Below are 57,306 nucleotides of genomic sequence, written 5' to 3' on the forward strand. Positions count from 1 at the left end.
ACCGCTAACGATCGCGATGCTTCAACGCTCAATCGATCTGGGTGTATGGGATAGCCAACGTCTCGATGAGTGAGGCTAAAGGCCCGCCGTTGCGCGAGCTCTTTCGTTTTGCGCGTCAACGCTCGGCAGAACACCACTCGCTTGGGCGTCGGCTCCAAGCGTGGGTTGTACGCCATACCTTCGACAGGTTCAAAATTTCCATGTCAATGACGCCACAGTCGGCAGTTTCGGTTGAGCTTGAAGAATTTCTTCGAGAACAAGTCGGATTGCATGCCACCGACAAGGTGAATCCAGCAGACCGTCTCGAAGATGACTTGCATATAACGGGCGACGACGCAGCGGACTTGATCGAAGCGTTCGTCACGCGGTTCAACATCAAAAACGGGGATTTTATATTTCAGAGGTATTTTGACGAGGAAGGATACGACCTGTTCTTCTTGCTCAAACGTCGCTTCCGGAAGAAGACACTCAAGATCGAGAAAGAACCACTAACCGTATCGATGCTCCAGCGAGCAATCGATCTAGGTCTTTGGGACAGCCAACTCGTCAGAGAGTAAGAGGCCTGCGTCTGGCGGGCCTCTTACTTTTCCGTTACATCGAACGCGCGCCGACGAGCGACGCGCCCCGTCAATTGCGACGGTTACGGCACCAGAACCGTCGACCCCGTCGTCCTGCGCGCTTCCAGATCCGCATGCGCCTTACCCACGTCGGCGAGCGCATAGCGCTGATTGATGCTCGTCTTCACCTTGCCCGATGTGATCACGTCGAACAGTTCGGCGGCCATCGCATCGTAGTCGCTGCGCTTGCCCATATAGGTGAAGAGCGTCGGCCGCGTGAAGAACAGCGAGCCGCGCCCGGCGAACTCCGAGGAATCAATCGGCGGCAACGGGCCCGACGCATTGCCGAAGCTCACGAACATGCCGAGCGGTGCGAGGCAGTCGAGCGAGGCTGTAAACGTGTCCTTGCCGATCGAGTCGTACACGACGGGCACGCCGGCGCCGTTCGTGATCTCGCGCACGCGCTTCGTGAAGTTTTCGCGCGTATAGACGATGGGATGGTCGCAGCCGTGCGCCTTCGCGATCTCCGCTTTCTCGTCGGAACCGACCGTTCCGATCACCGTCGCGCCCAGCGCCTTCGCCCACTGGCACACGAGCAGACCGACACCGCCCGCGGCCGCCTGGATCAGGATCGTGTCGCCCTGCTTCACGGGATACGTGCGGCGCAGCAGATATTGCGCGGTCAGCCCTTGCAGCATCACGGAAGCGGCTTGTTCGTAGTCGATTGCATCAGGCAGTTTCACCACCTGCGCCGCGGGCAGCACGCGCTCTTGCGCGTATGCGCCCGGCGGCCGCGCGACGTACGCAACACGGTCACCCGCCTTCAGGTCCGTCACGCCGGGGCCGACGGCGATCACCTCGCCCGCCGCCTCCATCCCGAGACCGCCCGGCAACGGCAGCGGATACAGCCCCGTGCGGAAATACACGTCGATGTAGTTCAGGCCGACGGCGTGCTGCTTGATAAGGATCTCGCCGTTACCCGGCTCGCCCACTTCGACGTCGACCCACTTCATCACTTCCGGGCCACCTGTCTTGTCGAATCGAATTGCCTTGGTCATGTCATCTCCAGATTCGTTCGTGCTTGCTTCGCGCGAGGTTCGCGCTGATGGATTGCGTGAATGGCAACGGACGACGCCGTCAGACCTGATGCGTAAGACGCAGCGTCAGCACGTCGAGGATCATCCGTGCCGTCGAAATGTTCGTCGCGCACGGCACGTTGTGGACATCGCAGGCGCGCACTAGCGCGTTGATGTCGGGTTCGTGCGGCTGCGGCGTCATCGGATCGCGCAGGAAAATCACCATATCGACGTTGCCCTCGGCCAGTTGCGCGCCGATCTGCAGGTCGCCGCCGTGCGGGCCGGACAGCATCCGCTCGACTTTCAGACCATGCGCATCACTGATGCGCGAACCCGTCGTGCCCGTCGCGATCAGGTCGCAGCGCGACAGCGTGTCGACGTATTCACCCGCCAGCCTGACGATGTCATCCTTCTTATGGTCGTGCGCGATCAGCGCGACGCGTGTTGTCATGTCGTTGCTCCTCTTGTGTTGTCGTTATCGTGTTCGCGGTGTGCTGCGAAGGGCCATGCATCAATAGGTGCCGGGGTACGAGCCGCCGTCGATCAGCCAGTTCTGCCCGGTGATATAGCCCGCGTGCACGCTGCACAGGAACGCGCAGGCACGGCCGAATTCGTCGGGCGTGCCGAAGCGGCGTGCGGGAATCGTCGCCATGCGCTGCTTGCGCGCTTCGTCGACGGAGATGTTCTGCGATTTCGCCGATGCCTCGAACGTCACGGCGATGCGGTCCGTATCGAACAGGCCGGGCAGCAGGTTGTTGATCGTCACGCCGTCCGGCGCGACCTTGCGCGCGACGCCCGCGACGAAACCCGTCAGCCCCGAGCGCGCGCCGTTCGACAGACCGAGCACGTCGATCGGCGCCTTCACCGACGAACTCGTGATATTCACCACGCGTCCGAAACCGCGCGAGATCATGCCGTCGATGGTTGCGCGGATCAGTTCGATCGGCGTGAGCATGTTCGCTTCGAGTGCGCGGATCCAGTCGTCGTGCGTGAAGTTGCGGAAGTCGCCGGGCGGCGGCCCGCCCGCATTGTTGACGAGGATGTCCGGCTGCGGACACGCGGCGAGCGCCGCAGCGCGGCCTTCGGGCGTGGTGATGTCGCAGGCCACCGCCTTGACGTCGACACCCGTCTTCGCGCGGATCGCAGCGGCCGTGGCTTCGAGCGTTTCAGCCGTGCGCGCGACGATCGTCACGTTCACGCCTTCGGCCGCCAGCGCCTCGGCGCAGCCGCGCCCGAGTCCCTTGCTTGCCGCGCACACCAGCGCGGTCTTTCCTGCGATGCCCAGATCCATGTGTATTTTTCCTGTTGTCGTGCGCGCAACGAGCGGGACATGCCTGCGCGTTGCGCTCGGGTGGTCGGCCAACTGTCCCCCGATTCTAGAAGAATCGACGCGGCGCTGCCGGACGTCGCTGATATACCTTTCATCAGCATCCGTCTCTTTACGCCGCCCTTCCGGTAAACTCGCAGCCATGGCGCAGCCGCGCGCCGCCGTCCGTCGCGAGGGCGCGTGCGCCGCGCCAATCCATCGTCAGCCAGCTCAACTTCGCCGCGAGGCGCCCCCGTCATGACTCAGGACAGCCGTTTTCCCAATCTTTTCATCCTCGATCACCCGCTGATCCAGCACAAGCTGTCGCACATGCGCGACCGCGACACGTCCACGCGGACGTTCCGCGAACTGCTGCGCGAGATCACGCTGCTGATGGGCTATGAAATCACCCGCAACCTGCCGATGACGACCCGCCGCGTGAGCACGCCGCTCGTCGATATCGACGCGCCTGTGATCGCTGGCAAGAAGCTTGCGATCGTGCCCGTGCTGCGCGCGGGCGTTGGCATGTCGGATGGACTGCTCGAGCTGATTCCGTCGGCGCGGGTCGGGCATATTGGGGTGTATCGCGATGACGACCATCGCCCTGTCGAGTATCTGGTGCGGTTGCCGGATCTCGAGGATCGCATCTTTATTCTTTGCGATCCGATGGTCGCTACCGGTTATTCGGCTGTGCATGCTATCGACGTGCTGAAGCGGCGCGGGGTCGCGGGTGAGAATATTTCGTTTCTCGCGCTCGTTGCTGCGCCTGAGGGCGTGCAGGTGTTTCAGGATGCGCATCCGGATGTGAAGCTGTTCGTTGCTTCTCTTGATTCGCATCTCAATGAGCATGCTTACATTATTCCTGGGCTTGGGGATGCTGGGGATCGGTTGTTCGGGACGAAGAACTGATCGCTTTTTTTCCCTTCGGGCTGGGGTTGGGGTTGCGGAGTGGGCTTTGTGTTTTTGCCTTTGCGCTGGCATCCGCGTGATGTTATTGGTTCGCAAGCGTTGCCCCTGTGCGGGGCGGCACCTACTTTTCTTTGCCGCCGCAAAGAAAAGTAGGCAAAAGAAAGCGGCTCACACCGCCAATCCTTGTTCCTGCCTGAGGGCCCCCAAAGGTTCTTACGCTTCACACGGCAACGTGCCAGTCCGCGCTCGTTGCCAACGTTCTCTCCGCCCGCCTCACCCGCTTCACACTCCCGCGTCGCGGCACACCGTGCCAGACAGTCCGCCGCCGCCCAGGTGGCAAACTGTATGTAGGCTTTCGCGCCTTATGCGCATCACTCCGGACTGGGTAGCAAGATTGGTGTTTCTGGTAAGCGCGCTAACCTGCGTGGTGCGACAACCTACACACAGTTTGCCACCTGGGCGGCACATGCCATTCGCTGCCGCTGGCCCGTGTTTGGGTGTCTGAAGCGGGTGAGGCGTCTGTTCGAAGCGTTGGCAACGAGCACTAACCAGGGCGCTGCCGTGTGAGGCGTGGGGACGTTGGGGGCCCGTGGATAAGAACACGGGTTGGCGGTGTGAGCCGCTTTCTTTTGCCTACTTTTCTTTGCGGCGGTGTACAGACTGGAGACATCGCTGACAGGTGTACAGGGACATGACTGACACTTTCGGGTAATCAAACGCCCGGATTCCAACCATGCCCTGGGATGTAAAAGACACCATGAATCGTCGCGAAGACTTCGTCTGCGAGGCCGCCACACAGGCGCTCCCGTTCAGCGAGCTATGCCGTAAATTCAAGATCACCCGCCAGACCGGCTACAAGTGGCTCGCCCGCCACAAGTCTGAGGGTAGCAAGGGGCTGGCCGACCGCTCCCGGCGCCCGCATCACAGCCCCACACGCTCACCGGAGCACATCGAGGCACTGGTGCTGGACCTGCGCCGCGAGCATGGCTGGGGCGGACGCAAGATCGCACGGCGCCTGCGCGATCTGGGCCAGATTGAGGTTCCCGCGCCCGCCACCATCACCGAGATCCTGCGACGCCACGGGCTCATTGACGAGCAGGCGTCCCGCCAGCGCCAGCACTGGCAACGCTTCGAGCACGAGCATCCGAACTCGTTGTGGCAGATGGACTTCAAGGGCGACTTCCCGACGCTGGAGAGCGGGCGCTGCGCGCCGCTGACGGTCATCGATGACCACTCGCGCTACAACATCGTGCTGAGCGCCTGCGCGCGCACCACCACCGGGATCGTGCAGGCAGAGCTTGAGCGGGCGTTTCGCTGCTACGGGCTGCCATCGCGCATCAACACCGACAACGGCGCGCCGTGGGGCTCGCCCAGTGCGCCGGGGCAGCTCACCGAGCTCGCGGTCTGGCTGATCCGGCTGGGCATCCAGGTGAGCTATAGCCGCCCGTATCACCCGCAGACCAATGGCAAGGATGAACGGTTTCACCGCTCGCTGAAGGCCGAAGTGCTGGAGCGGCACACGTTCACCACGCACGCGCACGTGCAGCAGGTACTGGATCGCTGGCGGCAGGTGTACAACACCGAGCGTCCGCATGAGGCACTGGACATGGCGGTGCCGGTCACCCGCTACGCGTGCAGCCTGCGCAGGATGCCGGAGCGGCTGCCCGAGCCCGAATACGGTTGCGGCGATGAAGTGCTACAGGTCAATGCAAGCGGCGTGGTGCGCGTGCGAGGCGAGAAAGTGAAGCTCTCGATTGCGCTCAAGGGGCTGCAGGTGGCAGCCCGCCCGAGCGAAAACGAAGACGGAGTGATCGAGCTCTGGTTTGCCCATCAGCGAGTCGCAAAACTTGACCTGAAGACAGTAAAACCCTGACCATCATGTGTCAGCGATGTCCCTGTACATGTGTCAACCATGTCTCCAGTCTGTACACGGCGGCAAAGAAAAGTAGGTGCCGCCCCGCACAGGGGCAACGCTTGCAAACCAGAAGCAAACCGCGGATGCCAGCGCAAAAGCAAAAACACCGCCCCAGCGTCGCAGACAAAAACCAAAAACCCAAAACCGAAAACCAAACCCGTGGCCCCTGCGGCCACCCCCTCCCATGATAAAATCTCGGTCTGCCCACCGAACGGGCGGCACACCCACCACCGGCATTGCGATGGCCGATTCCGTCGATCATTCGACGCTCACACAGCGTCCTTCCCGACACGTCACCGCCGAACAGGCGCGCAAGCCACAGCATTCCAGGGTGCGACCAGACTGACATCAGGGCGCGAGCGCACATCCGCACCGCCCGGCAAACGCAACGACAATTTGCACAATGCGTGCGCCCCGCTGGCGCGCGCGACGGAGAAAGGTATGGCGGGTCATTCGAAATGGGCCAACATCAAGCATAAGAAAGCAGCGGCCGATGCCAAGAAGGGCAAGGTCTGGACGCGGCTCATCAAGGAAATCCAGGTCGCTGCCCGGATGGGCGGCGGCGACATCGACTCGAACCCGCGCCTGCGGCTCGCCGTCGACAAGGCGTACGACGCCAACATGCCGAAAGACAACATCAACCGCGCGATCCAGCGCGGCGTCGGCGGCGTCGATGGCGCGAACTACGAGGAAATCCGCTACGAAGGCTACGGCATCGGCGGTGCAGCCATCATCGTCGACACGATGACCGACAACCGCACCCGCACCGTCGCGGAAGTGCGCCACGCGTTCTCGAAGTTCGGCGGCAACATGGGCACGGACGGCTCGGTGTCGTTCATGTTCGATCACGTCGGCCAGTTCCTGTTCGCGCCCGGCACGCCGGAAGACAAGCTGATGGAAGCCGCCCTCGAAGCAGGCGCCGACGACGTCGTCACGAATGAAGACGGCAGCATCGAAGTGGTCTGCCCGCCGAATGATTTCCCGAAGGTCAAGGCCGCGCTCGAAGCAGCCGGCTTCAAGGCGGAAGTCGGGGAAGTGACGATGAAGCCGCAAACGGAAGTCGAATTCACCGGCGACGACGCCGTCAAGATGCAAAAGCTGCTCGACGCGCTGGAAAATCTGGACGACGTGCAAGAGGTCTACACGAACGCGGCCATCGCCGACGAGTGAGGCGGCAAGTGAGCGCGCCGCCCCGATCAGGGTTCCCGTTCCGGTTCCCATCCATGACGGGGCAGTCGCCGCGCTCCTTACAGCACTCGCCGCGCGAGCGTTCGGGCATGGGCACGGACGTGCCGTTTGCGGCGTATTTCTCTGCTTTTACCGCCACATGGTCCGGCTTTGTGGCCTGTCTCACAGGCAACGCGCTCACGTTGTGCGAAGGTAGATATTCACGGCTCGCGCCAATGCGCGGGCCGTTCACGGTTTTTAGCATTCGGGGAATCACATGAAGTTACTCGTCGTCGGTTCCGGCGGTCGCGAGCACGCGCTCGCATGGAAGCTCGCGCAGTCGCCACGCGTGCAGCTCGTCTATGTCGCGCCCGGCAACGGCGGCACGGCCCAGGACGACCGTCTGCTCAACATCGGCATCACCGATCCGAACGCGCTCGCCGACTTCGTCGAGAAAGAGCAGATCGCGTTCACGCTGGTCGGCCCGGAGCAGCCGCTCGCGGCGGGCATCGTCAACATCTTCCGCGCGCGTGGTCTGAAGATTTTCGGCCCGACCAAGGAAGCGGCGCAGCTCGAAAGCTCGAAGGACTTCGCGAAGGCGTTCATGAAGCGCCACGCCATTCCGACAGCGGAATACGAGACCTTCTCGGACGTGGCTGCCGCGCACGCCTACATCGACGCCAAGGGCGCGCCCATCGTGATCAAGGCCGACGGCCTCGCGGCCGGCAAGGGCGTGGTCGTCGCGCAGACGCTCGACGAAGCGCACCAGGCCGTCGACATGATGCTGTCGGACAACAAGCTCGGTGATGCGGGCGCGCGTGTCGTGATCGAAGAGTTCCTCGCTGGCGAGGAAGCGAGCTTCATCGTGATGGTGGACGGCATCAACGTGCTGGCGCTGGCGTCGAGCCAGGACCACAAACGCCTGCTGGACGGCGATCAGGGCCCGAACACGGGCGGCATGGGCGCCTATTCGCCCGCGCCCATCGTCACGCCGCAACTGCATGCACGCGTGATGCGCGAAATCATCCTGCCGACCGTGCGCGGCATGGAGAAGGAAGGCATCCGTTTCACGGGTTTCCTGTACGCCGGCCTGATGATCGACGCGCAAGGCAACCCGAAGACGCTCGAATTCAACTGCCGGATGGGCGACCCGGAAACGCAGCCGATCATGGCGCGCCTGAAGGGCGACTTCTCGAAGGTCGTCGAGCAGGCCATCGCTGGCACGCTGGATACGGTCGAGCTGGAATGGGACCGCCGCACGGCGCTGGGCGTCGTGCTGGCCGCGCACAACTATCCGGAAGCACCGCGCAAGGGCGACTTCATCAGCGGCATCCCCGTCGAGACGGCGGACTCGGTGACGTTCCATGCGGGTACGGCGCTGGCGGACGGCAAGCTGACGACGACGGGCGGACGCGTGCTGTGCGTCGTCGGGCTGGCGGACTCGGTGCGTAGCGCGCAGTCGGTTGCGTATGAGGCGATCAACCATATTTCGTTCGACGGCATGCAGTATCGCCGCGACATCGGTTATCGCGCGGCCAACCGCAAACACGGCCAAGGCTGACGCTTTCCACGCCAAAGCACTTTCCGGCGCGGCGTTCGGGCACTTGCCCGACGCATGACACGGCCCTCTGGGGCCAGTTGGCCGCGCCGGCGCTACACTTGGGTCAGTCGGAACAGATGTGCGGCTGCGGGCGGTAATGCGCGCCCGTCCGCTGGCAAGCGGCGGCAACCGCCAAGGCGCATGTCGCCAAGGTCCCGCAGACATCGCAGCACGTTTGACCTGTCCCACATTAAGACCCCACCGCGCCAGCGCTCCAAACCTGCCGCGCCCCATACACCATGACCGATTCGATTCACGACGCCCACGATACCCAGACGGTCCGCAACTGGTTGCAAGGCCTGCAGGCACGGATCGCCGACGCGCTCGGCGCGTTCGACGGCACACCGCTTGCCACGGATACATGGCAGCGCGCGCCCGGCGAGAAGCTGCGCGGCGGCGGCTGCACGCGCATTCTGGAAGACGGCCGGTTCTTCGAGCGAGCGGGCATCGGCTTCTCGGACGTGCAAGGCGACGCGCTGCCCGGCTCGGCAAGTGCGCTGCGCCCGCAACTGGCGGGGCGCGGATTCGAGGCCATGGGCGTGTCGCTGGTGCTGCACCCGCGCAACCCGTACTGCCCCACCGTCCACATGAACGTGCGGCTGCTCGTCGCGACGAAAGCAGGCGAAGCGCCCGTGTTCTGGTTCGGCGGCGGCATGGATCTGACGCCCTACTACGGCTTTGAAGAGGACGCGCAGCATTTTCACCGCGTCTGCCGCGACGCGCTGCAACCGTATGGCGACGATCTGTACCCGCGCTTCAAGCGCTGGTGCGATGACTATTTTTTCCTGAAGCACCGCAACGAGGCGCGCGGCATCGGCGGGATTTTCTTCGACGACTACGCGGAACCCGGCTTCGAGCAGTCGTTCGCGATGGTCCAGAGCGTCGGCGATGCGTTTCTGGACGCGTATCTGCCCATCATCGAAAAACGCCGCGACATGCCGTACGGCGAAGCCCAGCGCGATTTCCAGGCCTACCGGCGCGGCCGGTACGTCGAGTTCAACCTCGTCTTCGACCGTGGCACACTGTTCGGGCTGCAAAGCGGCGGCCGCACGGAATCGATCCTGATGTCGATGCCACCTGTCGTAAACTGGCGCTACAACTGGCAGCCCGAGCCGGGCACGCCGGAAGCGCGCCTGACCAGCGACTTTCTCGTGCCGCGCGAGTGGGTCTGACGCGCCCCGTCGCGCGCTACCCGCTTCTACTGACAGGCAAAGGAACCGCAACTGAATCCGACCGCTCAATCCGTCGCACCTCAACGGGCCTTGCGCCGACGTATCGGCATACTCGGCGGCACGTTCGATCCGATCCACGACGGCCATCTCGCGCTCGCGCGACGTTTCGCCGAAACGCTCGATCTGACCGAACTCGTGCTGATGCCGGCGGGCCAGCCGTGGCAGAAGGCGGACGTATCGGCGGCCGGAGACCGGCTCGCGATGACGCGCGCGGCCGCTGCGTCGTTGACCCTGCCGGGCGTGGCCGTCAGCGTCGCCACGGATGAAATCGAGCACGACGGCCCGACTTACACCGTCGAAACGCTGCGGCGCTGGCGCGAGCGCGAAGGCGCGGAAGTGTCGATCTCGCTTCTGATCGGCGCCGACCAGCTCGTGCGGCTCGACACGTGGCGCGACTGGCAGCGCCTGTTCGACTATGCGCATATCGCCGCCGCGACACGCCCGGGCTTCGACGTGGCGGCCGTGCCGGCCCCCGTCGCGGCAGCGGTCAGGCAGCGCGCGGCGCAAGCAGGGACGCTGCAGGCGACACCCGCCGGCCATTTGCTGATCGACACGTCGCTTGCGTTCGACGTGTCGGCCACCGACATCCGCGCGCACCTGCGCGCGTGGTTCGAAAACGATGCGGACGCCTCGGCAAGCGGCGCTGCCGCCCACGGCCAGTCCGCACCAAATCATGTCCCCACTGCTGTGTGGGACTATATTGTTCAACATCATCTGTATCAACACCGGTAACCATGGATATACGCAAGCTGCAACGCGCGATCGTCGACGGACTCGAAGACGTCAAGGCGCAAGACATCAGGGTGTTCAACACCAGCCACCTCACCGAACTGTTCGACCGCGTCATCGTCGCGAGCGGCACGTCGAACCGCCAGACCAAGGCGCTCGCGTCCAGCGTGCGCGAGAAGGTCAAGGAAGCGGGCGGCGACATCATCAGCACCGAGGGCGAAGACATCGGCGAATGGGTGCTGGTGGACTGCGGCGATGCCGTCGTTCACATCCTGCAACCGGCCCTGCGCCAGTACTACAACCTCGAAGAAATCTGGGGCGACAAGCCGGTGCGCGTGAAGCTCTCGGCGCCGAACCCGTTCGGCGGCGCCCGTCCGTCCGAACCGCTCGACGACGAGGACGAAGACGAAGAAGCACCCGTCGTACGTCCTGCGCGCAAGGCGCCCGCTCGCCGCCGCTCGTGAGCGTGCCGTTGTCCACGACAAGGCTCGCGCGTGCCGCCGCTGGCGGCGCTGACCGGGCGCGAGGCTGACGATGAAACTGCATATCGTCGCGGTTGGCCACAAGATGCCCGACTGGATCGCAACGGGCTTCGACGAGTACGCGAAGCGCATGCCCCCCGAGCTGCGCATCGAACTGCGCGAGCTCAAGCCCGAGCAGCGTTCGTCGGGCCGCTCTGCCGAAAGCGTGATGGCCGCCGAGCGCCAGAAAATCGAAGCCGCGTTGCCGAAGAACGCGCGCATCGTCGCGCTCGATGAACGCGGCAAGGACTGGACCACGATGCAGCTCGCCAATGCCCTGCCCTCGTGGCAACAGGACGGGCGCGACGTCGCGTTTCTGATTGGCGGCGCGGACGGGCTCGACCCCGAACTGAAGGCGCGCGCGGACATGCTGCTGCGCCTGTCGAGCCTCACGCTGCCGCACGCGATGGTCCGCGTGCTGCTTGCCGAACAACTGTATCGCGCGTGGACCATCACGCAGAATCATCCGTATCATCGGGCCTGAACCTCGGGTCTGAACACGCCTCATCTTCCGGCTGTGTCTCATCGCGCACAACCTGGCCGAACGGCCGGGTTGTGCCGTCTGCGCCATCTGTTACGCTCAATGCTTTCGTAGGCTTCCGCCTTTGCCGGGCCGCGTCTCCCGTTTCTTTAAAGCCGATCCATGTCCAATCAGTCCGCTGTGTTTCCGTTCGTCCATCTCGCGTCGCAAAGCCCTCGCCGTCAGGAGTTGCTCACGCAACTGGGCGTGCGCTTCGAACTGCTGCTGCCCCGCCCCGATGAAGACGCCGAAGCGCTAGAAGCCGAGTTGCCCGGGGAGCGCGCGCACGACTACGTAATGCGTGTGTGCATTGCGAAGGCGCATGCGGCGCGCGCACGGCTCGTCGCGGGTGGCCACGCGAACGCGCCCATTCTGGTTGCCGATACAACCGTCACGATCGACGATGACATTCTCGGCAAGCCGGTCGATCCCGACGATGCGGTCGCCATGCTCACCCGCCTTGCGGGCCGCGATCATGAAGTGCTGACGTCCGTGGCCGTCGTCGATGCACATGGCGAACTGCTCGCGCCCGCGCTATCGGTTTCGCGAGTGCGTTTTGCTGCAGTGCAAAGCGATGCGCTGCGCCGCTACGCAGCAAGCGGCGAGCCGCTCGGCAAGGCGGGCGCGTATGGCGTTCAGGGGCGCGCGGCGGAGTTTATCGAACATATCGACGGGTCCTATTCAGGTATCATGGGTTTGCCATTGTTTGAAACCGCTGCCCTTCTACGTGCGGCGCGCATCGACTTCTAAAACAACACCATGAACGAAGAAATCCTGATTAACGTTACGCCACAGGAGACGCGCGTAGCGTTGGTCCAGCAGGGCGCGGTGCAGGAGCTTCACGTCGAACGCACGTTGTCGCGCGGGCGCGTCGGCAATGTCTATCTCGGCAAGGTCGTGCGCGTGCTGCCGGGCATGCAGTCCGCGTTTATCGATATCGGTCTGGAGCGCGCTGCGTTCCTGCACGTCGCCGATATCTGGCATCCGCGGCTCGCGGGCGAATCGCAGCAGCAGGTGCCGCATCAGCCCATCGAGAAGATCGTCTTCGAAGGGCAAACGCTGATGGTCCAGGTCGTGAAGGACCCGATCGGCACGAAAGGCGCGCGGCTGTCCACACAGGTGAGCATTGCCGGGCGCACGCTGGTCTATCTGCCCCAGGAACCGCATATCGGCATTTCGCAAAAGATCGAAAGCGAAGCCGAGCGCGAGGCCGTGCGCGCACGCCTGACGTCGGTGTTGCCCGTCGACGAGAAAGGCGGCTACATCGTGCGCACCATCGCCGAAGACGCGACGAGCGAAGAACTGGCGGGTGACGTTGCGTATCTGCGCAAGACATGGGCAACGATCCTTTCGCAGGGGCAGCGCATGCCGCCCACGAGCCTGCTCTATCAGGACCTGAATCTCGCGCAGCGCGTGCTGCGCGACTTCGTCAATGACGAGACCACGCGCATTCAGGTGGATTCGCGCGAGACCTATCAGATGCTCGCGGAGTTCGCGGCCGAGTTCACGCCCGCTGTGTCGTCGAAGCTGCATCACTACACGGGCGAGCGTCCCCTCTTCGATCTGTACAACATCGAGACGGAAATCCAGCGCGCGCTGTCCAGGCGCGTCGATCTGAAGTCGGGCGGCTATCTGGTGATCGACCAGACGGAAGCGATGACGACCATCGACGTGAACACGGGCGGCTACGTCGGCGCGCGCAACTTCGACGACACGATCTTCAAGACCAATCTCGAAGCGGCGCATACCATCGCGCGTCAGTTGCGGCTGCGCAATCTGGGCGGCGTGATCATCATCGACTTCATCGATATGGAAAACGTCGAGCATCGCGATCAGGTGCTCAACGAACTGAAGAAGGCGCTGTCGCGCGACCGCACGCGCGTGACGGTCAACGGGTTCTCGCAGCTTGGGCTCGTCGAGATGACGCGAAAGCGCACGCGCGAGTCGCTCGCGCATGTGCTGTGCGAGCCATGCCCTATTTGCCAGGGCAAGGGGCAAGTAAAGACGGCGCGTACCGTGTGTTATGACGTGCTACGGGAAATTCTGCGCGAGTCGCGCCAGTTCAATCCGCGTGAGTTTCGCGTGGTCGCGTCGCAGCAGGTGATCGATCTGTTTCTCGAGGAAGAATCCCAGCATCTGGCCATGCTGATCGATTTCATCGGCAAGCCGGTGTCGTTGCAGGTCGAGTCGAATCTGAGTCAGGAGCAATACGACATCGTGCTGATGTGATCCGCCCCCTTCTCCCGCAGACTTCTGATGGCACGCCGCTTGCTGTTAGAGGATCACACCGCACGCGGGAGGCGACATGCGCTCCGAACAATACGAATACAACGACGATCAGACACCTCTACCCAACCCTTGCTACGACGGGCTTTACCGCCCGGCGTCGCAAGAAAAAACCGCACTACCGAAGCGCTCGGCCGCGGGCGTGCTGACCTTCAGCATCGCATGGCTTTTCGGCCTCGAAGCGCTGCTTTCCGACGACGAAAACTGACTAACCGATGCAACCCGCATCGCGAGGCCATACGAAATTTCAATGGCTTCCGTGTAGAGGTTACATAGATTGATCGCGCGCGGTGCCCTGACGGTGTATGGCACATGACGAAGCCGCCGCCCGCCCTGTTCCGGCAAATCAACTAGACTTTCGATATGCAGTTGCAATAGACGGAGGCTGCCATGGCTGAATCAATGGTTGGCATCGTGGTCGGCATCGTCGTGCTGGCGCTCATCGCGACGCTGCTGTCGCACCAATTGCGGCGCGAGCATCACGCGCATCACATCCGCGACGGGTCGGGCCGCTACGACGGGCATCGTTGGTGGGAACGCTTGCGCCACCGGCACTGAATCCCCTTTCCTCGCTACATTGAAGCGCGCCGCGCACCGCGGCGCACGACACACGGCAAGCGTCAGCGTCGCCCATCATCGTCAGGCCGCCGGCGCGCCGCCCGCACGGAGGCAATCATGCCCGACGACGCCGCAACCCTGAACTGGCAACAAGTCGACTATGAAGGCTTCGAAATTCACGTCGCGCCGTCACTGAAGGACGGCAGCGAGCGCTACACGTATATCGGCTACGTGTGCCATCCCGGCGCTGATCCGAAGTCGCCCGGTCACACGGTGACGTTTCACGCGGACGGCGAAGAGTCGTTCAAGACACTCGACGATGCAATCTATGAAGCCGTGCACGTCGGCAAGAGCATCATCGAAGGCACGCATCCTGATCTGTCGGTGCTGTCGCTGGTGACGAGCGGCGTCTGAGCCGCGTCGAATGCGCTTTACTGGCTCAAGCGTTCGTCTGCTTGCGAAGGTGTGCCCCGACGACAACTCAGGAAAATGCCGATGAGGAAGATAAACAGATTGCCTTCGGTAAAGTTGAGCAACAGCGAGTTCGCAAAGCAGCCGATCGTAAAAGCGAACAGATAAGCGAACACGATGGTGCGCGCCGGCTCGCGCAACTCGAGCGCGGTCCGACCGATCTGCACGAGCAGAAACACAAATAGCGCAATGCCGACAACGCCTAGCTGAATGCCCATCAGCAGAAATTCATTGTGCGGATTGCCCGCCGTGGCCGCGGCGGCGCCCGTGTGGTTGCGTGCGTACGCGTCGAACTCGTCCTGCACGGTGCCCACGCCATGGCCGATGATCGGGCGCTCGGCCAACAATTCGAGGCTGCGCCGATAGAACACGATCCGCACGCCCATTGACGTGTTCTTGTTGGACGTTTCGTATGCGCTGATTTCGTCGTTCGTTTCCGCGAGACGCGAACCGTGCGAATGCAGCGCCGCGTACACGAGACCGCCCGCGATAGCCACCAGCACGACGCCGCTCCCCAGCGCACCCAGGGTTTTACGCCACGCAGCGACACGAAATACGTCACGACGTAGACCACGATGAACAGAATCGCGATGATCTGCCCCGTGCGCCCCTGCATCATCAGCAGCACGTTGACGATGGCCAGCAGCGCGACGACACAGAGCGCCGCCTTCGCGGCTCGCGTGCGCGCCTGCTTCGCGAAGTTCAGCGCGAGATAGAACAGCAGCGCCATCATGATGCCCGCGGCGATATGGTCCTTGAAGACCCACGCCCTGCGGATCGGATCGGTATTCGAGTGCCACGGGCCAATGGACGTCCAGCCGAAGTAATTCGAGCATGACAGCAGCAGCAAAAACGTCAACGCGCTGAACAACGCCCACTTCGCAGCCGTCGTCCACGCGGTCGTGCGGCAATCGCGGAACGTCAGGATCAGCAGCGGCAGATAGATCAGCTTGCGGTACTTCATCAGGAAGTCCATCGCATGCACGCGATCCGCCGTCGTCCACGCGAGGCTCAGCGTCAGCACGGCGGCGAGCAGCAGCGCCGCGACGCTCACGCGGTCCGTGAAAAGCGAGCGCCAGTTGCGCCACACTTCTGGCGACAGCAGCGCGCACACCGCAAACAGCGTCGCCGCGATATTGACGCCCGCCGTCGACAACGGCACGGCAAACAGCGCGATGAGCGCGAAGCTTCGCGCAAGGATCAGGGGATACGAATCTTTTGTAGCGTGATGCATGTGTGCTTCAACTCTCATTGACGAAGTGCGCACGCGTAGCCTCGGACCAGGGCTCGCTGCGTCGACGGCCCGGCTTTCGTCAGCCGGTGCCTTTTGTTGATCTTGCTGATTCTCTCTGCCTGCTCCTGCTTGCTGCTGTCCGCTTCCGTGCCCGGGCAACGGGTCACGCCATCGTCATCATCTCATGGCCACCATGCGTTTTGGTTTCACGCCTGGGCGCCTTGCAAGCGCCCGTAAGGCGCGGAAAGTCATCGCGCGGCGCCGCGCAGATAGAACGCGGTGCGGGCATCGAGCGCCTCTGGGGAATACAGTTGCTCGACCGTCCTGCGCGCGGCGGCGCCGATCTTCGCGCGCAACGCCGGCTGCGCGATCAGTTCAGCGAGTATCGCCAGCGCTTCGTCCGACGTATCGAACAGGTAACCGTTCTCGCCGTGCCGGACGACATCCGCGTAGCCGCCGTGCCGGTGGCACACGACGGGCAAACCGCACGCCATCGCCTCGAGCACCACGCGCCCGAACGTCTCGACGTGCTCGCCCGTACGGTAGTAGAAGATATCGAGCTCGTGCAGAAAGTCCGGTGCGGCCATCGCGCCTTCGGGCAACAGACGGATCGCGTCGTCTTGCGGCAATGCCCCCGCCAGCGTCGTCGCGCCTTGCAGCAGCAGCTTGCAGCCGCGCTCGACGAGCGTCCTGTACACGGCGATGTCGTCGGGATGATGCTTGTCGGCCGTATCGCGGCTCAAACGGCCAATGACCGGCTGCGCGCGCGATTCGCGCACGCGCGGCGCAAAGCGGCCGATATCGATCGGCGAAGGCTGGATCTCGCCCTTCACGCCGAGCAGCCGCGCCTGGAACGCGGAGATCAGCACGAACTCGGTCGCGGGCCAGCGCAACAGCGGCGGCGGCGCCGAGGTCAGCGCGAGCAGCTTCGGATGAAACGTGTTGAATATATACACGAGCCGCTCGGGACGGCCCGCGAAATACGGCCACACACGGTTGCGCCAGTGCGCGCCGACGAACACGTAGGTGCCGCCGCGCGGCACGCTGGCCTTGAGCGGCGCGAGCCGACGGATCGGATAGGCCGCCGACAGTTCGTCCGACGTCCGCGACGACGTGCTCCAGAGCTGCACATCGCCCTTGCCGTGCAGCAACTCGTACAGGCGCAGTGCCTCCTGCTCGCTGCCGCCGTTCGGATTGTGAAAGCCGTTGAAGATGTGAATCATGCCATCTGTCTGAATGGTCGCCGGCTGCGTCGTACGCATCGTAGCGGCGGGCGCGCCCGCTTGCGGCACAGGGCCGCGCGGGCGTTCTCTATCGTGGGGTTACGCGGCCGTCATGCCGCATGCTGCTGAAACTGGATGCGATGCAGATGCGCATACAACCCGTTCTGCGCCAGCAGTTCGCGATGGCTGCCCCGCTCGACGATACGCCCCGCGTCGAGCACGAGGATGCGGTCCGCGCGCTCGATGGTCGACAGCCGATGCGCGATCACGAGCGTCGTGCGGCCCTTCATCAGCGTTTCGAGCGCGGCCTGCACGTGGCGTTCGGATTCGGAATCGAGCGCCGACGTGGCTTCGTCGAGAATCAGGATCGGCGCGTCCTTGTACACCGCGCGGGCGATCGCGAGACGCTGGCGCTGGCCGCCCGACAGCATCATGCCGTTGTCGCCGATCAGCGTCTCGATGCCGTTCGGCATCGCCGCCACCGTGTCCCACAGATTGGCCGCCTGCAAGGCCGCCTTCACGCGTTCCGCGTCCGCGGGCTGTCCGTAGGCGACGTTGTTCGCGATCGTGTCGTTGAACAGCACGACGTCCTGGCTCACCATCGCGATCTGGCTGCGCAAATCATGGATGCCGTACTCCGCCAACGGGACGCCGTCGACGAGCACCTGCCCGGCGCTCGGATCGAAGAAGCGCGGCAGCAGGTTCACCAGCGTCGTCTTGCCGCTGCCCGACGGACCGGCCAGCGCGACCATCTCGCCGGGCGCGACCTTGAACGACACGCTATCGAGCGTCTGCCGCTGCATCGGACCCGTCGCGCCGTACCTGAACGACACGTCGCGGAACTCGACTTCGCCCTTCGAGCGCTCCAGTGTGCGCCCGCCGCCCGGCGGCTCCGAAGGCTCGTCGATCAGCCCGAAGATCAGTTCCGCTGCCGTCATCCCGCGCTGGAGCGGCTGGTTCACGTCCATCAGATGCTTGAGCGGCGAAATGATCAGCAGCATCGACGTGACGAACGCGACAAAGCCGCCGACCGTCGTCTGATCGTGCGACGACTGCACGACGGCAATCGTGATCACGACAGCGAGCGCGATCGACGCCAGAAACTGCGTCAGCGGCTGCGCCAGTCCGCCCGACACCGTCATGCGCATCGAATAGCCGCGCAGCTGCTTGCTCATCTCCGTGAAGCGGTCGATCTCGTACCGCTCCCCGTTGTGCACCTTGACGACCTTATAGCCGCCCACGGTCTCCTCGACGATGTAGGACAGCTCGTTGGTCAGCGTCTGATGCTCGCGGTTCAGGCGACGCAGCCGGCGGTTGATCTTGCCCACCAGCCAGCCGATGCCCGGCAGCAGCACCGCGACGATCAGCGTCAGGCGCCAGTTCAGATAGAACAGATAGCCGAGCAGGAACACGACCGTCAGCGAATCGCGCACGAGCGTCACCATCACGCCGATCAGCACGTTCAGGATCTGGTTGACCTCGAAGACGATCGCGTTGATGACGGTGCTGGCCGTCTCGCGCTGAAAGAACGACACACTGCTGTGAATCATCCGGTTGAACATGGTCAGCCGCAGATCCAGCAGGATGCGGTTCGACACGTAGGACAGCAGATAGCCCGACGCGTACTGCGTGACGCCGCGCGCCAGCGCGAGGCCGATCACGGCGAGCGGCACGAACCACTTGGCGCTGTCGCTGCCGTGCGCGCCGAAGCCGTGGTCGAGCAGCGGCTTGAGCAAGGCGGGAATCCCCGCCTCGGTTGCGGCTACGACGCCCATGGTAAGAATGGCGGCGACAACGGTCCAGATGAGCGGCTTCACATACGGCCACAGACGGCGCAGGACGACGACGGTCGACGTTGCTTCACCGGAGCCGATGGGCTTGCTTAACGATGGCTTGGCGCTCAAGAGTTCCTCTGGGAATGCGGGCGCGCTTCACGGCACCCGTAGGCCGCCCCTCGGGCGGATTGCAAATGCGACATTGTAAACCGTTCGGCATGCCATCCCGACGCGGCTAAATGATTGGAAATCCACGCGTTTGCAGAATTTCCCGGCGCGGCGCGGGCGTGGCAGCCTGACGCGCCCGTTCGGCATGGGTCGGGAGCTTGCCGCCGGCCTGCATCGCGCCGCGCGCCGCTGTGTATATACTTGCGCAACTTTCGTTGGGCGACGGTGCCTCGGCAGCAGGCTGGGCGGACCGTGCGCCGTCCCACCCGGCTTCGATTCGCATGACACAACCCACACTCGGCGTCGCCCTCATCACGAAGAATGCCGCGCTGCGGCTCGACGAATGTCTGCGCGCCGTTGCATTCGCCGACGAGATCGTCGTCGTCGACAGCGGCAGCACCGATCGCACCGTCGATATCGCCCGCGCGCACGGCGCGCGCGTGCTCACCCACACCGACTGGCCCGGTTTCGGCCCGCAGAAAAACCGCGCACTGGATGCCCTCGGCACGACCTGGGTGTTGTCGATCGACGCCGACGAGATCGTCACGCCGGAACTGGCCGTGTCGATTGCAGGCGTGCTCGCGGCGCCTGCCGCGGACGTCTATGCCATCGACCGCCTGTCCGCTTTCTGCGGACATTGGGTGCGTCACAGCGGCTGGTATCCCGACTGGATTCCGCGCCTTTTCAGGCGCGGCGCTGCGCGCTTCTCCGACGACCTCGTGCATGAACGGCTGGTGTTCGATACGCCCGCGAAGCGGCTGGAAGGCAAGCTGATGCACCACTCGTACGAAGACTTCGAGACGGTGCTGCGCAAGCTCGACGCGTATTCGACGGCGGGCGCACAACAGCGTCATGCGGCAGGTCAACGCGGCAGCTTCGGAAAGGCCGTCGCGCGAGGCGCGTGGGCGTTCGTGCGGACCTATCTGTTGCGGCGTGGGTTTCTCGACGGCCGGGCGGGTTTCATGATCGCGATGTTCAATGCGGAAACCGTGTATTACCGGTTTCTGAAGCTCGCGCACCTCGGCCGCGAGAAGGCTTCGGGTCGTTGAGCGGGGGCGGTTCGGTTAGTCAGACTCGGTTAATCAACACCGCCCGCCCGTCACCGGCGTCAGTACACGATCTCGATCGCGCTGCCTGAAAACTCGCTGCGCAACGCGGCGAGCAGTTCGTCCGTTGGCTTCACGCGCCATGCATCGCCGAGCCGCACCTCGCCTTCCGCGTTGTCGCTGCGATAGACGATCTGCACGGCGAGGCCGTTCGGCATCGGCGCGGATGGCCGCTGCCCGCGCCCGCCCGAATCGCCGTTGCCGCCGAAGCCGCCACGGCCGCCGCCGCGCGCGGCAGGCGCCGGCGCTGCGACTTCCGCGTCTTCCGGCTTCGCACGATAGGCTTCGAGCACGGAGCGCAACACGAGCGCATTCGCATTGCCGTTCATCTGCACCTTCACCGCCTGCGCGTAACGCGTGCGTGCGCGGCCAAGGTCCATCGGCGTATCGACGGTGAAACGAATGCCGCCCGTGAACGCATCGTTACGCGCCTGGCCTTGCACGACGAGCAGTTCGTCTTCCTTGAACAACTGCTTGTGCGCCTCGAATTGCTCATTGAAGACAGTCACTTCGCACTGGCCCGTGCCGTCGTCGAGCAGCGCGATCAGCATCTTGCCGCGCTGGGTCATCTGCGTGCGCAGCGACACGATCACGCCCGCCACCAGCTTGTCGCGCCCTTCCTTCAATTCGCCGATCTTCTGACGAACGAAGCGACGCACTTCGTCCTTGTAGGCGTCGAACAGATGACCCGACAGGTAGAAACCGAGCGCCGTCTTCTCTTCCTGCAAACGGCGCTTTTCCGGCCACGCGGGTTCGTCGATCAGTTCATGACCCTGCGACGGCGCATCGCCCATGTCGAACAGGCCCGCCTGCATCGCGTTGGCGCTCGCCTGATCCGCGGCTTCCATGGCGAGCGACACGGACGCGATCAGTTGCGCGCGGTTCTCGTGCAAGGAATCGAACGCGCCTGCGCGAATCAGTGCTTCGATCGTGCGGCGGTTGACGATGCGGCGGTCGATCCGGTTGCAGAAATCGAACAGATCGACGAACTTGCCTTCTTCGCGCGCGCGCAGGATTTCTTCGATCGCGTTCTGACCGCTGCCCTTGATCGCGCCAAGACCGTAGCGGATCGTGCGCGAACGCTTGCCGTCGGCTTCCGCGACAGGCTCGAAGCGGTACGCGGACATGTTGATGTCGGGCGGCAGCACGGCCATCTTGTTCGCGATGCAGTCTTCGAACAGGATCTTGACCTTGTCCGTGTCGTCCATCGCGAGCGACATATTGGCCGCCATGAATTCGGCGGGATGGTGCGCCTTGAGCCACGCGGTGTGGTACGCGAGCAGCGCATACGCAGCCGCGTGCGACTTGTTGAAGCCGTAGCCCGCGAACTTCTCCATCAGGTCGAAGGTTTCGTCCGCCTTCTCGCGTGTCAGACCGTTCTTCGCGGCGCCTTCCGCGAAGATCTCGCGGTGCTTCGCCATTTCCTCGGGCTTTTTCTTGCCCATCGCGCGACGCAGCAAGTCGGCGCCGCCCAGCGAATAGCCGCCGATGATCTGCGCCATCTGCATCACCTGCTCCTGGTAGACCATGATGCCGTAGGTCTCTTTCAGAACAGGTTCGACGCGCGGATCCGGATACTCGACCACTTCGCGGCCGTGCTTACGCGCACAGAAGCTCGGAATCAGATCCATCGGGCCCGGACGATACAACGCCACGAGCGCGATGATGTCCTCGAAGCGGTCGGGCTGCGCGTCCTTCAGCATGCCTTGCATGCCGCGGCTTTCCAGCTGGAACACGGCGACCGTATTCGCTTTCTTGAGGATCGAGAACGACGCGGGGTCGTCGAGCGGCACCTGCGCAAGCGACCAGTTTTCCTTCGACGGATCGAGACGGCGAATGTAGCGCTCGGCCCAGTCGAGAATGGTCAGCGTGGTCAGACCCAAGAAGTCGAACTTCACGAGGCCGACGGCCTCGACGTCGTCCTTGTCGTACTGGCTCACGACGCCGCTTTCATCGCCCTGCGTGTAAAGCGGACAGAAATCCGTCAGCTTGCCGGGCGCGATCAGCACGCCGCCCGCGTGCATGCCGACGTTACGCGTCAAGCCTTCCACGCGCTGCGCGAGTTCCAGCAGCTGATGCACTTCGTCTTCGTTGTCGAAGCGCTCCTGCAAGAGCGGTTCTTCCTTCATCGCGTCGGCGATGGTGACGTGCTTGCCGGGCTTGAACGGAATCAGCTTGGCGACGCCGTCCGTGAACATGTAGCCGAGATCGAGCACGCGGCCGATATCGCGCACGGCCGCCTTCGCGGCCATCGTGCCGAACGTCGCGATCTGAGAGACGGCATCTGCACCGTACTTTTCCTTCACGTACTGGATCACGCGATCGCGGCCGTGCTGACAGAAGTCGATGTCGAAGTCGGGCATCGACACCCGCTCAGGATTCAGAAAACGTTCGAACAGCAGGTTGTAGCGCAGCGGATCGAGGTCGGTAATGCCGAGCGCGTACGCGACCAGCGAGCCCGCGCCCGAGCCCCGGCCCGGCCCTACCGGGACACCGTTGTTCTTCGCCCAGTTGATGAAGTCCGCGACGATCAGGAAGTAGCCGGGGAAGCCCATCTTGATGATCGTGCCGCATTCGAAGTCGAGACGCGCGTAGTACGTTTCGCGCTGCGCGTCGCGTTCGGTCTGCTCCGGGAACAGTTGCTCGAGACGCCTCTCCAGGCCTTCCTTCGACAATTGCACCAGATAGTCGTCGAGCGACATGCCGTCGGGCGTCGGGAACAGCGGCAGTTTGGGCTTGCCGAGTTCGAGCGTCAGATTGCAGCGCTTCGCGATTTCAATCGTGTTCGCGACGGCCGACGGAATGTCCGCGAACATCTCGACCATCTCGGCTTGCGTGCGGAAATACTGGTCCGTCGTGAAGCGCTTCTGGCGACGCGGATTCGCGAGCATGTCGCCTTCCGAAATACACACGCGCGCTTCGTGCGCGGTGAAGTCGTCGGGCGTCATGAACTGCAGCGGATGCGTGGCGACCACGGGTAGTTTCAGCGACGCCGCGAGCGCGACCGCCTGCTGCACATACGCCTCCGCACCGGGCTGACCGCCGCGCTGCAGCTCGATATAGAAACCGTTCGGGAAGATCGTCGCCCAGCGCTGCGCGTTGCGCCTCGCGGCTTCTTCGTTGCCCGCCGCGAGCGCCAGACCAACATCGCCGTGCTGCGCGCCCGACAGCGCGAGCAGCCCTTCGGCGAGCCCGCTTTCGAGCCACGCCGTTTCCACTTCCGCGCGCCCGCGATACTGGTTCGTCAGCCACGCCTTCGACAGCAGTTCGCAAAGATTCAGATAGCCGGTCTTGTTCTTGACCAGCAGTAGAAGCCGCGATGGCTTGTCGCGGTCGTCGGGATTCGTGATCCAGACGTCGCAGCCGGCAATGGGTTTGACCCCTTTGCCACGGGCTTCCTGATAGAAACGGACGAGACCGAATGCATTGCCGAGGTCGGTGAGCGCGAGCGCGCCCTGACCGTCTTTGGCAGCGGAATCGACGACGTCGTCGATACGCACGATGCCATCGGCAATCGAGAATTCGGAGTGAACGCGGAGATGGACGAAGCGGGGATCTGACATGGGCGACATTGTAACCCCGCCCTCCCGAAATTTTTCGCCGCAAGCGCTGCCAAAAGCCTTCGTTGGCCACCCGGCCAGCCGGCCTCGCGCACGCGCCTTTGTCAATGGCCGTGAGCACACGCCGGGGTTGGCCATTCGGCTATTTCGACGCAGGTCAATATGCCGTCCGGCGGATTGCGGGCCAACTGTCAGGATGAGGGATAATACGCGTTCGAATCCATTTTTCTGCCGTACGCGTGCTGCGCCTGCCCTTGTGCGCGCGCCGCGCACGGCGCTTTATCGCTGGACCAGCATGAACATCCTGAATCTTTCGTCCTATCAGTTCGTCACGCTCGACAAAACCGTCGAATGGCGGCCGCTCGTCACCGCGCGCTGCAACGAACTCGGCCTGCGCGGCACCATCCTGCTCGCGCCGGAGGGCATCAACCTGTTTGTCGCCGGTGAAATTGCGCAAGTACGCGAGTTCATCGACTACGTTCGCCACGATCCCCTGTTCGAAGGCAAATTCGCGGAACTGCAATTCAAGGAAAGCCTGTCGGAGAAGCAGCCGTTTCGCCGCATGCTCGTCAAGCTCAAGCGCGAAATCATCACGATGAAAAAGCCGGCCATCCAGCCGGAGCTGGGCCGCGCGCCGGCTGTCGACGCCCACACGCTGAAGGCATGGCTCGACCGCGGCCACGACGACGCAGGCCGCCCCGTCGTGATGCTCGACACGCGCAACGCATTCGAAGTCGACGTCGGCACGTTCGACAAAGCGCTCGACTTCCGGATTACGAAGTTCAGCGAATTCCCCGAGGTGATCGAGCAGAACCGCGCGGACCTCGAAGGCAAGACGGTCGTGTCGTTCTGCACGGGCGGCATCCGCTGCGAAAAGGCGGCCATCCACATGAAGGAAGTCGGCATCGAGAATGTCTATCAGCTCGAAGGCGGCATCCTGAAGTATTTCGAGGAAGTGGGCGGCGCGCATTACAACGGCGAGTGCTTCGTGTTCGACTACCGCACCTCGCTCGACCCGAATCTGCAGCCGACCTCGACCACGCAATGCTTCGGCTGCCGCGCGGTTGTCACGCCGGAAGACCAGAAGTCGCCGTTCTACGTGCCCGGCAAGACCTGCGCGGCCTGTCATCCGGAAGCGCAGCGGCAGGCCAATGCGGCGCAAGCGGCATAACCGCGTTGCGCGCATCGCGTCATCGCTGCCCGCATGAATCTGTTTCGCATGAATCGCCTCGTCGCGGTCCGTAACGGCCTGGCGATATGACGACGGGCAGCGAACCCTATCGCGGCCGTTTCGCGCCGTCGCCGACGGGCCCGCTGCATTTCGGCTCGCTGGTCAGCGCGCTGGCAAGCTGGCTCGATGCGCGTGCACATCGTGGCGTGTGGCTCGTGCGTATCGAGGACATCGACGGTCCGCGCACCGTGCCCGGCGCAGCAGAACATATTCTCGATACCCTCGCCCGCTTCGGCATGGTGGCCGACGAGCCGCCCGCCTGGCAAAGCCAGCGCATGCCGCTCTACCAGCAGGCCTTCGAGCGCCTGCAGGCCGCGGGCCTCGTCTATCCGTGCGGCTGCACGCGCAAGGAAATCGCCGATTCGCTCGTGCGCGCGCATGCGCGCCACACCACCCTCGCCTATCCCGGCACCTGCCGCGACGGCCTGCACGGCAAACCCGCGCGCGCATGGCGTCTGCGCGTGCCCGACGGCGACGCGGCCATCGTGACCTTCGACGACGGCTGGCAAGGTCGGCAGACGCAGAACCTCGCCACCGAGGTCGGCGATTTCGTCCTGCGCCGCGCGGACGACCAATGGGCGTATCAACTGGCCGTCGTCGTCGACGATGCGGATCAAGGCATCACGCACATCGTGCGCGGCGCGGACCTGCTCGATTCGACCGCGCGGCAGATCTATCTGCAACAGTGCCTGGGCGTGCCGACGCCCTCTTATCTGCATGTGCCCGTCGTCACGAACGCCGACGGCGAGAAGCTCAGCAAGCAGACGGGTGCTTTGGCGCTGGGCGCGACGGACCCGCTCGTCGCGCTGAACGATGCGGCGCGGCACCTCGGCCTGAACCTGGCGCAAGCTGCGACATCGCTCGATTCGTTCTATGCGAAAGCGATCGCCGCGTGGTCGGAGCGCGTCAAACGCTGACGCACGCACCCGCAGCACCAGCCGCAAAAAAGAAACGGCGCCTGCAAAGGCGCCGTTTTCATTTGAGACCCTCGCCGTCCGCGCAACAACGCGAACAGCGGCACGACGTCAGTTCGAAGTCGTCGTCTTGCGCGGCATGCCGAAGCCACCCAGCAGCGCGGCGAGCGGCTGCTTCGAAGCAGGCTTCTGCGGCGCGCTGGGCGCTTCGTCGCGCTTCGCCGCAGCCGACACCGCCGAAGGCGACGGCTCATACGGCTTCAGGAAGAAATCGTCGACAGGTTGCTGACGATGGTGCGTCCCGTGCGGACGCTCATGCGCGCCCGTCGTGCGGCGGCGGCTGCCACCGCGATCGTCGCGTTCGCGCCGCGCACCACGCTCGTCGTGATGATGACGCACGGGGGTATCGACGGTCAGACGCTGCACGTCGAGCGGCCGCTTGATCAGCTTCTCGATGTCGGCAAGCTGCTTGCGCTCGTTCGGGCTGAACAGCGACAGCGCATCGCCCGATGCGCCCGCGCGGCCCGTCCGGCCGATCCGGTGCACGTAGTCTTCCGCATTGAACGGCAGATCGAAGTTGATCACGGCCGGCAGTTCGGCAATGTCGAGACCGCGCGCCGCCACGTCCGTTGCGACCAGCGCCTCGATCTCGCCGCGCTTGAACGCGTCGAGCGCCTGCATCCGTTCGCTCTGCGTTCGGTCGCCGTGAATCGCCGTGGCGACCACGCCGTCGCGTTCCAGCTGACGCGCAAGACGGCTCGCGCCGATCTTGCTGTTACAGAACACGATCACCTGCTTGAGGCCGCGATCGCGGATCAGTTTGACGACGGCGCCCGTCTTGTCGCCCTCGGCAACCTCGTAGACGATCTGCGTGACATTCGTTGCCGTCGAATTGCTGCGCGCCACTTCGATCGTCTGCGGATTGCGCAGGTACGTGGCCGCAAGCTTCTTGATTTCGGGCGAGAACGTTGCCGAGAACAGCAGCGTCTGGCGCTCGGCGGGCAGCAGGTTCAGGATGCGCTGCAAGTCGGGCAGGAAGCCCATGTCGAGCATCCGGTCGGCTTCGTCGAGCACGAGAATCTGGACCTGGCCGAGGTTGGCCGTCTTCTGCTGCACGTGGTCGAGCAGGCGTCCCGGCGTCGCGATCAGGATTTCGACGCCGCGCCGCAGTTCCGCCGATTGCGGATTCATGTCGACGCCGCCGAACACGACGGCGCTACGCAGCGACGTGTGCTTGGCGTATGCCTGCACGTTCGCGGCGACCTGGTCGGCGAGTTCGCGTGTCGGCGTGAGGATCAGCGCACGGACGGGATGGCGGGCCGGCGAGGCGCTCGTGCTCGCGAGCGGCAGCAGACGCTGGATGATAGGCAGCGAAAAGCCCGCCGTCTTGCCCGTCCCCGTTTGCGCGGCGCCCATCACGTCCCGGCCGCCCAATACGACAGGGATCGCCTCGGCCTGGATCGGCGTCGGCGTCGTGTAGCCCTGTTCCGCGATGGCTTTGAGAATGTCGGCATGAAGGCCGAACTGGTCGAAGGTCGCGTTGGTAGGCGTGGTTGCTGTGTCGGACATGGTGGCTTTCGCTAAAAATGCGCCTGCGCTCAGCCGCTTGCGCGTTGCCAAAGGCGGCCGCGGGGGCGTCCGCTCAGATTGTTTCTGCAGCTTCTTCTGCAGCGGCCGCAGCCGCGGAGGGCATCAGGACATCAGGATGAAGGCGGAGCCACGGCGTTCCACACAAGGCCCGAACTCGCATCGGCAGATATCGGCGAGTGTCGGCAACATGCGGCCGGCTCCGGCCGGCGGAAACATCCGCCGGAAAGGGCGGTATTGTAGCACTTCGGCACTAATACCCATGGCGCGCAAGCGGAGTTTCTGCTTGTCGCGCCCGCGCCGTCATCAATACGGCATATTTCAAGCGGGGACGGACCATAGCCGACGCGGGCAGCGTAGACGCCTGACGAGTCAATTCGGTGACAGCAAGCCGACCGCCGCCCCGCCCCACTTATGTCGCCCCGTTCACCACGTTTCGCGCATTACCATCAATCGCAATTCCGTCATGTCTTCGATCGCGTATCGGATGCCTTCGCGCCCGAGCCCCGAGTCCTTCACGCCGCCATACGGCATATTGTCGACGCGGAACGACGGCACATCGTTGATGACCACGCCGCCCACTTCGAGTTCATCCCAGGCCTGATGCGCGTGCGCGAGCGAATCCGTGAAAATGCCCGCCTGCAGGCCGAAGTCGCTGTCGTTGACGGTCGCGAGCGCAGTTTTGAAATCGTCGAACTTTTCGAGGATCGCCACGGGCCCGAACGCCTCCTTGCGATACAGGTCGGTGTCGCGACCGACGTTCTCCAGCAGCGTCGCCTCGAACATCGCGCCGTCCACCTTGCCGCCCGCGACGATCTTCGCGCCCGCCTTCACCGCGCTTTCCATCCAGCCCGCGAGCCGCCGCGACTCCGACTCGGAGATCATCGGCCCGACGAAAGTTTTCTCGTCCTTCGGATCGCCCATCTTCAGCGACTTCGTCTTCGCGATCAGCTTCTCGCGCAACGCGTCGTACAGCGACGCATGCGCGAGAATCCGCTGCACGCCGATGCAGCTTTGCCCCGACTGATAGAACGCGCCGAACGCGAGCCGGTCGACGACGTAATCGAGCTTGTCGCGCTGGTCGCCATCGACGATCGCGGCCGCGTTGCCGCCCAGCTCCAGAATCACCTTCTTCTTGCCCGCCTTCGCTTTCAGGTCCCAGCCGACGGCGGGTGAACCGGTGAACGACAGCAGCTTGAAGCGATCATCGGTGGTGAAGAGATCGGCGCCGTCACGATGCGCAGGCAGGACTGAGAACGCGCCTTTCGGCAGATCGGTTTCCGCGAGCACTTCGCCGATGATCAGCGCACCGATGGGCGTACGGCTCGCAGGCTTCAGCACGAACGGCACGCCCGCCGCCAGCGCCGGCGCGACCTTGTGCGCGGCCAGATTCAATGGAAAGTTAAATGGCGAGATGAAAGAGCATGGCCCGATGGGCACCCGCTTCACGTACGCGTGGTAGCCCTTCGCGCGGGGCGAGATTTCCAGATTGACGATCTCGCCGTCGATGCGCACCGACTCTTCCGCCGCCACCTTGAACGTGTCGATCAGGCGTGTGACCTCGCCGCGCGAATCGTTGATCGGCTTGCCTGCTTCGATGCAGAGCGCCATCGCCATTTCATCGAAGCGCTCGCGAAAGCGTTTCACGCAATGTTCGAGCACGGCCTGGCGCTTGAACGGCGGGAACGCGCGCATCGCCGGCATCGCTTCCGCGGCCGCGGCGATGGCTTGGTCGATCGCCTTCGCGTCGGCCATGGCAACGCGCGTCGCCACTTCGCCGCTGAACTTGTCGGTGACTTCCAGATCGGTGTTCGCGGCGACCGCAACGTTAGCGAGGTAGTACGGGTAACTCTTCTGCAACATGACTCGTTCTCCTTGATCGCAATCGGCTGACACAGCGAACATCAGCAGCAAACACCGCGTCGCGCGCCGGACAAGAAAGACAGCGCAACGCTCAAAGCTGCGCCGAAAGCCGCTTGATCTCGCGATTCAGCACGCGCTCGTTGTCGGAGTAATCGATCGGCACGTCGATCACATGCACGCCCGGTGTCGCGAAACACTCGCGCACGAGCGGCGCGAGTTCCGCCGCCGACGCGACGCGATGCCCATGCGCGCCATAGCTCTTCGCGTAGTCGACGAAATCGGGGTTCTGGAGCGTCATCCCGTAATCGGGGAAGTTCATGTTCTCCTGCTTCCAGCGGATCATGCCGAACGCGTCGTCGCGCACGATCAGCACGACGAGATCGAGCTTCATCCGCACCGCCGTCTCCAGTTCCTGCGAGTTCATCATGAAGCCGCCATCGCCGCACACGGCCATCACGTTGCGCTCGGGATGCACGATCTTGGTCGCGATCGCCGACGGCAGCCCCGCGCCCATCGACGCGAGCGCGTTGTCGAGCAGCAGCGAGTTCGGCTCGTGCGCGCGGTAGTAGCGCGCGAACCAGATCTTGTACATGCCGTTGTCGAGACAGATGATGCCATCCACCGGCATCGTCTCGTAGACGTCGTGGACGACGCGCACCGGGTACATCGGGAAGCGGTCATCGTGTTGACCCTTGGCCAGATGCGCTTCGAAATGCGCCTTGATCTCCTTGAAGCGCGCGAAGTCCCAATGCTCGCCCTTGCCTTGCAGGGCTTCTTTCATCTGCCAGACGGCGTTTGCGATATCGCCGACCACTTCGATCTGCGGGAAGTACACGGTGTCCACTTCGGCGCCGAGAAAATTGACGTGGATCACCGTCTTCTCGCCCGTATCGGCGCTGCGCATGAAGAACGGCGGCTTTTCGATCACATCATGGCCGACGTTGATGATGCAGTCCGCGTGATCGATCGCGCGATGCACGAAGTCGCCGTCCGACAGCGTCGCGTTGCCGAGCCACAGCGGATGCGATTCGTCGATCACGCCCTTGCCCATCTGCGTGGTGAAGAACGGAATGCCGATCTGGTCGACGAATTCGCGCAGCATCTTGCGCGTGGTCTTGCGGTTGCCGCCCGCGCCGATCATCAGCAACGGATGCTTCGCTTCGACGATCGCCTTCACCGCGTGCTCGACGGCCTTTTCCTCGGCGACGGGACGGCGGCTGTAGCTCTTCGGAATCGGCTTGCCGTCGCCCTCTTCGTGCGCGACGTCTTCGGGCAGTTCGAGGTGCGTGGCGCCCGGCCGCTCTTCCTCGGCCTGACGGAATGCCTCGCGCACCGACGCCGGAATATTGGCGACCGACACGATCTGCCGCGTGTACTTGGTCAGCGGCTCCATCATCCGCACCACGTCGACGATCTGGAAATGGCCCTGCTTGCTCGACTTGATCGGCTTCTGGCCTGTGACCATCAGCATCGGCATGCCGCCGAGCTGTGCATACGCGGCGGCCGTCACGAAGTTGGTGGCGCCGGGGCCGAGCGTCGCGAGACATACGCCCGTGCGTCCCGTCAGGCGGCCGTAGGTCGCGGCCATGAAGCCCGCCGCCTGCTCATGGCGGGTGAGCACGAGTTTGATTCTGGAGCGGCGCAGCGATTCGAGGAGATCGAGATTTTCTTCGCCAGGAATGCCGAACACGTACTCGACGCCTTCAGCCTCCAGCGATTTGACGAACAGATCCGATGCTTTCATGGGAAGTCTCGCTTGACGAACGAACGCAGACCGGGCCGCTACAACGCAGATGACGCAGGCAACGGCACGCGGACAAGGATGATCGAAGACGATGACAGCCGCGCCGATGCATCGAGACGGGGCGCGGCCTGTGCGTGGCACACAGCTTACTACCGGAGGCGAAAACGCGTCGTTTCACGCGCATGCGGTCAGGATGCGCCGCGAACTAATAAAAAGGTGCGAGAGAACGGAACGGCAAGAAGAATCAGCGGACGATGGTCACGCAGTCGGACAACAACGGCGGCGCGTCCTCGCCGAGCATCGCGTCGTAGAGCGTGGCCTGCGGGCCCTTCGTCCACCACGTGTAGCTGCCTGCCTGATACTTCGCACCGGAGCCGGACATCACATTGACGAACAGCATCTGCCGGCCTTTCACCGGCAGCACCGCGAAGCTCTGACCGTTGGTTGCGTTCAGATAGGTGACCTGCAGGATGCGGCCTGTCGCGCAGGTGTACTTCTGCGTCACGCGATGCGACGTGCGGATGTCGGGCAACGGCAGCAACCCGGCGGCGCGGGCCACGCCCGACACAGCGACGAACGCCAGCACGCCCACTGATGCAACCCACCGTCTGCTCATCGAATGCCTCGCTTCCTGATGTCCTTTCGTTATGACTGCGCGCCCTTGCCGAAGGTTGCGACTCATGGATCGATCACGTCGGCGCAGGCGTCGGTCGGCGCGGCAGCCACGTGGCCGACCACGGGAACGATCTTCAGTCCCGCCGACGCGATGCGGCACGGCGCGGCGGCCAGCCCGCAACCGCTCAACGCCGTCATCAACCCGATCGCCGATGCGAGCAGCGCGATACGCCGCGCGACCGCGCTACCTGTCAGTCCAGCTTTCACGCACACTGCTCCTTGCCCGCTATACGTTCGATCCGCAACAGCCGCGACAGGCGAACCGCCACGCATGGTTATCTGGTCGACACCGGCTTGACGGCGGCAGCCGCCTGCTTGGCGCGTTGCAGCGCTTCGCCGATATCGTCGCCCGTCGCGAGCGCCACGCCCATGCGGCGCTTGACGAAGCTCTCGGGCTTGCCGAACAGGCGCAGATCCGCGCCCGGCACGGCGAGTGCCTGCGCGACGCCTTCGAACGCGATGCCCGTCTCGTCGAGCCCGCCGTAGATCACGGCCGACGCGCCCGGCGCGCGCAAGGTCGTATCGACGGGCAAGCCGAGAATCGCGCGCGCGTGCAACTCGAACTCGGAGAAACGCTGCGACGCGAGCGTCACGAGCCCGGTGTCATGCGGACGCGGGCTCACTTCCGAGAACCATACGTCATCGCCGCGCACGAAAAGTTCCACGCCGAACAGGCCCCGGCCGCCAAGCGCCGTCGTCACCTTGTCGGCGATCTCGCGCGAGCGTTCGAGCGCGCGCGGGCTCATCGGCTGCGGCTGCCACGATTCGACGTAGTCGCCTGCGACCTGCACGTGGCCGATCGGCTCGCAGAAATACGTGGCCGTCTGCTGCGTGGCGGATTCGATTGCGCGTACGGTCAACTGCGTGATCTCGTATTCGAAGTTGATGAAGCCTTCGACGATCACGCGCCCGTGATTCACGCGGCCGCCCGCCATCGCGTACTGCCATGCGGGCTCGACGTCGGCGTCGCTGCGCAGCACCGACTGCCCCTTGCCCGACGACGACATCACCGGCTTCACGACACACGGATAACCGACCTTCGCGATGCCCGCCTTCAGTTCGTCGATCGAATCGGCGAACGCGTACGGCGACGTGGGCAGGCCGAGTTCCTCGGCGGCGAGGCGGCGGATGCCTTCGCGGTTCATCGTCAGTTGCGTGGCGCGCGCCGTCGGGATCACTTCGGCGACGCCTTCCGTTTCGATCGCGGCAAGCGCATCGGTGGCGATGGCTTCGATTTCCGGCACGATCAGATGCGGACGCTCTTTCTCGACCAGCGCGCGCAGCGCCTTCGCGTCCGTCATGTCGATCACGTGCGAGCGGTGCGCAACCTGATGCCCCGGCGCGTTCGGATAACGGTCGACCGCGATCACTTCAACGCCAAGCCGTTGCAGCGCGATGATCACTTCCTTGCCCAGTTCGCCCGCGCCGAGCAGCATGACGCGCGTTGCCGAGGTCGAAAGCGGTGTGCCGATGCGTTGGCCGATCATCATGGAAGCTCCAGAGAATTTGTGACAAAAAGCGGATGGAATGAATGACTGCGGCGATGTTAACATGCGCGGCCCCTGCTGCTGCGCCTGCCGCGTGCCGATAACCCGTGTAGGGAGTGTGTCGCAGGCGACGTTGCCGGCCGCGCTTTCAGCCCGCCGGGGCGGCGTCCGGGCACGCCGGCGAAATCCCGCAAACGGACTGCAACCGCGGCGCGGACGGCGTCGTCGCGGCAAGCCCGCGTTGTGCCGATGCCGCCTATGTCTTTTGTCACCGGCGTTTGCGCTCGCATGCGGCAAGCGTAGTGCGATACCCTTACGCCTTCGCCAGTTTAGAGAGGAACGACGATATGCAGCCCACGTCCGCCACGCCACGCGACACACGCTCGAGCGCAACCCCTGGAGCATCGCCGAATGCACCTGACACGGCTGCGCACGTGTCGCTGCGCCGGCGCGCGGGTCATGCGCTGGCCGTCGTGTCGATGGCCGCGTCACTGGCCATGCTCGTCGCCGCCTGCTCGATGCCGAAACATGCCGACACGGAAGCCCCGCCGCCCGATCCATTCAACCCCGCGGCCACGCAACTGCTCGACAACACCGACTGGCAACTCAGCAGCTGGAAGCTCGCCTCGGGCAGCACGCGCGAGGTGCCGGGCGGCGCGAGCGGCGAACCCATCACGCTCGTGCTGTCGACGGAAACGGGCCTGCGGCGCGCCAGCGGCTTCTCCGGCTGCAACCGCTACACGGGCACGTACATGCTGAAGGACGGCAAGCTGAGCTTCGGGCCGCTCGCGGGCACGCGCATGGCATGCGCGACGCCGGGCGGCAAGATCGAAGGCGCGTATCTCGCCGCGCTTGCGCATGTCGAGCGCTCGGCCGTCGACATGCGCAAGCCGCAACAGCTTCAGTTGATGCTCGATAACGGCGACACGCTGGTGTTCGCGCGGCGCGGCCAATGACCGCACGGCCGGCGAACGTCAACCGTATAGAGACGCCGCACGCTGCGCGGCATTCGCTTGCGGATATGGCCCGCTTTGCCCAGTTAAACTCGACGGATCGCGCGCTCGCGCATCCGTCATTCGTTGATGTCTAGCATGCAAACGGTAGTTTTCGGCTGGTTCGGCGCCTCCGCCGTCTGGTTTCTTCCCCTGTTGTGGCGTCTCGTGAAGTCCGTGCTGCCGGGCGGCGCGGGCCTGCGTGGTCCCGGCACGATCCGGCTGTGGCTCGGCTTTGTCTGCGTGATGATCGCGAGCTGCACGCTGGAGGCGTCGCTCGTCAACGTGCAGGGGTTCGACGGCTTCGGGCATGCGCTGTCGACGGGTCTCACGCATCTGATGGGGCGCGTCGCGACGCCGCTGGTGATGCTCGGCCTCTTCGGGGTGTCGCTGCCGTGGCTCGTCGGTTTCAGGTGGCCGTCGGTGATCGCGTGGGCCAATGAGGCGTTTGGGCTCGGGCTGTCGCGCGGCGCGCGCGACGACGAACCGCGCAGCCACGCGTCGCGTGCCGCCGAGATAGCGCCGTCCCATAGCAGCGCGCCTATCAATACGATGGCGCCCAAAACCAATGGACGCTATGCGCGGCCGACCGTGTGGCGGCCGCCCTCGACGACGCGCGCTGCGGGTGCGGCGAGTGCCGCGAGTGCCGCAGTCGCGGCGGGCGAAGCGATGGGTATGCCGGGTGGTTCGATGGCGGGTGCTGGCGGAGTCGCGCGCAACACCGTTGGCGCGGCAATGGGCGGCGCGCCGGCAAGCGCCTCGTCCATCCACCGGGCGAGCGCACCCAAGCCGTGGACGCCCGCCGAGCCGGTCGCGCCTTCCGGCTGGCTCAACACCGATACGCCGCGCGCCCATTCGCGCGACACCTCGCCCGCGCTGATGGAAGCTGCCCGCGTTGCATCCACCCCACCGACTGTGTTCGGCAGCACGGCTGCCCTGCAGTCGTCGAAAGCGGCTGCGGCCAATGCTGGCGCACGCGGCCCGTCAGTGAATCCCGCCGTGGCATCGGCGCGCTCGGCGGCCTTGCGTGGGGTCGCATCCGCGCAGAGCCGTCAGACGGCATCGGTCGGCGCGGTAACACCCGTCGCGCCGACGCGGCGAGCCGTCGCACCATCCGGTTCGCCGGCCGTGCGCCGCGACACGCCGAATCTCAAGGTGCCCGCCTACACGCGCGCCAATCATTCGCCCGCCCAACCCGTCGCGCCGGCGTCGAGCGTGCAGGAAACCTTGCGCAGCATCGAGGAAAACGCCGCGCGCTGGACGACGCTCGCGGGCGCAAGTCTCGCCCGGCGCTCGGCGAGCGATCCGGCGAAGCTTGCCGATACGCGCGACATACCGGCTCCCGCAGATGGAATGAATGCACAGACGCCGTCCGCTAGTAGTCGGGCGGTCGAGACTTCTATGGGTTCCGCAGTCTCGGCAGGCGTGTCGGGCGCGGAGGCCGTCGCTGCCGTCGATCAGGCGGTGTCGGCGCTCGAAGCTGCTATTGCAACGCAGCCGACGCCCGCTGCGGGAAGCGTTGCGCCTTCGGCAGCAGCGAACGGAATCGAACGCAACGACGAAGTCGCTCAGCCGGTTGTGGTCGCGCCGCCCGTGATGTCTTCGGCGGATGAGCAATCGCCGGTCGCCGAGGCAGAGCCGCTGTTGCAAATGGCCACAGAAGAGCAAACACACTCGCCTGGCGCGCAGCCCGGGATTGCTCACGCCCCGCCGGCCGCGCTTGCTAACAACGTGACGACAAGCGCGACGGTTGTCGAAGCGCTCGCACAGGCTAGCGCCGCGCCGGAGATTGAATCGACTGTTGCGACGACTGTGTCCGAGCCAGTTGCAGCACAACCGCAAGCCGCTGCCGAACCGGTCGCGACAGAGACGCAAGAGATCGCGCAAAGCGTGGCGCCCGTTGCCCCGATTTCCGCGTCGTTCGAACCGTCCGCGATCATCGCAACGCCCGAACAACCGACGGCGCCTTCGCCCGACGCATCGACGCCCTCCGTCGACTCCGCGCCAGCCGATGCAATCGCAACCCCGGCACAACCCACGTCGACGCAGCACGACGAGCCGCGAGCCGTAGAAAGCGAGCCGGAATTGCCGGCGGAAATCGCCGTCCCTGAACAGCATCCGACTGTCGCTCATGCTGTCGAGTCTGCAGCCGAACCCAAAGCTCCCGTTGCTCCGCCAGCGGACATCGCATCGCCCGCAGTGGAAGAGCCCGCGCTCGCGGAACAGGTCGAAGCCGCCCCTACCCCGCTTGCGCCATGGGATGCGATCACGCAATCCGTGTCGCTCATGCGGGTGGCTTCCGCAACCGCTCCTTCGATACAAGAAGCGCATCACGCCTCGTTATCGAGCGCGCCTGCGTACGGCGACGCTGACACACCGTCCGAACCTGACGCTGTGTCGACCGCCTTCGACGATACGGAAGCCCCTTCGAACATCGTGCGCTTCCCAGGCCCGGCCCTCGTTGCGCAAACGCCTGAACAGACCTCGGCCGACGAGTTCGAACCAGACCTGACCCAGGACGAGCCCGCCGCCGCGCCCGAAGCACCGCAAGACGCGCAACAGGAGCCGCCTGCCGCTGCCCCGCCCCGCCCCGTCGTGCGCGGCCACAGCGGTCCCGCTTTCGAGTTCTACGCGCCCGCGGCCTCGCACATCGAACTGCCGACACTCGATCTGCTCGCGCCCGCCTCGTCCGACGTCGAGCCCGTCAGTGAAGAAAAACTCGCTGAAACGGGTGCGCTGATCGAACAGCGTCTGCAGGAATTCAAGGTGCCCGTGACGGTCGTCGGCGCATCGGCCGGCCCCGTCATCACGCGCTTCGAAGTCGAGCCGGCGCTCGGCGTGCGCGGCAGCCAGATCGTCGGGCTGATGAAGGATCTGTCGCGTGGGCTCGGTCTGACGTCGATCCGCGTCGTCGAGACGATTCCAGGCAAGACCTGCATGGGTCTCGAACTGCCGAATGCCAAGCGGCAAACGATCCGTCTTTCCGAGATTCTGGAGGCCAACGTCTATCAGAAGTCCACGTCGAATCTGACGCTGGCGATGGGCAAGGACATCACCGGCCACCCGGTCGTCACCGATCTCGCGAAAGCGCCGCATATGCTGGTCGCGGGTACGACGGGTTCGGGCAAGTCGGTGGCGATCAACGCGATGATCGTCTCGCTGCTGTACAAGGCGACGCCCGAAGACGTGCGCATGATCATGATCGATCCGAAGATGCTGGAGCTTTCCGTGTACGAAGGCATCCCGCATCTGCTCGCGCCTGTCGTGACGGACATGAAGCTCGCTGCCAACGCGCTCAACTGGTGTGTCGGCGAGATGGAAAAGCGCTACCGGCTGATGTCGGCCGTCGGCGTGCGCAATCTGCAAGGCTTCAACCAGAAGATCCGCGACGCCGCCGCGAAAGAGAAGAAGATCGGCAATCCGTTCTCGCTGACGCCCGATGCGCCCGAGCCGCTGTCGCCGCTGCCGCTGATCGTCGTCGTGATCGACGAGCTGGCCGACCTGATGATGGTCGCGGGCAAAAAGATCGAAGAACTGATCGCGCGTCTCGCGCAGAAAGCGCGCGCGGCGGGCATCCACCTGATTCTCGCGACCCAGCGTCCTTCCGTCGACGTGATCACCGGTCTCATCAAGGCGAACATCCCGACGCGCGTCGCGTTCCAGGTGTCGTCGAAGATCGACTCGCGCACGATTCTCGACCAGATGGGTGCCGAGTCGCTGCTCGGCCAGGGCGACATGCTGTTCCTGCCGCCCGGTACCGGCTACCCGCAGCGCGTGCACGGCGCGTTCGTCGCCGACGAGGAAGTGCACCGGATCGTCGAGCATCTGAAGCAGTTCGGCGAGCCGGAATACATCGAAGGGATTCTCGACGGCCCCGCGACGGATGGCGGCGCCACCCAGGACCTGTTCGGCGAAACGCCGGATGCGGAAGCCGACCCGCTTTACGACGAAGCCGTCGCGTTCGTCGTGCGCACCCGGCGCGCGTCGATCTCGGCGGTGCAGCGGCAGTTGCGCATCGGCTATAACCGCGCGGCGCGGCTCGTCGAGCAGATGGAGACGGCGGGCCTCGTGTCGGCGATGGGCATCAACGGCAGCCGCGAAGTGCTCGCGCCGGGGCCGGCGGAGTAAGCCGCTTTCGGACTTGAAGGAACGCCGCTGCGGGAACAGAAGAAATCGTCGAACGCAGCGGCGACATTCGCCTCTTCACACCACCGTCATCACGACGGCGATACCCACTTGAAGTCGACGGGCGATCCGATATCGATGCGCTTCGGGTTCGCTTCGAGCAGCCCGCTTTGCGGATCGCGGCGGAACACATACGCCGTATCGCTGTTCTGATTGCCGACGATCAGCCATTGCCCCGTCGGATCGATTGAGAATTCTCGCGGCGATTTGCCAAGACTCGACTGACGGCCGACTTCCCGGATATGACCGTTGCCGGGATCGACCGCATAGATGACGATCTCGTTCGCATCGCCGCGATTGCTGGCGTACAGAAAGCGTCCGTCCGGCGACAGATGGATCGCGGCCGCGCCCACCTGCCCCTTGAAGCCGGGCTTCGACATCGGCACGACCTGCAGTTGCGTGAGCTTGCCGTCGTCGTAGTGAAATGCGGTGACAGTCGCCGTCAGTTCGCTCGTCAGGTACGCGTATTTGCCGTCCGTGCTGAACACCAGATGACGCGGGCCCGAGCCGGGCTTCACGTCGGTATAGCGCTTGTCCGTCGGGCCGAACAGGCCGCGGCTGCCGTCGGGTGTGTAGCGGTATGCATAGAGCTTGTCGGTGCCGAGATCCTGCGCGAACAGATACTTGCCGTCCGGCGAGAACACAGTCGAGTGCACGTGCGCGTTGTCCTGGCGTCCCTTCACGGGGCCGCCGCCTTCATGATGCACCGTCAGCACCGACGCGCCGACCTGGCCGTCCGCCTGCAACGGAAACACCGCGAAGCTGCCGCCCGGGTTCGCGGCGACCGAGTAGTTGGCCGTCGTCAGATATTTGCCGTCCGGCGAGATGCTCAGATAGCACGGATCGTTGCCGTCCGACGACACGCGGTTCAGGAACGTTAATTGCCCGCTCTTCGCATCGAAACCGAACGCGCTGATGCCGCCGCGCTGCTCGGCGGGGCCGTTGTCGCCGGGCTGCTCGTTGACGGAATAGACGTAGCGGCCGTCACGCGACGCGATCACGTACGACGGATTGTCGGTCTTCGCGGACGACACCTGCGTCGCGTCGCCCGACTTCGTGTCGAAGCGATAAACGTAGATGCCTTCGCTCTTCGGGCCGGTGTAGGTGCCGACGATCAGATCGTAGACGCCATCGGCGGGTGCGGTGGTCGTGCCTTGTGCGAAGGCCTGCGTAGCGGCAAGCGATACCATCAGTGTCAAACCTCTTATGATCGAACGGGCGGACAGGCGCAAATTCGCGCGCAAACTGAAAGACTGTGGCACGGCACACGCTAAGGCTCGTGTACGACGCTGCATGACGACCTCCTGGCGAGACGGGTTATTCGGTTCGTGTGTGTCGCTGGTCTGCCGCGCGGCTCGATCGGAGCGTGCCGTTGTCGTAACGGATGCATGACGATTGCGGCCTGCGCGCTGCGCGCCCTCGTGGCCCTCGTGGCCCTCGTGGTCCGGTTACCGCCGCTGATCGTCGATGTCGTATTTGGGGCAAGTATAAGAGCGTTGCCCGCGCTCGCACAGTCAGATGCGCGAACGCAGGCTATCCGACAGGTTGTCTCTTTCCGTCGTCAATTCGAACAAAAGGAGTCGCCATGAACATCCATCTCACGCTCGGCCCGCTCGTCGCGCTGATCGCCGGCATTCTCATCCTGATCGTGCCGCGCCTGCTCAACTTCATCGTCGCGCTTTATCTGATCATCATTGGGCTGATCGGGCTGTTCGGCGTCGGCGGTACGGCGCACTTTTGACGCGCGCGGACACGCCCGTGCAGGAGGGCCCGCTTGCGCGGGTCCCCACAGGCGTTCGTGGCGCCGCGCAACGGCGGCTTTCGGCATTTCAGACGGACGTCATGAAACGACGCGCAGCGCCGCGCGGGCCGCTTGTCGCGGTCCGCGAGCGCATTGCGCGTGTCTGTTTTGAAGCCTGGCCGTTCTGGATAACGCGCGTCGCGTCAGCCGTTCGACAGTTGATCGAGACGCCAGCGCCCCTGCAAGGACAGGCCACCGACGGCATAATGACCGTCGGATTCGCTATAGCGCTTGAAGCAGGCGCGTTCGATCAGAAAGGCTGCAGCGGTTTCCATCCCGTTGCGAGAGAGGCCGAGCGTGCGGAAGTCGAGTGGAAGAAGCGAGTCATCAGGCAACTGACTCGCGGCGGAAAGAATCGTGATGCAGTCAGATTTCGACGGGTTCAGCATGGCTTATCCTCGAAAACGGCGCCGTGGCTGCATGCTGCAACACCGGACGCCGGTGGGCTGCGATTCATCAGAACTCACGTTTAAATCCGATTGTAAGCAGCAAAAAATTGGATTGGCAATATCCCCGGAAACTCGCTCGCGTGCGACTGAGAATGCATCGCACGAGCCGGTAACTACGACGCTCGCGCACCGTTTCGCGCATGCGGGAACGTACTAATTACACGCTGACCGACGGCTTTACCATGTCTGCATCTATCGAAGACTATGCACTCATCGGCGACGGCCACACGGCCGCGCTGGTTTCGCGCGATGGTTCCGTCGACTGGCTGTGCTGGCCACGTTTCGACTCGGGCGCGTGCTTCGCCGCACTGCTCGGCACCAAGGACAACGGCCGCTGGCTGATTGCGCCCGCGCTGGACGACGAAACCGAAGAGGCCGGCGATTCCGGCTCACAGGCTGACGTTCCACCGCGTTCGCAAGACGCAACGCGCGAGGACGCGCGCGCAACGCCCTGCAGCAGGCCGCAGCCGCGCCAGGCAGACAAGCCGGGCGCCACGCGCTCGGCGAGGCGCGAAGACACGGCTGACGCGGCGCAGACGGAAGCGCGCACCGCGCCTGCCGAGCGCGACGACGGCGAACCCTACTTCAAAGGCGGTTTCGCACGCGCGACGCGCCGCCGCTATCGCGGCGAAACGCTGATCCTCGAAACCGACTTCGAAACGCCCGACGGCGCCGTCACGCTGATCGACTTCATGCCGCCCGGCAACGGCTGGTCGGAGATGGTCCGGATCGTCGTCGGCAAGCGCGGCACGGTGAAGATGCGCATGGAACTGGTGCTGCGCTTCGACTACGGCTTCTCGATTCCTTGGGTCAGCCGCCTCGCGCGCGAGAGCGGCATCAAGGCGATCGTCGGACCGGACACGGTTGCGCTGCGCACGCCCGTCGATCTGCGCGGCGAGAACATGAAAACGGTTGCCGAGTTCACCGTATCGGAAGGCGAACGCGTGCCGTTTTCGCTGACCTACACCGAGTCGCATCTGAACATCCCGCCCGCGCGCGATCCGCATTCGGCCCTTGCCCGCACCGAGAACTACTGGCTCGAATGGTCGTCGCGCGGCACCGTCGAGGGCAAGTACGCGACCGCCATCCGCCGCTCGCTGCTGACGTTGAAGGCGCTCGCCTACGAGCCGACGGGCGGCATCGTTGCCGCGCCGACCACGTCGCTGCCCGAGAAGATCGGCGGCACCCGTAACTGGGACTACCGCTACGTGTGGTTGCGCGACGCAACGATCACGCTGCTCGCGATGATGCGCGGCGGCTACTACGAAGAGGCGCGCGCGTGGCGTTCGTGGCTGGGCCGCGTGATGGCGGGCTCGCCCGAGCAGTTGCAGATCATGTATGGCCTCGCGGGCGAGCGGCGGCTACCCGAGTTCGAAATCGACTGGCTGCCGGGTTATGAGAACTCGAAGCCGGTGCGAATCGGCAACAACGCGGTCGGGCAATTGCAGCTCGACGTGTATGGCGAAGTCATGAACGCGCTGCATCTGGCGCGCGTCGGCGGCTTGCAGGCAGACGAAACCGCGTGGAACGTGCAGTGCGCGATGCTGCGCCACCTCGAAACGATCTGGCAGGAACGCGACGAAGGCATCTGGGAAACGCGCGGCGGGCGTCAACACTTCACGTTCTCGAAGGTGATGGCGTGGGTCGCCTTCGATCGCGCGATCAAATCAGCGGAAAAATTCGACCTGCCCGCGCCGCTCGAACACTGGTACGACGTGCGCGCGCAGATCCACGCGGACGTCTGCGCGAAAAGCTGGAACACGCAGCTCAACGCGTTCACGCAAACCTACGGCGGCGACGAACTCGACGCGAGCGTGCTGCTGATGCCGCTGCTCGGCTTTTTGCCGCCTTCGGACCCGCGCATCGCCGGCACCGTCAATGCCATCGAGAAAGACCTGATGCACGACGGCTTCGTGATGCGCTACCGCACCACCGAATTCGACGACGGCCTGCCGCCCGGCGAAGGGACGTTTCTCGCCTGCAGCTTTTGGATGGTCGACAACCTCGCATTGCAAGGCCGTATCGACGACGCACGCAAGATGTACGAGCGGCTGCTGTCGCTCGCGAACGACGTCGGGCTGCTCGCCGAGGAGTACGATCCCGTCGGCGGCCGGCTTGTCGGGAATTTCCCACAGGGGTTTTCCCATGTGGCCCTCGTTCACACCGGCCTGAATCTGATGAAACACGAGCAGGAAATGGCGCACGCTACCGGCCAGCCGCCACACGATGGCGAAGGCGTAGAAGGTGGTCAGCCGTCCACTGGCACGCCTGATGCTGGTATTGAGTCATCACCGGTCGTCTAAAGAAAGCGGACAAATTGTCGATGACGTGGATATGACACACGGCGAGTGTGCTAACGCACTGTTGTTGCATTGCACAAATGGTATGCCTTCTATATCATCAACCACACCTGACGGTCGATAATCGTCGCCACCAACAATTCCACACGTAACCAGAACCGGCCCGCCCCGTCGCTGCGCGTCAGACACGCTGCCCTGCGCGAACCGTTATAGCTGGAGCACCCATGCTCTATCAAATCCACGAATTCCAGCGGGCGCTTTTGAGCCCGCTCACCGCCTGGGCCCAGGCTGCCTCAAAATCGTTTGCGAATCCGGCCAGTCCGCTCGCCTATGTGCCAGGCGCGACGCGCCTGTCCGCTGGCTACGAGCTGCTGTACCGCCTCGGTAAAGATTACGAGAAGCCCGAGTTCAATCTGCACCAGATCGTCAAGGACGGCCACAACATCCCCATCGTCGAGCAGACGATCGTCGAAAAGCCGTTTTGCCGGCTGATGCGCTTCAAGCGCTACTCGGATGACAGCGACGCCGTCACGCAACTGAAGGAAGAGCCCGTCGTGCTGGTGTGCGCGCCGCTGTCGGGTCACCACTCCACGCTGCTGCGCGACACCGTCAAGACGCTGCTGCAGGACCACAAGGTGTACATCACCGACTGGATTGACGCACGCATGGTGCCGATCGAAGACGGTACGTTCGACCTCGACGATTACATCGCGTACATCCAGGAATTCATCCGCCACATCGGCGCGAAGAATCTGCACGTGATCTCGGTGTGCCAGCCTACCGTTCCCGTGCTCGCCGCCATTTCGCTGATGGCGAGCCGCGGCGAAGACACGCCGCGCACGATGACGATGATGGGCGGCCCGATCGACGCGCGTAAAAGCCCCACGGCCGTCAATTCGCTGGCGACACAGCATTCGATCGAATGGTTCGAAAACAACGTCATTTACAACGTGCCGCCGAACTATCCGGGCTTTGGCCGCAAGGTATACCCGGGCTTTCTGCAACACACGGGCTTTGTCGCGATGAATCCGGAGCGTCACGCGGCGTCGCATTGGGACTTCTATCAGAGCCTGCTGCGCGGCGACGAAGAAGATGCGGAAGCGCACCGCCGTTTCTATGACGAATACAACGCGGTGCTCGACATGGCCGCGGAATACTATCTGCAGACCATTCGCGTCGTGTTCCAGGAGTTCAGTCTCGCGGAAGGCACGTGGGAAGTGAACGGCGAGCTGGTGCGCCCGCAGGACATCAAGAAGACCGCCCTTTTCACGATCGAAGGCGAACTCGACGATATTTCCGGCAGCGGCCAGACGCGCGCGGCACATGAGCTGTGCACGGGTATCCCGGAGAAGGATCGCCGCCACTTCACGGCGGAAAAGTGCGGCCACTACGGCATCTTCTCGGGCCGTCGCTGGCGCACCATCATCTATCCGCAGTTGCGCGACTTCATCCTCGAGCACACGCCGAAGGCGACGACCCGCAAGACGGAAGAGCGCGTCGAAGCGTAAGCGTATGCCGCAGGCGCAGCCAAATGTTGCGCCTGCATCCAACGGATTCCAGCGGATACGAAAACGGCCTCTTGCGAGGCCGTTTGTCCGTCAGGCGTTCGCGCTCAGCGACGCATCAGATACGCCAGCAGGATTTCGGTGTTCATCTGGATCACTTCGCTGCGCTCGGCGGCTGCGCTGAAGTCGCGGCCCAGCGTGGCTTCGAGCGTGAAGCGGTTCGACACGATGTAGTAGCCCATCCCCGACAGCGTCACATAGAAGCGCAGCGGATCGACGTTCGTGCGAAACAGGCCGGCGCGTTGACCGCGCTCGAGTATCGAGCCCAGTGTGGCAACGATCGGCGAGATCATTTCGCGAATGCGCGTGGACTTCTGCATATAGCGCGCCTCGTGCAGATTCTCGTTGTTCACGAGTCTCAGCAGTTCGGGGTGATCGCGATAGTAATCCCACACGAAATGCGCGAGCCGCGTGACGGCCTCGACAGGCGCGACGCCTGCGAGATCGAGCGTGCGCTCGGCTTCCGTAAGCGCGCTGAACGCGTGTTCGAGGACTGCCGTGAAAAGCTGCTCCTTGCTACCGAAGTAGTAGTAGAGCATGCGTTCATTGGTCTCCGCGCGGCGGGCGATCTGGTCGACGCGTGCGCCGAACAACCCACCATTCGCGAACTCTTCGGCCGCCGCGAGCAGAATGCGGCGACGGGTGCCTTCAGGATCTCTTTTGATTTTCGGCTGATTCATGGTGGCATGTGCTTCGTGAGCCGCGTTATCCGGATCGCTCGCCGTCCAATTGCCTGGCCTTGCAACGGCGGCGCTGCGCGGGGCTGGTTGGTGGGAACACCTTCCTGCGGTCTTACAAAAAAGCGCTTCGATTATGGCACATGCTTCGGTAATAACAACTGGGGAAATCGGCGATAATACGCATTTGACCGATGATCGAATGCACTTGCCGCGCTACGTTGTCGTTTGCCCTGGCGGCCCGGCGTCCTCACGCGGTTTGCGCAGTATCTGCGAATGCGTCTCTGTGCGGACCCAATGGCGCACGCCAAACGGTGCACACCCAATGGCGCAGTTGAAACCGCATCCATTCGATCACACGGATCCGCCGCGCCCGTGAATGGCAACAGCATGTCCCCCACGTCTTGACAGTGACAGAATCCAAAATACTCGCGGATCGCATTGAAGATCTGCTGCCCCAGACACAATGCACGAAGTGCGGCTACCCCCACTGCCGCGCTTACGCCGAAGCCATCGCGCAAGGCGAGGCCAGCTACAACCAGTGCCCGCCCGGCGGCGCGGAAGGCATCGAGCGGCTTGCGACGCTGCTCGGCAAGCCCGTGATTCCCCTGAATCTGGACAATGGCGTCGAGCGCGCGCGGCCCGTCGCGTTCATCGACGAAAACCTGTGCATCGGCTGCACGCTGTGTATGCAGGCTTGCCCCGTCGATGCCATCGTCGGCGCACCGAAGCAGATGCACACGATGGTCGCCGAACTGTGCACGGGCTGCGACCTGTGCGTGCCGCCCTGCCCCGTCGACTGCATCGAGATGATCCCCGTCACGGGCGACAAGACGGGCTGGGATGCGTGGAGCCAGCAACAGGCCGACGCCGCACGCGCACGTCATGACGGGCACCGCACGCGCCTCGCGGCGGAGCGCGAGGCAGCAGAGGCGCGCGCAGCAGCCAAACGCGCCGCGGCAGCATCGGCGAATGCGCCGGCTCCCGCTGCGCGAGTCGCCGGCCCTGCCCCCACAGAACCGGCAGTCCCGGCAGTCGAAGCAGTCGGAACCGCCGCCGCGCCAGCCACCGACGCCGAAGCGAAGAAACGCGCGGTCATCCAGGCCGCGCTCGAACGCGCGCGTGCGAAGAAAGCGGAAAACGCCGCGCAAGGTCTCGGCCCCAGGAACACGACCGATATCAGCGCAGCAACGCAGGCGCAGATCGACGAAGCCGAGGCACGCCGTCGCCGGCTAGGTATCGCTAACGACAGTTCCGAATCCACACCCAAGCAAGACGTCGATCAACCCAAAAAGTCCTGACCGAGCCGCATGAACGCGACCAAACGACGTGCGATCTACGAGACGCTGCAGAGCCTGAACCCGCATCCGACGACCGAACTGGAATACTCGACACCGTTCGAGTTGCTGATCGCCGTGATGTTGTCCGCGCAAGCAACGGACGTCTCCGTGAACAAGGCAATGCGCCGGATGTTTCCCGTCGCGAACACGCCGCAGAAAGTGTTCGACCTCGGTGAGGAAGGCGTCGCCGACTACATCAAGACGATCGGCCTGTATCGCACGAAAGCGAAGAACGTGATCGCGACGTGCCGCATCCTGCTCGATCAGTACGGCGGCGAAGTGCCCGACGGGCGCGAAGCGCTGGAAAGCCTGCCGGGCGTCGGCCGCAAGACGGCGAACGTCGTGCTGAACACGGCGTTCGGCCAGCCGACCATCGCCGTCGATACGCACATCTTTCGGGTTGCCAACCGAACGGGCCTCGCGCCCGGCAAGGACGTCCGCGCTGTCGAACTGGCGCTGGAAAAGTTCACGCCCGCCGAGTTCCTGCACGATGCGCATCACTGGCTGATTCTGCACGGGCGCTATGTGTGCAAGGCACGCCGGCCGGAATGCTGGCATTGCGTGATCGAGCCGCTGTGCGAATTCAAGCCGAAGACGCCGCCACCTGATCTGTGAGCACCCCGCGTGGCGCGCCCGCACCATCCGTCTGCGCGCGCTGCGGGCGCGGCGTAAAATGAACAGTCGCTCGCTATGTCCGGGCAGACGCACAGCGCACACTGCCTGCCCCACTTGCTTTCACCGTCCGAAGTCCATCGATGTTCAATCCCAGCCGCGACGAAGTCCGCCGTTTTTTCACCGACACCTGGCGCAAACAGCGCGCGGGTGAAATCCTGACGCCGCTCGAAGCGATCGCCGCCGACTGGATCGTCGAGCATCCCGAGTATCACGCCGAACTGAAGGATGCCGAGGCCGCCTCGGCGCAGGACTACTCGCCCGAACGTGGGCAGACCAATCCGTTCCTGCATCTGTCGATGCATCTCGCGATCACCGAGCAACTGTCGATCGACCAGCCGCCCGGCATTCGCGCCGCGCACGACCGGCTCGCCGCGCGCCTCGGCTCCACGCACGACGCGCAGCACGCGATCATGGAGTGTCTGGGCGAAACGATCTGGGAAGCGCAGCGTACCAACACGCCGCCTGATACCGACGCCTATCTGCAGCGCATCGAGCGCCGCGCGACGCGCGATTGACTGACGGCGCGAACCATCGCGCCAGCCGAAACCCGTCGCACGAAAACAAACACCCCGCCAAGGCGGGGTGTTTGTCGTGATCCGTCAGCGAGCGTGAACTGCCTACTTCTTCTGCACGAGATCGCCGTCCAGCGATTCGATGTACGCAGCGATATCTTTCATGTCGCTCGGCGACAGGCTTTGCACCTGCGCCTGCATGATCGCGTTGTTGCGGCCCAGGTGCGGGTTGCCCGTGCCCATCTGATACTGGCGCAGCGCCCAGTAGACGTAATCGGCATGCTGACCGGCGAGCTTCGGATATTCGGGCGTCACGGGCTTGTTCAGATTCGGGCCGTGGCAGGCCGCGCAGTTGTGGCTCTCGGAGAGTGCCTTGCCGTTGGCGGCATCCGCCGCGTGCGCGTTCGATGCGACGACAAAACCGGCCAGCGCGAGCGTCGCGCATGCAGCCTTGACCACCGTATGAAGTGCGTGGGGATGCTTCTTCATGGATTCTCCTGTGTCGACGGACGTTTGCGCTTTAGCGCCTGTCGCCGTCCCATGCAAACTGGTTGCGCCGCGAACTGAATGAGCCGATGACGCGCTGGCGCGCGCCGCCGTCATTTGTCGGGATTGTTCTTCGAAGAGGCCGTCTGCACCGAGTAATACGCGGCGATGTCGGCGATGTCCTGGTCGGTCAGCGTCACAGCGATGGCATGCATCGTGTCGAAATGGCGATCGCCCTTCTTGTACGCGTGCAGCGCGTTTTCCAGGTAGGTACGGTTCTGGCCGCCCAGCATCGGCACCCGGTACACCTCGGGATAAGCCGTACGATAGTCGGGAATACCGTGGCAGCCGATACACATCGCGACCTTGCCCTGGCCCGCCTTGGCGTCGCCCACGATATCCGCTGCCTGCGCAGTTGTCGCCAAAGTTGCCGCAAAACCCGCGGCCACCGACATCGCTGCGACCACGAGATGTTTGCCAACGAATTTGTTCATAGCTCTTTTAACCTGGCTTGAGGGGGAACGGGCGCCCAAAAAGGCTACGGCCTGCGCCGTTTTACTTGTCTGGGTTGCCACGCAGGCCAAAAAAATCGGCCCAATTGTACCGCGACGCCGCGCCGGGCGTCCACCGGACAGGACCCGACCCCTGCCCCGGCAAAGCGCCGCGCCACAAGGCGTCGCGCGAAATGCCGAATTGGGATAGCCACAACCGGCGTCCGTCCGGGCGCGGCAGATTGCCGCATGCGGAAATCCGCCGCTTGCGAACACTGCACGCACCGTCCGACGCGGCTGACACCTTACGCGCGCCCCGCGGAGCACAACAGGCCTTCTGACTTATACTGGAATTTTTCCCGAACGAGCGTCCTGTCATGCGTTTCGAAGGCTCATCGCAATACGTCGCCACCGACGACCTCAAGCTCGCGGTCAATGCCGCGATGACCCTCAAGCGGCCGCTGCTGATCAAAGGCGAGCCGGGCACGGGCAAGACGATGCTCGCAGAGGAAGTCGCGGCGGCCCTCGACATGCCGCTGCTGCAGTGGCACATCAAGTCCACCACGAAGGCACAGCAGGGTCTGTACGAATACGACGCCGTCTCGCGTCTGCGCGATTCGCAGCTCGGCGACGAGCGCGTGAAAGACATTCGCAACTACATCGTCAAGGGCGTGCTGTGGCAGGCGTTCGAGTCCGATGAACAGTCGGTGCTGCTGATCGACGAAATCGACAAGGCCGACATCGAGTTTCCGAACGATCTGCTGCGCGAACTCGACCGCATGGAGTTCTACGTGTACGAGACGCGCGAACTGGTGAAGGCAAAGCACCGGCCGCTCGTCATCATCACGTCGAACAACGAAAAGGAGCTGCCTGACGCGTTTCTGCGCCGCTGCTTCTTCCACTACATCAAGTTCCCCGATCCGTCGACGATGCAGCAGATCGTCGAAGTCCACTATCCGGGCATCAAGCAGGAACTGCTGCGCGCCGCGATGGAAAGTTTCTTCGAGCTGCGCAACGTGTCGGGCCTGAAGAAGAAACCGTCCACCTCCGAACTGCTCGACTGGCTCAAGCTGCTGCTGGCCGAAGACATTCCGCCCGAAGCGCTGCGCTCGAAGGATCAGAAGCAGATCGTGCCGCCGCTGCATGGCGCGCTGCTGAAGAACGAACAGGACGTGAGCCTGTTCGAGCGGCTCGTGTTCATGAACCGCAACAACCGCTGATTGCGCGACTGACACCAGGCGAATACGGACGGAGACAAGGGCATGCTGATCGACTTTTTCTACACGCTGCGCGCCGCGAAGCTGCCCGTTTCCGTGAAGGAATACTTGACGCTGCTCGAAGCGTTGAAGGAAAGCGTGATCCAGCCGTCGCTGGATGAGTTCTACTATCTAGCGCGCATGACGCTCGTGAAAGACGAGCAGTATTTCGACAAGTTCGATCAGGCGTTCGGGGCATATTTCAACGGCGTCGCGCTAAAGGCCGATCTCGCGCTGGATGTCCCGCTCGACTGGCTGAAAAAGAAGCTGCAACGCGATCTCAGCCCCGAAGAGAAAGCGCAGATCGAGAAAATGGGCGGGCTCGACAAGCTGATGGAGCGCCTGAAAGAACTGCTCGACGAGCAGAAAGGTCGTCACGAAGGCGGCAACAAATGGATCGGCACGGGCGGCACGTCGCCGTTCGGCAATGGCGGCTATAACCCGGAAGGCATCCGCATCGGCGGCGAGTCGTCGGGCAGCCGGACGGCCACGAAGGTGTGGGACCAGCGGGCGTACCGCGACTACGACGATCAGGTCGAAATCGGCACGCGCAACATCAAGGTCGCGCTGCGCCGCCTGCGCCGCTTCGCACGCGAAGGCGCCGCCGAAGAACTCGATCTGCCCGACACGATCCGCAGCACGGCCGCGAACGCCGGCTGGCTCGATCTCAAGATGGTCCCCGAGCGGCACAACAACGTGAAGGTACTGATGCTGCTCGACGTCGGCGGATCGATGGACGATCACATCAAGCGCACGGAAGAGCTGTTTTCGGCCGCGAAAGCCGAGTTCAAGCATCTCGAGTTCTACTACTTCCACAACTGCGTCTACGATTTCCTGTGGAAAAACAACCGGCGCCGTCATGTCGAGCGGATGGCGACGTGGGACGTGCTGCACAAGTTCACACCCGACTACAAGCTGATTTTCGTCGGCGACGCGACGATGAGCCCGTACGAAGTCCTTCAGGCGGGCGGATCGGTCGAATACAACAACGCCGAAGCGGGCGCCGTGTGGCTGCGCAGGCTAGCCGACCACTTCCCGCATCACGCATGGCTGAACCCGGAACCGGAAGGCTTGTGGGAATACCGGCAGTCGGTTTCGGTGATACGTGAAGTGCTCGGCCACCGGATGTATCCGCTCACGCTCGCCGGCCTCGAAACCGCGATGCGCACGCTAAGCAAGTAAGATCTCGGGCTTTGCCCGCCTGCCGTATGAGCCGCAGCGCAACAACGCCGCGGCCGCGGCATTGTGCGCGCCGCCCGGCAAGCACCCTATTACACAACAACGCTTTACAGAGACACGCAGGATGACCTCTTCTTCCCCTGACCTCTCCCGCGCCGCGCGCACGCCGCTGCGGCCCTTCGCCGATACGTCCCTGTCAGCGGTCGTCGCCGGTTTCGTCGCGATGATGACGGGCTATACCAGTTCGCTCGTGCTGATGTTCCAGGCGGGCCGCGCCGCGCATCTCACCGACGCGCAGATTTCATCGTGGATCTGGGCGCTGTCGATGGGCATGGCGCTGTGCACGATCGGCCTGTCGCTGCGGTTTCGCGCGCCGATCGTGGTCGCGTGGTCGACGCCGGGCGCGGCGCTGCTCGTCTCGTCGCTGCCGCATGTCGCCTATCCCGAGGCGATTGGCGCGTTCGTCGTGTGCGCGCTGCTGCTCACAGTGGTCGGCCTCACCGGCTGGTTCGACACGCTGATGAAGCGGATTCCGGCGGGCATCGCCGCGGCACTGCTGGCGGGCATCCTGTTCGAAATCGGCATCGAAATTTTCCGCGCTGCGCAATTCCAGACGGCGCTCGTGCTGGCGATGTTCTTCACCTATCTCGTCATCAAGCGCCTTGCGCCGCGCTATGCGATTCCCGCGACGCTCGTGGTCGGCACGGCCGTTGCAGGCACGCTCGGGCTGCTCGATTTCAGCCGTTTTCATGTCGCGTTCGCCGTACCCGTATTGACGCTGCCTGCGTTTTCACTGTCGGCGGTGATCAGCATCGGCATACCGCTGTTCATCGTGGCGATGGCGTCGCAGAACGTGCCGGGCATCGCCGTGCTGCGCGCGGACGGCTACGAGACGCCCTCCGCGCCGCTGATCGCGACGACAGGCGCGGCTTCGCTGCTGCTCGCGCCGTTCGGCTCGCACGGCGTGAACCTCGCGGCAATCACGGCCGCCATCTGCACAGGACGCGAAGCGCACGAAGACCGCAACAAGCGCTACATGGCCGCCGTCTGGTGCGGCGTGTTCTATCTGATCGCGGGCATTTTCGGCGCGACGATCGCCGCGCTGTTCGGCTCGCTGCCGAAGGCGCTGGTGGTGTCGGTGGCGGCGCTCGCGCTGTTCGGCTCGATCATGAGCGGCCTCACCAACGCCATGCAGGACGCACGGCAGCGCGAAGCCGCGCTCGTCACCTTCATGGTGACGGCGTCCGGCCTGACGTTGCTGTCGATCGGCTCTGCGTTCTGGGGACTCGTCGCAGGGCTGGTGACGCATGGCGTGCTGAACGCGCGGCGCGGCTGACAACGGTGACAGGTACGCGGAAAGCGTAAGGCGGAAAGCGCCTGGCGACATGGCGCGAACGGACGGAGGACGCCCCTGTCAAACCACCATCATCCGATCCGCCATAGAATAGAAGTAGCGGGCGGCGTTCCACGGTAACATTCCCGGTTTCAGACGTGGACATCGCAGATGACGCGCCTGCGTGGCCAAGCGCAGCGAATCGCGACCTCGCACCGCGTCATCATTTCCTGGACCATGGCGCGCGTGCGCCTCGAAGCGAAGGCTCGACATGACTACTGCACTCGATCAACTCAAGCAATACACCACGGTCGTCGCGGACACCGGCGACTTCCAGCAACTCGCGCAATACAAGCCGCAAGACGCGACGACGAACCCGTCGCTGGTCCTGAAGGCCGTGCAGAAGGACGAGTACAAGCCGCTGCTCGAAAAGACCGTGCGCGATCACGCGTCGAAGCCCGTCAGCGCGATCATCGACAACCTGCTGATCGCCTTCGGCACCGAAATCCTCAAGATCGTGCCGGGCCGCGTGTCGACGGAAGTCGACGCACGCCTGTCGTTCGACACGAAGGCGTCGATCGAGAAAGGACATGAACTCATCAAGATGTACGAGGCGAAGGGCATCGGCCGCGAGCGCGTGCTGATCAAGCTCGCGTCGACGTGGGAAGGCATCCGCGCCGCCGAAGTGCTGCAGAAGGACGGCATCCGCTGCAACATGACGCTGCTGTTCTCGCTGGCGCAAGCCGTCGCCGCCGCGGAGGCGGGCGCGCAGCTGATCTCGCCGTTCGTCGGCCGTATCTACGACTGGTACAAGAAGAACGCCGGCAGCAACTGGGACGAAGCGCGCGACGGCGGCGCGAACGATCCGGGCGTGCAATCGGTGCGCCGCATCTACGCGTACTACAAGAAGTTCGGCTACAAGACGGAAGTGATGGGCGCGAGCTTCCGCACGACCAGCCAGATTCTCGAGCTGGCCGGCTGCGACCTGCTGACCATCAGCCCCGACCTGCTGCAAAAGCTGCAGGACAGCAACGACAAGGTCGAGCGCAAGCTGGTGCCGGAAGCGTTCAAAGATGCCGACATCGCGCGCGTGCCGACGGACGAAGCGTCGTTCCGCTTCCTCGTCAACGACGAGGCGATGGCCACGGAAAAGCTGGCCGAAGGCATCCGCACGTTCGCGGCAGATGCCGTCAAGCTGGAAAAGGTGATCGAAGCGCTGCGCTAAGCCGCAAGATTCGCTAACCGAAAAAAGCGCGCGCGGCCCGCAAGGCTGCGCGCGCTTTTTCGTATTTCGTCGCCGCCTTTCTGTCGGTTTCCTGCAGCGTCGTACTCGCATTCTTTCCCGATGCTTCAACGCACTGTCTGCGCGTCGGCAGCTTTTACTTCGGTCAACACAACTTCACATTCGACGCTGCAGCGGCGACTACAATCGTTGGCACGCGTGCGTTCAGTTGCACGCCGTCACTGCGCGTTCGCGCGAACCGACGCTCCAATTCAATTGACAGGAGACAACGATGCAAGTCCAGCCCTATCTGTTTTTCAATGGCCGTTGCGAGGAAGCGCTGAAGTTCTACGGCGAGAAGCTCGGCGCGCAGGTGCTGTTCCAGATGCGTTTCAGCGACGCGCCGCCGAACCCGCAACAACCCATTCGTCCCGGCACCGAAAACAAGATCATGCATTCGACGATCAGGATCGGTTCGACGGAACTGATGGCGTCGGACGGCAATTGCGACGACACCCCCGGCGCCGGCACGCACACGGGCTACGGCCTGTCGATCACCGTCGACGATCCGTCGCAAGGCGAAAAGACCTTCAACGCGATGTGCGAAGGCGGCAATGTCGTGATGCCGTGGCAGGCGACGTTCTGGAGCACGGGTTTCGGCATGGTCGTCGACAAGTTCGGCGTGATGTGGATGGTCACCAATCCGCACGAAGGCGACAAACACGCAAGCTGACTGATCATTGACGCGCGGGCGCATCGCTCGCGCCGCGTTCGATGTTCCAGTTTGGCTCGCTCGCCGCGAGCAGCGCGCGCAAGCGTTCCACCTGCTCGGCGAAGCGCTGCGCGAGCCAATACGGCCCCTGCAAATCAGGGGCCATTTCTTCGCAGGGCGTCTGTGCGCCCTGCTCCGCTTCCGGCATCGATGACCATGTCGCCGCATCCGGCACCCGGAACTGTGTCGTGCCCGCAAAGCGCAATGCGCGCGCGGCGGCGAGCAGCGTCAGGCGCACCGCGTTCGCCTCTGCGCCACACCGCTGCGCGAACGCGTCGCGGTTCTCCGGATGCGCGAGCGTGCCCGTCGACAGCATTTCTAGCGCGCTCAGCATCGAACGATGCAAGCGTTGTATCTCGTCGAGCTTCGCAATGGGCAGATCGATTTCCTTGGCGACCGACGGCATCAGCGAACGCAACTGCACGAGCCGCTTGCCCATGCGAATGAACGTGGCGACCTGCTCGTCGCTGCCGACGGGCACGCCCGTCGTCATCCGCGTGTAGATGCGGGCGCATTCGCGCAGGTTGTCGGCGAGCAGATAACGCCATGAGTACGTCGCGTGCAAGGGCAGCGCAAACGAAAACGCCAGCGCGATCACGATGCCGATCAGCACGTTCAGCGTGCGCCAGAGACCCGTGTCGATCATATTGTCGCCGTGGCCCGCGACGATGCACATCGTGATCGCCGTCAACAGCGCGACGTAACCCGCGCTGCCGATCGCAAACCACGCGCAGACGGCGGCAATCACCGCCATCAGCACGTAGGTGAGCGTCAGCGAATCGAACAGGTTCTGTTGCAGGATCAGCGCAAGACCGAGCGTCGCGCCGAGCAGCGTGCCCGCTGCGCGCTCCGCCGCTTTCTTGCGGATGTTGCCGTGATGCTGCAAGCCGCCGATCACCACCAGCAGCGTCACCGACGCCCAGATACCGTGCGGAATATCGATGCCCGTCGTCGCGAGGATCGACACGAGCATCGCGAGGCCGACGCGCAGGCTGTGGAAGAACTTCGCGTGGCGATAACGGTAATACGGCGACGTGACCGCACGTGCAAGGCGGCCGATGCGCGTGCGGCGCGGCGCGAGACGCGCGGCGACGGCGTCGCCGGTTCCGGGCGGCGTGCCGGTGACGGGCTTGCGCGGCGGCGTCGGTTGCGGGTCGGAGAGAGCCATCCGTCATCCCAGGTTGGGTTACGCGGCAAAGACAGCAACGACACGAGCATAAACGATGTAGCCCCACGCCCGCAGCGTGGCCCGGCCATGCGGGCCAACGATGCGCTGGCGCCGCACCAGTAAAAAAGCCCGCAGCATTTGCTGCGGGCTTTCCGGTCAGGCAATCAGCCGACGCGAGATCAGGCTTCGTGCACGTCCAGATAGTCTTCCGGACGCGTGCGGTCTTCGGCGTGCTTCATGCCGACTGCGCGGACGACGAGGCTGGCCACGACCGACACCACCAGGTTGACGATCAGCGACCACACAGCCGCATACCCCGGAATCGCCAGGCCGCCGATATGGATCGTGTAGATCGAGCCCGCGAGCTTCAGCGAAATCGCCATCCACGTGCCGACGGCGATGCCCGCCGCCCAGCCGAGCAGCAGACCGCGATAGTCGAGCACGCGCGTGTAGAGGCCCAGCACGATGGCAGGCAACGTCTGGATGATCCAGATGCCGCCGAGCAGTTGCAACTGGATCGCATACGTGAGCGGCAGGCCGAGAATGAACGCGACGGCGCCGACCTTCACGATCAGCGACACGAGCTTCGCGATGTTGGTCTCCTGCTCGTGCGTCATGTTGCGGTTCACGAACTCCTTGTGGATGTTGCGCGTGTAGAGGTTCGCAGCTGCAATCGACATGATCGCGGCCGGCACCAGCGCGCCGATGCCGATCGCCGCAAACGCGACACCGACGAACCACGACGGGAAGAAGTGCAGGAACAGCGCGGGCACCGCGAAGTTCGGACCGAACGCCTTGAAGTACGGCGCGAACTCCGGCATGTCCTTCACGCCCGCAGCCAGCGCCATGAAGCCGAGCAGCGCGAGCAGACCAAGCACCAGCGAGTACGCGGGCAGCATCGCCATGTTGCGGCGGATCGTGTTGCCCGACGACGACGACAGCACGGCCGTGATCGAGTGCGGGTACAGGAACAGCGCGAGCGCCGAGCCCATCGCGAGCGTCGCGTACGCGCTATAGCCGTTCAGGCTCGACACGTCCGGCGCCTTGAGAAGCAGCTTGGCGGGCGGCACCGCGCCGAAGATATGCCCGAAGCCGCCCAGTTGCGGCGGAATCACGATGATCGCCGCGGCGATCGTGATGTAGATCAGCACGTCCTTGACGACGGCGATCATGGCCGGCGCGCGCAGACCCGACGTGTACGTGTAGGCAGCGAGGATCGCGAAGGCGATGATCAGCGGCAGATCGCCGACGAAGCCCTTCGTATCGAAGCCGAGCGCGCCGATCACCACTTCGATGCCGACCAGCTGCAGCGCGATGTACGGCATCGTCGCGACGATGCCCGTCACGGCGACGGCGAGCGCGAGCATGCGGCTGCCGTAGCGCGCGTTGACGAAGTCGGCGGAAGTCACGTAGCCGTGACGCTTCGCGATGCTCCACAGTTTCGGGAACACGACGAACGCGAACGGATAGATCAGGATCGTATAAGGCA

50 protein-coding genes and 3 pseudogenes (2 of these 53 running past the window's edge) are annotated in these 57,306 nt (G+C 64.0%); 32 read left to right on the forward strand and 21 right to left on the reverse strand.

Annotation, left to right across the window (positions count from 1 at the left end):
* Together PPGU16_RS11510 and PPGU16_RS11515 are read left to right on the forward strand one after the other, a co-directional pair.
* Window positions 1–73, forward strand: partial view of a DUF1493 family protein gene (locus PPGU16_RS11510; protein ID WP_180720097.1) — the end only. The gene continues 287 nt to the left of window position 1, outside the view; 73 of the gene's 360 nt are visible here — the last part of the coding sequence; its start codon lies beyond the left edge, outside the window; it ends in the stop codon at window positions 71–73.
* Window positions 66–557, forward strand: coding sequence for a DUF1493 family protein (locus PPGU16_RS11515; protein ID WP_243460539.1), 492 nt, complete (start codon window positions 66–68; stop codon window positions 555–557). Before PPGU16_RS11510 ends, PPGU16_RS11515 begins: the two co-directional genes overlap by 8 nt.
* A gap of 83 nt (window positions 558–640) precedes the next feature.
* Here PPGU16_RS11515 and PPGU16_RS11520 read toward each other — a convergent pair whose 3' ends face one another.
* The 3 genes from PPGU16_RS11520 to PPGU16_RS11530 form a co-directional block, all read right to left on the reverse strand.
* On the reverse strand, window positions 641–1,615 hold the full coding sequence (locus PPGU16_RS11520; RefSeq protein WP_180720098.1) for a quinone oxidoreductase family protein: 975 nt from the start codon (window positions 1,613–1,615) through the stop codon (window positions 641–643).
* Between the two features lie 79 nt (window positions 1,616–1,694).
* Complete coding sequence (locus PPGU16_RS11525) at window positions 1,695–2,084, reverse strand: methylglyoxal synthase (protein WP_180720099.1); 390 nt, start codon at window positions 2,082–2,084, stop codon at window positions 1,695–1,697.
* 60 nt (window positions 2,085–2,144) lie between these two features.
* Complete coding sequence (locus PPGU16_RS11530; RefSeq protein ID WP_180720100.1) at window positions 2,145–2,924, reverse strand: SDR family oxidoreductase; 780 nt, start codon at window positions 2,922–2,924, stop codon at window positions 2,145–2,147.
* 273 nt (window positions 2,925–3,197) lie between these two features.
* Here PPGU16_RS11530 and upp point away from each other — a divergent pair, with 273 nt between their 5' ends.
* From upp to PPGU16_RS11595, 13 genes are all read left to right on the forward strand, one after another.
* Complete coding sequence (gene upp / locus PPGU16_RS11535; RefSeq protein ID WP_180720101.1) at window positions 3,198–3,848, forward strand: uracil phosphoribosyltransferase; 651 nt, start codon at window positions 3,198–3,200, stop codon at window positions 3,846–3,848.
* A gap of 733 nt (window positions 3,849–4,581) precedes the next feature.
* The gene (locus tag PPGU16_RS11540; RefSeq protein WP_180720102.1) at window positions 4,582–5,721 is read left to right on the forward strand and encodes an IS481 family transposase; all 1,140 of its coding nucleotides are present in this window, start codon (window positions 4,582–4,584) and stop codon (window positions 5,719–5,721) included.
* A 483-nt stretch (window positions 5,722–6,204) separates the two neighbouring features.
* Complete coding sequence (locus PPGU16_RS11545) at window positions 6,205–6,933, forward strand: YebC/PmpR family DNA-binding transcriptional regulator (RefSeq protein ID WP_180720103.1); 729 nt, start codon at window positions 6,205–6,207, stop codon at window positions 6,931–6,933.
* Between the two features lie 274 nt (window positions 6,934–7,207).
* Complete coding sequence (gene purD, locus PPGU16_RS11550) at window positions 7,208–8,491, forward strand: phosphoribosylamine--glycine ligase (RefSeq protein WP_180720104.1); 1,284 nt, start codon at window positions 7,208–7,210, stop codon at window positions 8,489–8,491.
* 278 nt (window positions 8,492–8,769) lie between these two features.
* Window positions 8,770–9,702 carry an oxygen-dependent coproporphyrinogen oxidase gene (gene hemF, locus PPGU16_RS11555; protein WP_180720105.1) on the forward strand — a complete coding sequence of 311 codons (933 nt, stop codon included), beginning with the start codon at window positions 8,770–8,772 and terminating at the stop codon, window positions 9,700–9,702.
* 51 nt (window positions 9,703–9,753) lie between these two features.
* Window positions 9,754–10,494, forward strand: coding sequence for a nicotinate-nucleotide adenylyltransferase (locus PPGU16_RS11560; RefSeq protein ID WP_180722612.1), 741 nt, complete (start codon window positions 9,754–9,756; stop codon window positions 10,492–10,494).
* 2 nt (window positions 10,495–10,496) lie between these two features.
* Window positions 10,497–10,955, forward strand: a complete 459-nt coding sequence (rsfS, locus tag PPGU16_RS11565) for a ribosome silencing factor (RefSeq protein WP_180720106.1) — start codon at window positions 10,497–10,499, stop codon at window positions 10,953–10,955.
* A 70-nt stretch (window positions 10,956–11,025) separates the two neighbouring features.
* Window positions 11,026–11,496, forward strand: a complete 471-nt coding sequence (gene rlmH, locus PPGU16_RS11570; protein ID WP_007583432.1) for a 23S rRNA (pseudouridine(1915)-N(3))-methyltransferase RlmH — start codon at window positions 11,026–11,028, stop codon at window positions 11,494–11,496.
* Window positions 11,497–11,655: 159 nt separating this feature from the next.
* Window positions 11,656–12,282, forward strand: coding sequence for a Maf family protein (locus PPGU16_RS11575; protein WP_180720107.1), 627 nt, complete (start codon window positions 11,656–11,658; stop codon window positions 12,280–12,282).
* A gap of 9 nt (window positions 12,283–12,291) precedes the next feature.
* Window positions 12,292–13,761: a ribonuclease G gene (gene rng, locus PPGU16_RS11580; protein ID WP_180720108.1), complete on the forward strand. Its 1,470-nt coding sequence runs from the start codon at window positions 12,292–12,294 to the stop codon at window positions 13,759–13,761.
* 76 nt (window positions 13,762–13,837) lie between these two features.
* A complete protein-coding gene (locus PPGU16_RS11585) occupies window positions 13,838–14,026 on the forward strand; it encodes a hypothetical protein (protein ID WP_180720109.1) in 189 nt (62 codons plus the stop codon).
* 182 nt (window positions 14,027–14,208) lie between these two features.
* Window positions 14,209–14,376, forward strand: coding sequence for a hypothetical protein (locus PPGU16_RS11590; RefSeq protein WP_180720110.1), 168 nt, complete (start codon window positions 14,209–14,211; stop codon window positions 14,374–14,376).
* A gap of 117 nt (window positions 14,377–14,493) precedes the next feature.
* On the forward strand, window positions 14,494–14,790 hold the full coding sequence (locus PPGU16_RS11595; protein ID WP_180720111.1) for a hypothetical protein: 297 nt from the start codon (window positions 14,494–14,496) through the stop codon (window positions 14,788–14,790).
* Window positions 14,791–14,807: 17 nt separating this feature from the next.
* Here the strand turns inward: PPGU16_RS11595 and PPGU16_RS42650 are convergent, their stop codons facing one another.
* The 4 genes and pseudogenes from PPGU16_RS42650 to msbA all read right to left on the reverse strand — a co-directional run bounded on the left by PPGU16_RS42650 (window position 14,808) and on the right by msbA (window position 19,208).
* On the reverse strand, window positions 14,808–15,065 hold the full coding sequence (locus PPGU16_RS42650; RefSeq protein WP_243460602.1) for a hypothetical protein: 258 nt from the start codon (window positions 15,063–15,065) through the stop codon (window positions 14,808–14,810).
* Between the two features lie 18 nt (window positions 15,066–15,083).
* Window positions 15,084–15,683: pseudogene (locus tag PPGU16_RS42655) on the reverse strand (O-antigen ligase family protein); the annotation flags it as partial.
* A 646-nt stretch (window positions 15,684–16,329) separates the two neighbouring features.
* On the reverse strand, window positions 16,330–17,343 hold the full coding sequence (locus PPGU16_RS11605) for a glycosyltransferase family 4 protein (RefSeq protein ID WP_180720112.1): 1,014 nt from the start codon (window positions 17,341–17,343) through the stop codon (window positions 16,330–16,332).
* 71 nt (window positions 17,344–17,414) lie between these two features.
* Window positions 17,415–19,208 carry a lipid A export permease/ATP-binding protein MsbA gene (gene msbA, locus PPGU16_RS11610; protein ID WP_180720113.1) on the reverse strand — a complete coding sequence of 598 codons (1,794 nt, stop codon included), beginning with the start codon at window positions 19,206–19,208 and terminating at the stop codon, window positions 17,415–17,417.
* A 320-nt stretch (window positions 19,209–19,528) separates the two neighbouring features.
* Between msbA and PPGU16_RS11615 the strand changes: the two genes are divergently transcribed.
* The gene (locus tag PPGU16_RS11615) at window positions 19,529–20,296 is read left to right on the forward strand and encodes a glycosyltransferase family 2 protein (protein WP_180720114.1); all 768 of its coding nucleotides are present in this window, start codon (window positions 19,529–19,531) and stop codon (window positions 20,294–20,296) included.
* A gap of 59 nt (window positions 20,297–20,355) precedes the next feature.
* Here PPGU16_RS11615 and dnaE read toward each other — a convergent pair whose 3' ends face one another.
* Complete coding sequence (dnaE, locus tag PPGU16_RS11620; RefSeq protein ID WP_180720115.1) at window positions 20,356–23,925, reverse strand: DNA polymerase III subunit alpha; 3,570 nt, start codon at window positions 23,923–23,925, stop codon at window positions 20,356–20,358.
* 283 nt (window positions 23,926–24,208) lie between these two features.
* Here dnaE and PPGU16_RS11625 point away from each other — a divergent pair, with 283 nt between their 5' ends.
* Window positions 24,209–25,084, forward strand: coding sequence for a sulfurtransferase (locus PPGU16_RS11625; RefSeq protein WP_180720116.1), 876 nt, complete (start codon window positions 24,209–24,211; stop codon window positions 25,082–25,084).
* A gap of 86 nt (window positions 25,085–25,170) precedes the next feature.
* Window positions 25,171–26,061 (forward strand): tRNA glutamyl-Q(34) synthetase GluQRS, encoded by an 891-nt coding sequence (gluQRS, locus tag PPGU16_RS11630; RefSeq protein WP_180720117.1) that lies wholly within the window; start codon window positions 25,171–25,173, stop codon window positions 26,059–26,061.
* Window positions 26,062–26,169: 108 nt separating this feature from the next.
* Here the strand turns inward: gluQRS and PPGU16_RS11635 are convergent, their stop codons facing one another.
* The 6 genes from PPGU16_RS11635 to purT all read right to left on the reverse strand — a co-directional run bounded on the left by PPGU16_RS11635 (window position 26,170) and on the right by purT (window position 33,417).
* Window positions 26,170–27,627, reverse strand: coding sequence for a DEAD/DEAH box helicase (locus PPGU16_RS11635; RefSeq protein WP_180720118.1), 1,458 nt, complete (start codon window positions 27,625–27,627; stop codon window positions 26,170–26,172).
* A gap of 444 nt (window positions 27,628–28,071) precedes the next feature.
* Entirely contained in the window at window positions 28,072–29,508 is a 1,437-nt protein-coding gene (locus PPGU16_RS11640) for an aldehyde dehydrogenase family protein (RefSeq protein WP_180720119.1), read from the reverse strand.
* A gap of 91 nt (window positions 29,509–29,599) precedes the next feature.
* The gene (locus tag PPGU16_RS11645) at window positions 29,600–31,252 is read right to left on the reverse strand and encodes an acetolactate synthase large subunit (protein WP_180720120.1); all 1,653 of its coding nucleotides are present in this window, start codon (window positions 31,250–31,252) and stop codon (window positions 29,600–29,602) included.
* A gap of 244 nt (window positions 31,253–31,496) precedes the next feature.
* Entirely contained in the window at window positions 31,497–31,868 is a 372-nt protein-coding gene (locus PPGU16_RS11650; RefSeq protein ID WP_180720121.1) for an MliC family protein, read from the reverse strand.
* Window positions 31,869–31,930: 62 nt separating this feature from the next.
* On the reverse strand, window positions 31,931–32,095 hold the full coding sequence (locus tag PPGU16_RS11655; RefSeq protein WP_318225822.1) for a DUF6726 family protein: 165 nt from the start codon (window positions 32,093–32,095) through the stop codon (window positions 31,931–31,933).
* A gap of 107 nt (window positions 32,096–32,202) precedes the next feature.
* Window positions 32,203–33,417, reverse strand: a complete 1,215-nt coding sequence (purT, locus tag PPGU16_RS11660) for a formate-dependent phosphoribosylglycinamide formyltransferase (RefSeq protein ID WP_180720122.1) — start codon at window positions 33,415–33,417, stop codon at window positions 32,203–32,205.
* Window positions 33,418–33,761: 344 nt separating this feature from the next.
* Here purT and PPGU16_RS11665 point away from each other — a divergent pair, with 344 nt between their 5' ends.
* Together PPGU16_RS11665 and PPGU16_RS43060 are read left to right on the forward strand one after the other, a co-directional pair.
* Window positions 33,762–34,370, forward strand: a complete 609-nt coding sequence (locus PPGU16_RS11665; RefSeq protein ID WP_180720123.1) for an META domain-containing protein — start codon at window positions 33,762–33,764, stop codon at window positions 34,368–34,370.
* 135 nt (window positions 34,371–34,505) lie between these two features.
* Window positions 34,506–38,534 carry a DNA translocase FtsK gene (locus PPGU16_RS43060; RefSeq protein ID WP_180720124.1) on the forward strand — a complete coding sequence of 1,343 codons (4,029 nt, stop codon included), beginning with the start codon at window positions 34,506–34,508 and terminating at the stop codon, window positions 38,532–38,534.
* Between the two features lie 89 nt (window positions 38,535–38,623).
* Here PPGU16_RS43060 and PPGU16_RS11675 read toward each other — a convergent pair whose 3' ends face one another.
* Window positions 38,624–39,781, reverse strand: coding sequence for a lactonase family protein (locus PPGU16_RS11675; RefSeq protein WP_180720125.1), 1,158 nt, complete (start codon window positions 39,779–39,781; stop codon window positions 38,624–38,626).
* Between the two features lie 395 nt (window positions 39,782–40,176).
* Between PPGU16_RS11675 and PPGU16_RS11680 the strand changes: the two genes are divergently transcribed.
* Window positions 40,177–40,332 carry a DUF3096 domain-containing protein gene (locus PPGU16_RS11680; protein WP_007583393.1) on the forward strand — a complete coding sequence of 52 codons (156 nt, stop codon included), beginning with the start codon at window positions 40,177–40,179 and terminating at the stop codon, window positions 40,330–40,332.
* Window positions 40,333–40,535: 203 nt separating this feature from the next.
* On the opposite strand, the gene PPGU16_RS11685 is transcribed toward PPGU16_RS11680, so the two are convergent.
* Entirely contained in the window at window positions 40,536–40,781 is a 246-nt protein-coding gene (locus PPGU16_RS11685; RefSeq protein ID WP_180720126.1) for a hypothetical protein, read from the reverse strand.
* A 242-nt stretch (window positions 40,782–41,023) separates the two neighbouring features.
* Here PPGU16_RS11685 and PPGU16_RS43380 point away from each other — a divergent pair.
* From PPGU16_RS43380 to PPGU16_RS11695, 3 genes and pseudogenes are all read left to right on the forward strand, one after another.
* Window positions 41,024–41,290: pseudogene (locus PPGU16_RS43380) on the forward strand (trehalase-like domain-containing protein); the annotation flags it as partial.
* 156 nt (window positions 41,291–41,446) lie between these two features.
* A pseudogene (locus PPGU16_RS11690) lies at window positions 41,447–43,144 on the forward strand (glycoside hydrolase family 15 protein); the annotation flags it as partial.
* 221 nt (window positions 43,145–43,365) lie between these two features.
* Entirely contained in the window at window positions 43,366–44,649 is a 1,284-nt protein-coding gene (locus PPGU16_RS11695; RefSeq protein ID WP_180720128.1) for a polyhydroxyalkanoate depolymerase, read from the forward strand.
* Between the two features lie 104 nt (window positions 44,650–44,753).
* Here PPGU16_RS11695 and PPGU16_RS11700 read toward each other — a convergent pair whose 3' ends face one another.
* Entirely contained in the window at window positions 44,754–45,386 is a 633-nt protein-coding gene (locus PPGU16_RS11700; protein WP_007583389.1) for a TetR/AcrR family transcriptional regulator, read from the reverse strand.
* 407 nt (window positions 45,387–45,793) lie between these two features.
* Here PPGU16_RS11700 and rsxB point away from each other — a divergent pair, with 407 nt between their 5' ends.
* The 3 genes from rsxB (at window position 45,794) to PPGU16_RS11715 (ending at window position 47,913) form a co-directional block, all read left to right on the forward strand.
* Window positions 45,794–46,684: an electron transport complex subunit RsxB gene (gene rsxB / locus PPGU16_RS11705; protein ID WP_180720129.1), complete on the forward strand. Its 891-nt coding sequence runs from the start codon at window positions 45,794–45,796 to the stop codon at window positions 46,682–46,684.
* A 9-nt stretch (window positions 46,685–46,693) separates the two neighbouring features.
* Complete coding sequence (nth, locus tag PPGU16_RS11710; protein ID WP_180720130.1) at window positions 46,694–47,338, forward strand: endonuclease III; 645 nt, start codon at window positions 46,694–46,696, stop codon at window positions 47,336–47,338.
* A gap of 140 nt (window positions 47,339–47,478) precedes the next feature.
* Window positions 47,479–47,913, forward strand: coding sequence for a DUF1841 family protein (locus PPGU16_RS11715; RefSeq protein WP_180720131.1), 435 nt, complete (start codon window positions 47,479–47,481; stop codon window positions 47,911–47,913).
* A gap of 102 nt (window positions 47,914–48,015) precedes the next feature.
* Here the strand turns inward: PPGU16_RS11715 and PPGU16_RS11720 are convergent, their stop codons facing one another.
* The gene (locus tag PPGU16_RS11720) at window positions 48,016–48,399 is read right to left on the reverse strand and encodes a c-type cytochrome (RefSeq protein WP_091780313.1); all 384 of its coding nucleotides are present in this window, start codon (window positions 48,397–48,399) and stop codon (window positions 48,016–48,018) included.
* A gap of 110 nt (window positions 48,400–48,509) precedes the next feature.
* Window positions 48,510–48,890: a c-type cytochrome gene (locus PPGU16_RS11725; RefSeq protein ID WP_180720132.1), complete on the reverse strand. Its 381-nt coding sequence runs from the start codon at window positions 48,888–48,890 to the stop codon at window positions 48,510–48,512.
* A gap of 374 nt (window positions 48,891–49,264) precedes the next feature.
* Here PPGU16_RS11725 and PPGU16_RS11730 point away from each other — a divergent pair, with 374 nt between their 5' ends.
* From PPGU16_RS11730 to PPGU16_RS11750, 5 genes are all read left to right on the forward strand, one after another.
* On the forward strand, window positions 49,265–50,107 hold the full coding sequence (locus tag PPGU16_RS11730) for an AAA family ATPase (RefSeq protein ID WP_007583382.1): 843 nt from the start codon (window positions 49,265–49,267) through the stop codon (window positions 50,105–50,107).
* Between the two features lie 42 nt (window positions 50,108–50,149).
* Window positions 50,150–51,325 carry a vWA domain-containing protein gene (locus tag PPGU16_RS11735; protein ID WP_180720133.1) on the forward strand — a complete coding sequence of 392 codons (1,176 nt, stop codon included), beginning with the start codon at window positions 50,150–50,152 and terminating at the stop codon, window positions 51,323–51,325.
* Window positions 51,326–51,446: 121 nt separating this feature from the next.
* Entirely contained in the window at window positions 51,447–52,658 is a 1,212-nt protein-coding gene (locus tag PPGU16_RS11740; RefSeq protein ID WP_180720134.1) for a benzoate/H(+) symporter BenE family transporter, read from the forward strand.
* A gap of 268 nt (window positions 52,659–52,926) precedes the next feature.
* Window positions 52,927–53,880, forward strand: coding sequence for a transaldolase (gene tal / locus PPGU16_RS11745; RefSeq protein ID WP_180720135.1), 954 nt, complete (start codon window positions 52,927–52,929; stop codon window positions 53,878–53,880).
* A gap of 289 nt (window positions 53,881–54,169) precedes the next feature.
* Window positions 54,170–54,610: a VOC family protein gene (locus PPGU16_RS11750; RefSeq protein ID WP_180720136.1), complete on the forward strand. Its 441-nt coding sequence runs from the start codon at window positions 54,170–54,172 to the stop codon at window positions 54,608–54,610.
* A 4-nt stretch (window positions 54,611–54,614) separates the two neighbouring features.
* Here PPGU16_RS11750 and PPGU16_RS11755 read toward each other — a convergent pair whose 3' ends face one another.
* Entirely contained in the window at window positions 54,615–55,817 is a 1,203-nt protein-coding gene (locus tag PPGU16_RS11755) for an FUSC family protein (protein WP_180720137.1), read from the reverse strand.
* Window positions 55,818–55,996: 179 nt separating this feature from the next.
* Window positions 55,997–57,306 carry the 3' portion of a monocarboxylate uptake permease MctP gene (gene mctP / locus PPGU16_RS11760; RefSeq protein WP_180720138.1) on the reverse strand. It continues 241 nt past the right edge of the window, so the window shows 1,310 of its 1,551 coding nt (coding positions 242–1,551); its start codon lies off the right edge, out of view — the gene reads right to left on this strand; it ends in the stop codon at window positions 55,997–55,999.

Origin of the sequence: Paraburkholderia largidicola (assembly GCF_013426895.1) — a bacterium.
GTDB lineage: Bacteria > Pseudomonadota > Gammaproteobacteria > Burkholderiales > Burkholderiaceae > Paraburkholderia > Paraburkholderia largidicola.

Bases quoted from the DNA above. Each gene is read 5' to 3' on its own strand.
- PPGU16_RS11515 (WP_243460539.1), top strand. From the start codon at position 66: ATGAGTGAGGCTAAAGGCCCGCCGTTGCGCGAGCTCTTTCGTTTTGCG.
- PPGU16_RS11520 (WP_180720098.1), bottom strand. From the start codon at position 1,615: ATGACCAAGGCAATTCGATTCGACAAGACAGGTGGCCCGGAAGTGATG.
- PPGU16_RS11525 (WP_180720099.1), bottom strand. From the start codon at position 2,084: ATGACAACACGCGTCGCGCTGATCGCGCACGACCATAAGAAGGATGAC.
- PPGU16_RS11530 (WP_180720100.1), bottom strand. From the start codon at position 2,924: ATGGATCTGGGCATCGCAGGAAAGACCGCGCTGGTGTGCGCGGCAAGC.
- upp (WP_180720101.1), top strand. From the start codon at position 3,198: ATGACTCAGGACAGCCGTTTTCCCAATCTTTTCATCCTCGATCACCCG.
- PPGU16_RS11540 (WP_180720102.1), top strand. From the start codon at position 4,582: ATGCCCTGGGATGTAAAAGACACCATGAATCGTCGCGAAGACTTCGTC.
- PPGU16_RS11545 (WP_180720103.1), top strand. From the start codon at position 6,205: ATGGCGGGTCATTCGAAATGGGCCAACATCAAGCATAAGAAAGCAGCG.
- purD (WP_180720104.1), top strand. From the start codon at position 7,208: ATGAAGTTACTCGTCGTCGGTTCCGGCGGTCGCGAGCACGCGCTCGCA.
- hemF (WP_180720105.1), top strand. From the start codon at position 8,770: ATGACCGATTCGATTCACGACGCCCACGATACCCAGACGGTCCGCAAC.
- rsfS (WP_180720106.1), top strand. From the start codon at position 10,497: ATGGATATACGCAAGCTGCAACGCGCGATCGTCGACGGACTCGAAGAC.
- rlmH (WP_007583432.1), top strand. From the start codon at position 11,026: ATGAAACTGCATATCGTCGCGGTTGGCCACAAGATGCCCGACTGGATC.
- PPGU16_RS11575 (WP_180720107.1), top strand. From the start codon at position 11,656: ATGTCCAATCAGTCCGCTGTGTTTCCGTTCGTCCATCTCGCGTCGCAA.
- rng (WP_180720108.1), top strand. From the start codon at position 12,292: ATGAACGAAGAAATCCTGATTAACGTTACGCCACAGGAGACGCGCGTA.
- PPGU16_RS11585 (WP_180720109.1), top strand. From the start codon at position 13,838: ATGCGCTCCGAACAATACGAATACAACGACGATCAGACACCTCTACCC.
- PPGU16_RS11590 (WP_180720110.1), top strand. From the start codon at position 14,209: ATGGCTGAATCAATGGTTGGCATCGTGGTCGGCATCGTCGTGCTGGCG.
- PPGU16_RS11595 (WP_180720111.1), top strand. From the start codon at position 14,494: ATGCCCGACGACGCCGCAACCCTGAACTGGCAACAAGTCGACTATGAA.
- PPGU16_RS42650 (WP_243460602.1), bottom strand. From the start codon at position 15,065: ATGGGCATTCAGCTAGGCGTTGTCGGCATTGCGCTATTTGTGTTTCTG.
- PPGU16_RS11605 (WP_180720112.1), bottom strand. From the start codon at position 17,343: ATGCGTACGACGCAGCCGGCGACCATTCAGACAGATGGCATGATTCAC.
- PPGU16_RS11615 (WP_180720114.1), top strand. From the start codon at position 19,529: ATGACACAACCCACACTCGGCGTCGCCCTCATCACGAAGAATGCCGCG.
- dnaE (WP_180720115.1), bottom strand. From the start codon at position 23,925: ATGTCGCCCATGTCAGATCCCCGCTTCGTCCATCTCCGCGTTCACTCC.
- PPGU16_RS11625 (WP_180720116.1), top strand. From the start codon at position 24,209: ATGAACATCCTGAATCTTTCGTCCTATCAGTTCGTCACGCTCGACAAA.
- gluQRS (WP_180720117.1), top strand. From the start codon at position 25,171: ATGACGACGGGCAGCGAACCCTATCGCGGCCGTTTCGCGCCGTCGCCG.
- PPGU16_RS11635 (WP_180720118.1), bottom strand. From the start codon at position 27,627: ATGTCCGACACAGCAACCACGCCTACCAACGCGACCTTCGACCAGTTC.
- PPGU16_RS11640 (WP_180720119.1), bottom strand. From the start codon at position 29,508: ATGTTGCAGAAGAGTTACCCGTACTACCTCGCTAACGTTGCGGTCGCC.
- PPGU16_RS11645 (WP_180720120.1), bottom strand. From the start codon at position 31,252: ATGAAAGCATCGGATCTGTTCGTCAAATCGCTGGAGGCTGAAGGCGTC.
- PPGU16_RS11650 (WP_180720121.1), bottom strand. From the start codon at position 31,868: ATGAGCAGACGGTGGGTTGCATCAGTGGGCGTGCTGGCGTTCGTCGCT.
- purT (WP_180720122.1), bottom strand. From the start codon at position 33,417: ATGATGATCGGCCAACGCATCGGCACACCGCTTTCGACCTCGGCAACG.
- PPGU16_RS11665 (WP_180720123.1), top strand. From the start codon at position 33,762: ATGCAGCCCACGTCCGCCACGCCACGCGACACACGCTCGAGCGCAACC.
- PPGU16_RS43060 (WP_180720124.1), top strand. From the start codon at position 34,506: ATGCAAACGGTAGTTTTCGGCTGGTTCGGCGCCTCCGCCGTCTGGTTT.
- PPGU16_RS11675 (WP_180720125.1), bottom strand. From the start codon at position 39,781: ATGGTATCGCTTGCCGCTACGCAGGCCTTCGCACAAGGCACGACCACC.
- PPGU16_RS11680 (WP_007583393.1), top strand. From the start codon at position 40,177: ATGAACATCCATCTCACGCTCGGCCCGCTCGTCGCGCTGATCGCCGGC.
- PPGU16_RS11685 (WP_180720126.1), bottom strand. From the start codon at position 40,781: ATGCTGAACCCGTCGAAATCTGACTGCATCACGATTCTTTCCGCCGCG.
- PPGU16_RS11695 (WP_180720128.1), top strand. From the start codon at position 43,366: ATGCTCTATCAAATCCACGAATTCCAGCGGGCGCTTTTGAGCCCGCTC.
- PPGU16_RS11700 (WP_007583389.1), bottom strand. From the start codon at position 45,386: ATGAATCAGCCGAAAATCAAAAGAGATCCTGAAGGCACCCGTCGCCGC.
- nth (WP_180720130.1), top strand. From the start codon at position 46,694: ATGAACGCGACCAAACGACGTGCGATCTACGAGACGCTGCAGAGCCTG.
- PPGU16_RS11715 (WP_180720131.1), top strand. From the start codon at position 47,479: ATGTTCAATCCCAGCCGCGACGAAGTCCGCCGTTTTTTCACCGACACC.
- PPGU16_RS11720 (WP_091780313.1), bottom strand. From the start codon at position 48,399: ATGAAGAAGCATCCCCACGCACTTCATACGGTGGTCAAGGCTGCATGC.
- PPGU16_RS11725 (WP_180720132.1), bottom strand. From the start codon at position 48,890: ATGAACAAATTCGTTGGCAAACATCTCGTGGTCGCAGCGATGTCGGTG.
- PPGU16_RS11730 (WP_007583382.1), top strand. From the start codon at position 49,265: ATGCGTTTCGAAGGCTCATCGCAATACGTCGCCACCGACGACCTCAAG.
- PPGU16_RS11735 (WP_180720133.1), top strand. From the start codon at position 50,150: ATGCTGATCGACTTTTTCTACACGCTGCGCGCCGCGAAGCTGCCCGTT.
- PPGU16_RS11740 (WP_180720134.1), top strand. From the start codon at position 51,447: ATGACCTCTTCTTCCCCTGACCTCTCCCGCGCCGCGCGCACGCCGCTG.
- tal (WP_180720135.1), top strand. From the start codon at position 52,927: ATGACTACTGCACTCGATCAACTCAAGCAATACACCACGGTCGTCGCG.
- PPGU16_RS11750 (WP_180720136.1), top strand. From the start codon at position 54,170: ATGCAAGTCCAGCCCTATCTGTTTTTCAATGGCCGTTGCGAGGAAGCG.
- PPGU16_RS11755 (WP_180720137.1), bottom strand. From the start codon at position 55,817: ATGGCTCTCTCCGACCCGCAACCGACGCCGCCGCGCAAGCCCGTCACC.